54 protein-coding genes and 1 pseudogene (1 of these 55 only partly in view) are annotated in these 57,671 nt (G+C 43.6%); 40 read left to right on the plus strand and 15 right to left on the minus strand.

Annotated elements, in window-relative coordinates; genetic code table 11:
* Both G493_RS0102220 and G493_RS31690 read left to right on the plus strand, forming a co-directional pair.
* Positions 1 to 960, plus strand: partial view of a translocation/assembly module TamB domain-containing protein gene (locus G493_RS0102220; RefSeq protein WP_028579055.1) — the 3' end only. Its footprint begins 2,496 nt before the window's first position; the window shows 960 of its 3,456 coding nt (coding positions 2,497-3,456); its start codon lies off the left edge, out of view; its stop codon occupies positions 958 to 960.
* A 197-nt stretch (positions 961 to 1,157) separates the two neighbouring features.
* A complete protein-coding gene (locus G493_RS31690; protein WP_161629780.1) occupies positions 1,158 to 3,320 on the plus strand; it encodes a sensor domain-containing protein in 2,163 nt (720 codons plus the stop codon).
* A 67-nt stretch (positions 3,321 to 3,387) separates the two neighbouring features.
* Here the strand turns inward: G493_RS31690 and G493_RS0102230 are convergent, their stop codons facing one another.
* The gene (locus G493_RS0102230) at positions 3,388 to 3,840 is read right to left on the minus strand and encodes a C-GCAxxG-C-C family protein (RefSeq protein WP_035273254.1); all 453 of its coding nucleotides are present in this window, start codon (positions 3,838 to 3,840) and stop codon (positions 3,388 to 3,390) included.
* Between the two features lie 572 nt (positions 3,841 to 4,412).
* Here G493_RS0102230 and G493_RS0102240 point away from each other — a divergent pair.
* The 7 genes and pseudogenes from G493_RS0102240 (at position 4,413) to G493_RS27450 (ending at position 12,149) form a co-directional block, all read left to right on the plus strand.
* Positions 4,413 to 6,287 (plus strand): anthranilate synthase family protein, encoded by a 1,875-nt coding sequence (locus tag G493_RS0102240; RefSeq protein ID WP_035273255.1) that lies wholly within the window; start codon positions 4,413 to 4,415, stop codon positions 6,285 to 6,287.
* Between the two features lie 759 nt (positions 6,288 to 7,046).
* Positions 7,047 to 7,313: an RNA recognition motif domain-containing protein gene (locus tag G493_RS0102245; RefSeq protein ID WP_028579058.1), complete on the plus strand. Its 267-nt coding sequence runs from the start codon at positions 7,047 to 7,049 to the stop codon at positions 7,311 to 7,313.
* 250 nt (positions 7,314 to 7,563) lie between these two features.
* Entirely contained in the window at positions 7,564 to 7,764 is a 201-nt protein-coding gene (locus G493_RS0102250) for a cold-shock protein (RefSeq protein WP_028579059.1), read from the plus strand.
* Positions 7,765 to 8,124: 360 nt separating this feature from the next.
* Positions 8,125 to 8,406: pseudogene (locus tag G493_RS27440) on the plus strand (HAD family hydrolase); the annotation flags it as partial.
* Positions 8,407 to 8,986: 580 nt separating this feature from the next.
* Positions 8,987 to 9,403: a secondary thiamine-phosphate synthase enzyme YjbQ gene (locus tag G493_RS0102265; RefSeq protein ID WP_028579061.1), complete on the plus strand. Its 417-nt coding sequence runs from the start codon at positions 8,987 to 8,989 to the stop codon at positions 9,401 to 9,403.
* A gap of 2 nt (positions 9,404 to 9,405) precedes the next feature.
* A complete protein-coding gene (locus tag G493_RS27445) occupies positions 9,406 to 11,265 on the plus strand; it encodes a thioredoxin domain-containing protein (protein ID WP_161629781.1) in 1,860 nt (619 codons plus the stop codon).
* Between the two features lie 11 nt (positions 11,266 to 11,276).
* Entirely contained in the window at positions 11,277 to 12,149 is an 873-nt protein-coding gene (locus tag G493_RS27450) for an ion transporter (RefSeq protein ID WP_051308951.1), read from the plus strand.
* Here the strand turns inward: G493_RS27450 and tviB are convergent.
* Positions 12,141 to 13,430 carry a Vi polysaccharide biosynthesis UDP-N-acetylglucosamine C-6 dehydrogenase TviB gene (gene tviB / locus G493_RS0102280; RefSeq protein ID WP_028579062.1) on the minus strand — a complete coding sequence of 430 codons (1,290 nt, stop codon included), beginning with the start codon at positions 13,428 to 13,430 and terminating at the stop codon, positions 12,141 to 12,143. The genes G493_RS27450 and tviB overlap by 9 nt on opposite strands.
* Positions 13,431 to 13,482: 52 nt before the next feature.
* On the minus strand, positions 13,483 to 13,872 hold the full coding sequence (gene queD, locus G493_RS0102285) for a 6-carboxytetrahydropterin synthase QueD (RefSeq protein ID WP_028579063.1): 390 nt from the start codon (positions 13,870 to 13,872) through the stop codon (positions 13,483 to 13,485).
* 482 nt (positions 13,873 to 14,354) lie between these two features.
* Between queD and G493_RS27455 the strand changes: the two genes are divergently transcribed.
* The 27 genes from G493_RS27455 (at position 14,355) to ribD (ending at position 40,861) form a co-directional block, all read left to right on the plus strand.
* A complete protein-coding gene (locus tag G493_RS27455) occupies positions 14,355 to 15,101 on the plus strand; it encodes a tRNA1(Val) (adenine(37)-N6)-methyltransferase (RefSeq protein WP_051308952.1) in 747 nt (248 codons plus the stop codon).
* A 3-nt stretch (positions 15,102 to 15,104) separates the two neighbouring features.
* Positions 15,105 to 16,640 (plus strand): YifB family Mg chelatase-like AAA ATPase, encoded by a 1,536-nt coding sequence (locus tag G493_RS0102295; RefSeq protein WP_028579064.1) that lies wholly within the window; start codon positions 15,105 to 15,107, stop codon positions 16,638 to 16,640.
* A 131-nt stretch (positions 16,641 to 16,771) separates the two neighbouring features.
* Positions 16,772 to 19,396 (plus strand): response regulator, encoded by a 2,625-nt coding sequence (locus G493_RS0102300; RefSeq protein ID WP_153306412.1) that lies wholly within the window; start codon positions 16,772 to 16,774, stop codon positions 19,394 to 19,396.
* Between the two features lie 4 nt (positions 19,397 to 19,400).
* Positions 19,401 to 21,131 (plus strand): hypothetical protein, encoded by a 1,731-nt coding sequence (locus G493_RS0102305; RefSeq protein WP_028579066.1) that lies wholly within the window; start codon positions 19,401 to 19,403, stop codon positions 21,129 to 21,131.
* Between the two features lie 195 nt (positions 21,132 to 21,326).
* Positions 21,327 to 21,704, plus strand: coding sequence for a hypothetical protein (locus tag G493_RS27460; RefSeq protein WP_035273363.1), 378 nt, complete (start codon positions 21,327 to 21,329; stop codon positions 21,702 to 21,704).
* Positions 21,705 to 21,714: 10 nt separating this feature from the next.
* Positions 21,715 to 21,993, plus strand: coding sequence for an HPr family phosphocarrier protein (locus G493_RS0102315; protein ID WP_035273263.1), 279 nt, complete (start codon positions 21,715 to 21,717; stop codon positions 21,991 to 21,993).
* An 11-nt stretch (positions 21,994 to 22,004) separates the two neighbouring features.
* On the plus strand, positions 22,005 to 23,780 hold the full coding sequence (gene ptsP / locus G493_RS27465) for a phosphoenolpyruvate--protein phosphotransferase (protein WP_035273266.1): 1,776 nt from the start codon (positions 22,005 to 22,007) through the stop codon (positions 23,778 to 23,780).
* Positions 23,777 to 24,778, plus strand: a complete 1,002-nt coding sequence (thiL, locus tag G493_RS0102325; RefSeq protein ID WP_051308953.1) for a thiamine-phosphate kinase — start codon at positions 23,777 to 23,779, stop codon at positions 24,776 to 24,778. Before ptsP ends, thiL begins: the two co-directional genes overlap by 4 nt.
* Positions 24,779 to 25,580: 802 nt before the next feature.
* A complete protein-coding gene (locus G493_RS0102335; RefSeq protein WP_232363699.1) occupies positions 25,581 to 26,294 on the plus strand; it encodes a FadR/GntR family transcriptional regulator in 714 nt (237 codons plus the stop codon).
* Positions 26,295 to 26,436: 142 nt separating this feature from the next.
* Positions 26,437 to 26,880, plus strand: coding sequence for a PilZ domain-containing protein (locus G493_RS0102340; RefSeq protein WP_028579070.1), 444 nt, complete (start codon positions 26,437 to 26,439; stop codon positions 26,878 to 26,880).
* A gap of 142 nt (positions 26,881 to 27,022) precedes the next feature.
* Positions 27,023 to 27,811: an MlaE family ABC transporter permease gene (locus tag G493_RS0102345; protein ID WP_028579071.1), complete on the plus strand. Its 789-nt coding sequence runs from the start codon at positions 27,023 to 27,025 to the stop codon at positions 27,809 to 27,811.
* 18 nt (positions 27,812 to 27,829) lie between these two features.
* Complete coding sequence (locus tag G493_RS0102350; protein ID WP_028579072.1) at positions 27,830 to 28,594, plus strand: ABC transporter ATP-binding protein; 765 nt, start codon at positions 27,830 to 27,832, stop codon at positions 28,592 to 28,594.
* Between the two features lie 24 nt (positions 28,595 to 28,618).
* Positions 28,619 to 29,068 (plus strand): outer membrane lipid asymmetry maintenance protein MlaD, encoded by a 450-nt coding sequence (gene mlaD, locus G493_RS0102355; RefSeq protein ID WP_028579073.1) that lies wholly within the window; start codon positions 28,619 to 28,621, stop codon positions 29,066 to 29,068.
* A gap of 5 nt (positions 29,069 to 29,073) precedes the next feature.
* Entirely contained in the window at positions 29,074 to 29,838 is a 765-nt protein-coding gene (locus G493_RS27470; protein WP_051308954.1) for an MlaA family lipoprotein, read from the plus strand.
* A gap of 447 nt (positions 29,839 to 30,285) precedes the next feature.
* A complete protein-coding gene (locus G493_RS31695; protein ID WP_051308955.1) occupies positions 30,286 to 30,810 on the plus strand; it encodes a YceD family protein in 525 nt (174 codons plus the stop codon).
* Between the two features lie 60 nt (positions 30,811 to 30,870).
* Entirely contained in the window at positions 30,871 to 31,059 is a 189-nt protein-coding gene (gene rpmF / locus G493_RS0102375; RefSeq protein ID WP_028579074.1) for a 50S ribosomal protein L32, read from the plus strand.
* A 30-nt stretch (positions 31,060 to 31,089) separates the two neighbouring features.
* Complete coding sequence (gene plsX, locus G493_RS0102380) at positions 31,090 to 32,082, plus strand: phosphate acyltransferase PlsX (protein ID WP_051308973.1); 993 nt, start codon at positions 31,090 to 31,092, stop codon at positions 32,080 to 32,082.
* 13 nt (positions 32,083 to 32,095) lie between these two features.
* Positions 32,096 to 33,073, plus strand: coding sequence for a beta-ketoacyl-ACP synthase III (locus G493_RS0102385; protein ID WP_028579076.1), 978 nt, complete (start codon positions 32,096 to 32,098; stop codon positions 33,071 to 33,073).
* 18 nt (positions 33,074 to 33,091) lie between these two features.
* Positions 33,092 to 34,240 carry an acyl-CoA dehydrogenase family protein gene (locus tag G493_RS0102390; protein ID WP_028579077.1) on the plus strand — a complete coding sequence of 383 codons (1,149 nt, stop codon included), beginning with the start codon at positions 33,092 to 33,094 and terminating at the stop codon, positions 34,238 to 34,240.
* 3 nt (positions 34,241 to 34,243) lie between these two features.
* On the plus strand, positions 34,244 to 35,023 hold the full coding sequence (locus G493_RS0102395) for an electron transfer flavoprotein subunit beta/FixA family protein (RefSeq protein WP_028579078.1): 780 nt from the start codon (positions 34,244 to 34,246) through the stop codon (positions 35,021 to 35,023).
* A gap of 45 nt (positions 35,024 to 35,068) precedes the next feature.
* A complete protein-coding gene (locus tag G493_RS0102400; protein WP_028579079.1) occupies positions 35,069 to 36,265 on the plus strand; it encodes an electron transfer flavoprotein subunit alpha in 1,197 nt (398 codons plus the stop codon).
* Complete coding sequence (fabG, locus tag G493_RS0102405; RefSeq protein WP_028579080.1) at positions 36,255 to 37,004, plus strand: 3-oxoacyl-[acyl-carrier-protein] reductase; 750 nt, start codon at positions 36,255 to 36,257, stop codon at positions 37,002 to 37,004. The genes G493_RS0102400 and fabG overlap by 11 nt, the downstream gene beginning before the upstream one ends.
* A 72-nt stretch (positions 37,005 to 37,076) precedes the next feature.
* On the plus strand, positions 37,077 to 37,307 hold the full coding sequence (acpP, locus tag G493_RS0102410) for an acyl carrier protein (RefSeq protein WP_028579081.1): 231 nt from the start codon (positions 37,077 to 37,079) through the stop codon (positions 37,305 to 37,307).
* A gap of 18 nt (positions 37,308 to 37,325) precedes the next feature.
* Complete coding sequence (gene fabF, locus G493_RS0102415) at positions 37,326 to 38,567, plus strand: beta-ketoacyl-ACP synthase II (RefSeq protein WP_028579082.1); 1,242 nt, start codon at positions 37,326 to 37,328, stop codon at positions 38,565 to 38,567.
* Positions 38,568 to 38,587: 20 nt separating this feature from the next.
* The gene (gene rpiB / locus G493_RS0102420; protein ID WP_028579083.1) at positions 38,588 to 39,013 is read left to right on the plus strand and encodes a ribose 5-phosphate isomerase B; all 426 of its coding nucleotides are present in this window, start codon (positions 38,588 to 38,590) and stop codon (positions 39,011 to 39,013) included.
* A gap of 95 nt (positions 39,014 to 39,108) precedes the next feature.
* Positions 39,109 to 39,576, plus strand: a complete 468-nt coding sequence (gene nrdR, locus G493_RS0102425; RefSeq protein WP_028579084.1) for a transcriptional regulator NrdR — start codon at positions 39,109 to 39,111, stop codon at positions 39,574 to 39,576.
* 157 nt (positions 39,577 to 39,733) lie between these two features.
* A complete protein-coding gene (gene ribD / locus G493_RS0102430) occupies positions 39,734 to 40,861 on the plus strand; it encodes a bifunctional diaminohydroxyphosphoribosylaminopyrimidine deaminase/5-amino-6-(5-phosphoribosylamino)uracil reductase RibD (RefSeq protein ID WP_028579085.1) in 1,128 nt (375 codons plus the stop codon).
* Positions 40,862 to 40,951: 90 nt separating this feature from the next.
* Here ribD and G493_RS0102435 read toward each other — a convergent pair whose 3' ends face one another.
* The 10 genes from G493_RS0102435 to G493_RS0102480 all read right to left on the minus strand — a co-directional run bounded on the left by G493_RS0102435 (position 40,952) and on the right by G493_RS0102480 (position 52,351).
* On the minus strand, positions 40,952 to 42,082 hold the full coding sequence (locus G493_RS0102435; protein WP_028579086.1) for a sodium ion-translocating decarboxylase subunit beta: 1,131 nt from the start codon (positions 42,080 to 42,082) through the stop codon (positions 40,952 to 40,954).
* A 63-nt stretch (positions 42,083 to 42,145) separates the two neighbouring features.
* Positions 42,146 to 42,544, minus strand: coding sequence for a hypothetical protein (locus tag G493_RS0102440; protein ID WP_028579087.1), 399 nt, complete (start codon positions 42,542 to 42,544; stop codon positions 42,146 to 42,148).
* Positions 42,545 to 42,959: 415 nt separating this feature from the next.
* The gene (gene miaB / locus G493_RS0102445) at positions 42,960 to 44,315 is read right to left on the minus strand and encodes a tRNA (N6-isopentenyl adenosine(37)-C2)-methylthiotransferase MiaB (RefSeq protein ID WP_028579088.1); all 1,356 of its coding nucleotides are present in this window, start codon (positions 44,313 to 44,315) and stop codon (positions 42,960 to 42,962) included.
* A gap of 129 nt (positions 44,316 to 44,444) precedes the next feature.
* Positions 44,445 to 44,699, minus strand: a complete 255-nt coding sequence (locus G493_RS27480) for a DUF4911 domain-containing protein (RefSeq protein ID WP_153306413.1) — start codon at positions 44,697 to 44,699, stop codon at positions 44,445 to 44,447.
* Between the two features lie 17 nt (positions 44,700 to 44,716).
* Positions 44,717 to 46,159: an adenylosuccinate lyase gene (gene purB, locus G493_RS0102455; RefSeq protein ID WP_028579089.1), complete on the minus strand. Its 1,443-nt coding sequence runs from the start codon at positions 46,157 to 46,159 to the stop codon at positions 44,717 to 44,719.
* Positions 46,160 to 46,288: 129 nt separating this feature from the next.
* Positions 46,289 to 48,043, minus strand: a complete 1,755-nt coding sequence (recJ, locus tag G493_RS0102460; protein ID WP_028579090.1) for a single-stranded-DNA-specific exonuclease RecJ — start codon at positions 48,041 to 48,043, stop codon at positions 46,289 to 46,291.
* A gap of 18 nt (positions 48,044 to 48,061) precedes the next feature.
* On the minus strand, positions 48,062 to 49,018 hold the full coding sequence (gene miaA / locus G493_RS0102465; RefSeq protein ID WP_035273278.1) for a tRNA (adenosine(37)-N6)-dimethylallyltransferase MiaA: 957 nt from the start codon (positions 49,016 to 49,018) through the stop codon (positions 48,062 to 48,064).
* On the minus strand, positions 49,015 to 49,209 hold the full coding sequence (locus G493_RS33925; protein WP_205623623.1) for a ComEA family DNA-binding protein: 195 nt from the start codon (positions 49,207 to 49,209) through the stop codon (positions 49,015 to 49,017). The genes miaA and G493_RS33925 overlap by 4 nt, the downstream gene beginning before the upstream one ends.
* Positions 49,210 to 49,507: 298 nt before the next feature.
* Positions 49,508 to 51,106: a citramalate synthase gene (gene cimA / locus G493_RS0102475; RefSeq protein WP_028579092.1), complete on the minus strand. Its 1,599-nt coding sequence runs from the start codon at positions 51,104 to 51,106 to the stop codon at positions 49,508 to 49,510.
* Between the two features lie 3 nt (positions 51,107 to 51,109).
* Complete coding sequence (locus G493_RS0102480; RefSeq protein WP_028579093.1) at positions 51,110 to 52,351, minus strand: aspartate kinase; 1,242 nt, start codon at positions 52,349 to 52,351, stop codon at positions 51,110 to 51,112.
* A 192-nt stretch (positions 52,352 to 52,543) separates the two neighbouring features.
* Here G493_RS0102480 and G493_RS0102485 point away from each other — a divergent pair, with 192 nt between their 5' ends.
* From G493_RS0102485 to rlmN, 4 genes are read left to right on the plus strand one after another with little or no spacing between them, the layout of a single operon-like run.
* A complete protein-coding gene (locus G493_RS0102485; protein WP_028579094.1) occupies positions 52,544 to 53,011 on the plus strand; it encodes a tRNA (cytidine(34)-2'-O)-methyltransferase in 468 nt (155 codons plus the stop codon).
* A gap of 32 nt (positions 53,012 to 53,043) precedes the next feature.
* The gene (gene serC, locus G493_RS0102490) at positions 53,044 to 54,126 is read left to right on the plus strand and encodes a 3-phosphoserine/phosphohydroxythreonine transaminase (protein WP_028579095.1); all 1,083 of its coding nucleotides are present in this window, start codon (positions 53,044 to 53,046) and stop codon (positions 54,124 to 54,126) included.
* 44 nt (positions 54,127 to 54,170) lie between these two features.
* Positions 54,171 to 55,040 (plus strand): radical SAM protein, encoded by an 870-nt coding sequence (locus tag G493_RS0102495; protein WP_028579096.1) that lies wholly within the window; start codon positions 54,171 to 54,173, stop codon positions 55,038 to 55,040.
* The gene (gene rlmN, locus G493_RS0102500; RefSeq protein ID WP_028579097.1) at positions 55,037 to 56,098 is read left to right on the plus strand and encodes a 23S rRNA (adenine(2503)-C(2))-methyltransferase RlmN; all 1,062 of its coding nucleotides are present in this window, start codon (positions 55,037 to 55,039) and stop codon (positions 56,096 to 56,098) included. The genes G493_RS0102495 and rlmN overlap by 4 nt, the downstream gene beginning before the upstream one ends.
* A gap of 28 nt (positions 56,099 to 56,126) precedes the next feature.
* On the opposite strand, the gene G493_RS0102505 is transcribed toward rlmN, so the two are convergent.
* Complete coding sequence (locus G493_RS0102505; RefSeq protein ID WP_028579098.1) at positions 56,127 to 57,137, minus strand: hypothetical protein; 1,011 nt, start codon at positions 57,135 to 57,137, stop codon at positions 56,127 to 56,129.
* A gap of 321 nt (positions 57,138 to 57,458) precedes the next feature.
* A complete protein-coding gene (locus tag G493_RS0102510; RefSeq protein WP_028579099.1) occupies positions 57,459 to 57,638 on the minus strand; it encodes a zinc-ribbon domain-containing protein in 180 nt (59 codons plus the stop codon).
* Positions 57,639 to 57,671: the final 33 nt, after the last annotated feature.

A 57,671-nucleotide genomic window follows, 5' to 3' on the forward strand; every position in this document is an offset into this window, starting at 1 on the left:
GTAAATGGTTGGCAGCAACCCATTACAATTCGTGTACAGGGAAAAGATTTTGAAGCTGTTCGCCATTCCTATGTAAAAGCTGAAATTTCACCTACGCTCATATTTTTACTCTCTCCTGAAGAATTGCAGGTTCATGGAGATATACATATTCCTTTTGCTGAAATTTCACAAAATGAAGAGAATACTCCCATTCGGCCTTCCAAGGATGTTGTCATTGTCGATGAATCTGCACCAACCGCAAATGATAGCTGGCCATTGTATGCCAATATCAAGATAATAGCCGGTGATGATGTTTCCATTGATGCCTATGGGCTTCGGGGAAAAATACGGGGGCAGTTGGAAATTGCTGATCGGCCTAATTCGCTGCCCATTGGAAATGGCGTTGTGCGAGTAGAAAACGGTACATTTACCCTATACGGTAAACGACTGGATATCGACGTAGGCCGCCTTATTTTCACAGGAAATCCCCTTGATAATCCAGGCCTTGAGGTTCACTCGGAAAAACGTGACAACGGAACCACTGTGGGCGTAAATGTCGGTGGTTTTCTTCAGAGTCCTGAAATACGTCTGTATTCAACGCCATATATGGAACAATATGAAATCCTTGCCAAGTTGCTCACCGGTACCTCAGCAGGTGGTGAATCCAGAGAAGATACTGGAATAATAGGCGAGCTGGCCACCAAGGCCGGATTCGGAGAACTTGCTGACTTGATGCGTGATTCCAAAGAGTTATTGCATATAGACGACATCAAGGTCGATACAGGTGATTCATTTGATGAAGTATCCTTAATTATCGGGACATGGCTAACTCCACGATTTTATGTGAGCTATGGCAGAAATCTGCTTAAAGAATCAGGAAGTTTCAATACTCGATATACCCTTGGGAAAGGATTTTATATCAAAACAGAAACCGGAACCAGTCAGAGCGGCGGAGACATTAAATATGAATTTGTGCGCTGACATCCCGTAACAGTTTGCCTGGAGGAGGACAAAAACAGCCATCAGCTGATATCTCATGATCTGTACATTTGCCGCACATGTGATACCATGATTATAGCCTTATACCAATTTTCATCTCGTTCACCTTTTACCAGATTGTATATTGTTAATTCATCCGGAAAATATTTGAGATGTCACCAATAAGGACACTTTCAGAAATGGCTTTGCATGAAAATGTTATTAACCAGGTTATGGACAGTAGTCCTGTTGCACTTTTTGTTTTGAATATGCAACATGAAATTGTTTACTGGAATCATGCCTGTGAGGTGATTACCGGTCACTCTGCTACAGATATGACAGGTACCAACGAAGCGTGGAAAGCGTTCTATTCTCAGCCTAGACCGGTTATGGCAGATCTTATCGTTGATGGAAAAACGGAAGACATACCTACCTATTATTTGGGCAAGATAAAACGTTCTCCGATTCAGGAAGATACGTGGGAAGCAGAGAATTTCTTTGACCATTTTCCCGGAGGAGGGCGGTGGCTTGCCTTTTCAGCCAAACCTCTACGAGACAGCAATGGCCAACTCATAGGTGCCATTGAAACATTGCGGGATATCACTACCGAAAAACAGGCTTTTCTTGATATGGAAGCCAGCCAGCGAATGTTGCAGGAAGTGATAGATGGCTCGCCTGTTCCCATGTTTGTTCTTGACAGAAAGCACCGTATATCTCATTGGAACAGAGCCTGCGAAGCCATAACCGGGGTCATGTCTGAAAAGGTGGTAGGTACAGGTAAACAGTGGAAAGCATTTTATGAAGAAAAAAGGCCCGTTCTCGCTGACCTTGTCATGCAGGGGAATACCTATGAAATCCCGGAATATTATCAAGGCGGCTGTCAGCGCTCTGACGTAATCAAGGATGCATGGGAGTCTACAGCTTACTTCCCCCATTTTCCTTCAGGACCCAAGTGGCTCTATTTTACGGCCGCACCCTTGCGTGATAAAGATGAACAGTGTATCGGCGCTGTGGAAACGCTCCAGGATGTCACTGCACAGAAATTGTATGAACAGGAACTTGCTCATCAGGCCAATCATGACTCTCTGACCGGACTTGCTAATCGTAGTTTACTTGATACCCTGCTAAAAAAAGAAGTCGTCCAGGCACAGCGAAGTGAAACCATTCTTGCTGTACTTTTCATAGACCTGGATAATTTCAAACAGATCAACGATACCCTGGGGCATTCGATCGGAGATCGTGTTATCCGTCTCATAGGACAGCGTATAGCAGGGAGCGTTCGTGATGTGGATACTGTCGCCCGGATAGGCGGGGATGAGTATGTGGTACTCTTGCATGAGCCAGAATCACAGCTCTTTATTACCAGGGCCGTACACAGGATACTTGGAGCGGTGCAAGAAAAATTCAGCATAAATAATCAGCCGCTGCATATTGGTTGTTCTATAGGTGTGGCCGTCTATCCCAAAGATGGCGAAACTGCCTCTGCATTGATGATGTATGCTGATGTGGCCATGTACAAGGCCAAAGAAAAACACAAGGGCGGGTTTTGTTACTTTCAGTCTGAAATGACCGAACAGGCACGGTTGTGGCTTAATTTAAAACAAGATCTCCACCAGGCTGAGCTACGCAACGAATTTGAACTTTATTATCAACCTCAGTACTCATTACAGGATCAACGAATAATTGGTGCAGAGGCGCTGATTCGTTGGAATCACCCCACTCAGGGTATGCTTCATCCAGGTACGTTTGTTCCCATTGCAGAGGAAACAGGTTTAATCTTGCCCATAGGTGCCTGGGTGGTCGAAACTGCTGTTTCTGAGGCTTGTCGCTGGCGCAATGAAATAGGGACTGATATACGTTTGTCTGTAAATATTTCAGCCAGACAATTTCGTTACGATGAACTGGTAAAAATGTTGTTACAGATAGTGGAAAGAAGTCATTTCCACCCATTTTTTCTTGAGTTGGAACTTACCGAAAGCCTTGTCATGGAAAATCCGGCACGGGCAGTGAAAATTTTGGCTGTTTTAAAGGAAAAAGGATTTTCTCTCGCTATGGATGATTTTGGCACAGGTTATTCCAGTCTTGCGTATCTGCGACGCTTTCCCTTTGACATGATTAAAATTGACAAGTCATTTGTCGATGATGTCGGTAGAAATAGAGAGGCTGAAGCCATTATTACGGCTATGTTGAATCTGGGACAGGCACTGGGCCTTCGAATGGTTGCTGAAGGAGTTGAAACAGAGGAACAACTTGATTTTCTCCGTTCTCGAGGTTGTCATGAAATTCAAGGATTCTTCTACTCCAAGCCATTAAAGGCAGAAGATTTTTTTACGTTGCTCAAAGATGGAGGAACAAGAGTGTAAGGTTGCTTTGCTTCAGCGGAGTAATATTTTTAGTTGTGGCATGGCCCTTCATGATTGCTATTTCAGGTTATGATGGCTGTGTATGACCTGAAGTCAACTGTTCCAGCAGTTCTGCGGCTGTACGAATAAAATGGGGACAGACGGTCTGAAACAGCTTTTCTTCCTGTGCTTTTTTCATACCTTCTGACGTTCGTATATTACATCCAAGCAGTGCCCTGCAATATAACGAACCGCAGCGTGCAACGAAAGCCTGCTGAAATGTTTCTACTGCCTGATACACGTTCCTGCGCCCCTTACCTGTGGACGATTCAGGGGTTCCAAAATGAAGCCCCAATACCATGATTGAACCGGTAACGACACCGCATGTATCCGCTTTGCGCATACCTCCTGCAAAACCTGCAGCCAGACATAGAGCCAGGTTTTCATCAAGCCCGTATATGGGAGCATATTGCGTGAGAATGGCCTGTGAGCATGCATACTGCCTTTCAAATTTTGAGAGTGCGCCATCTATATTATCCAATTTTTTTCTCCTGTATGTTGTATAAAGGCCGCAAAAGGATGTAGGTAAAAACGATGCACAGATACCATGGAACAGACAAAAAAAGCAATGACAGGCTGTTGACTTTTACCAAGGATTCCACATTATACTTGACAGTTTTTTCATCACTCTTTATGCTCTTTTTCAATATATAATTATCTAGTGTCTGTCCAGAAATGAGGAGTTTTGCTCAAGTTTAGCTAAGCGTAGACTCCGAGGCATGCGATAAATTTTACCGCAGACATATACTTAATATTTCGAGGATAAAATTTTGAGCATAACACAAAAATTGGGTGAAAAGCCTATTTATGCACAGATACTAGCTAACCTCATCACCCTGAATTTTTATGATTATTGATTTATCCACTCGCATACTCTCTTCCTGGCGCATGTGGCGTAGCCGCTGGAACGGTGAATTGCGAGCTTGGCACTAAATCAGGAAAAATCTAAAAATACACTAATTTATCCTTACAGGCCACTCGGGCAGGTAAGGATTTTTTTTTCAGGCAACCTGTGCGAGCTCCTGTAGAAAGAAAAACAAAGGAGCCCCAGCCATGGACAACATCGACTTTCTACTTTCCTCTGCATCGCCTGCTTTTGCCCTGATTCAAAGGCAGGACAGCGACGAAATCTACATTTTTACAGGACGGACAGCTCAATTTAACAGTGTGCATGAGATCCCCAGAAATTCCCAACATGACAGCAACGGGCAACTTCAACACCATACGTTGAGTGTCGTACCCTTTCATCAGGTATCTGAGAAGGGTTACCAGACTCACCAAGGCGATGAACGGATACGGACACTGTTAATTGATACAGAATTACGGGTACGAACTGACACATTGTTAGCATTATTACCTGATAATGAGATTTCCCTTTCCACTCCTCTCCATTTTACCACTACTGAGAAGGAATATGCAGATATCATCCGGGCAATTATCGAAGATGAAATAGGGCAGGGAGAAGGAGCTAACTTCGTCATTCCTCGTGACGGAATGGGGTGTGTCAAAAATTTTGACAGAGCTACAGCACTTTCCATTTTCAGGAAATTGGTAGCTAATGATTACGGTACCTACTGGAAATTTCTGGTGTGGGATGAACAAGGCTGTTTTGTTGGGTCTACTCCTGAGCGTCACCTGGAGGTACGCAAAGGAAACGTAAAAATGAATCCGATAAGTGGCACATTCCGAAAAAATGTAGAGTACGAATGTCGGCAGCATTTTAAAGATGAGCTGATGCATTTCCTGCGGGATCAAAAGGAAATTAATGAATTGTTTATGGTTGTCGATGAAGAGTTGAAAATGATGGCACGTATGTGCGACAAAGGGGGTGCCATCATTGGTCCACTCATCAAAGAGATGTCACGGCTTATTCATACTGAATATTTACTCAGCGGACAAAGCGATAAAGATCTCATAGAACTGTTTATTGATTCCATGTACGCTGCAACAGTTGTAGGCAGTCCCGTGGAGAATGCCTGCCGTATTATTAAAAAATATTCTCAGCATTCCAGAAGATACTATGGCAGTGCTTTGCTCCTCATGGGAAGAGATGAGCAAGGGATGGATTTTTTGGATTCTCCAATCACCATACGCACCCTTGATTTTTCGCATAATGGGACTTTTCATATCAGTGTTGGTGCTACCCTTGTTCGAGATTCCAATCCTACTGACGAGGTTGATGAGACCCGTGCCAAAGGTGCAGCTGTGCTATCATGTCTGGAAAAAGGAAATGTCACGCCACAACCAAGATTAATGTCACGGCTTGCCAATGATGATTCCATAGCAGAAGAGTTGGTGCTACGTAATCAAAAACTTTCTAAATTCTGGTTCTACCAGCAGAGCGCTTTCTCCATCAATGCTTCTGCATCAAAATATACGATTAGCCTTATTCAGAATAATGATGACTTTATATATATGCTAAGCCATATTTTGCAGGCGCTTGGACATATAACCCGGGTAACTTCCTGGGAGGATTATGTTTTTTCTGAAGATACAGCAGACATAGTTTTGCTCGGTCCTGGCCCTGGCAACCCTACAGCCAGCGATGTAAAAAAGATGCATATAAATACAAGTATATGCTCACAAATTCTGAACACAGGCAAACCTGCTTTATTTGTTTGCCTCGGGCATCAAATTCTCTGCCAGAATCTGGGATATACTATTAAAAGAATGCCGTCACCCATGCAGGGGATACAGGTTGCTATAGATTTTTTTGGCCGTTCTGAACTTGTGGGTTTCTATAATACCTTTGTTGCAACACATTCCGGTGAAGCCACATCTGATGCAATCAGTTTTCTTGATGGCTCAAACCGTATTGCAGCACTTCGTGGTTCCCATTATGCAGGATTTCAATTCCATCCAGAATCTCTTCTCACGAGCAACGGTGCGCAAATTCTCGCTGAATCCATCGACTATATCATGCGGTAAAAATCAGCATATAAAGGAAAAAACGTGGGCATCCATCTACGACTATCAGGTGAGCAGGATAGTATTCACTTATGAACAGAAATTCGGATGCCCGCACACTTTTGCTCTGAACCGGAACAAGATATCACTTTCCACTTGATCATAAAGTGTAACAGGCTGTCATAGGTTCCAGCAAAACAGCATCTCCAGGCGTTCTGGTATTTATCAGTGTCTTTCTCGTATTTAGGAAAAGGGCTTGGGGTTGGAAGAGATGGTGGAAAATGTTTCCATATAGACTGTAAACACTATCAGGCGTAGCAGGTGAAGCTTAGTGTGTTAGTTTAGTGTCTTTCCATACATGGGGATGTATAACCGAAGAAGCCTTGGATTCATTACGTGTAGTGAGTATAAAGTTCGTTAACCTGGATGACGAAATCTTGGATACAGTTTAGATGAAGTTGTCCATGGAGAATAGTAAACAATAATTACAGATTTCATACCTGACAAAAGCTACGCTTTTTATGAGAAATGATTACGTATAGTTACATGGTTCTGTAATAAGGGCAATAAATGAGTATAGAAGAATGGGCATTATACAAAGCCATTTTTTTTTTATGGATTTAGGTTTAATTTCGTTGCGTGGCTAAAAAAAAAAGAGTATAAGGATCTATAGGTTTGGGTCAGTAATTTTCTTTTTCGCGCCGCTATCATTGGCAAATCCAGTCTCTTCTCGGTGCCTTTAAAGTTTCTGCTGATTATTTTTTATCCAGGAGAAACGGCATGAAACTTTTTATAGGCAAGCTTCCTTACGATATAACAGAAAGCGAATTGACAGAGTTGTTTGAGCAATATGGAAATGTTATCAATACAAATCTTGTCACAGACCATTTCACAGGTCGAAGCAAAGGGTTCGCTTTTGTGGAAATGTCAACAAGAGGAGAAGGGCATAAGGCTATGGAAAATCTCAATGGAATGAAATACAAGTATAAAAGCCTTATCTGTAATGAAGCGAAGCCTGTGAAAAAGAAAAAAACTCGCAGCTGGTAAAAATATACTTGAAACATATCAGTTTTAAGACGTAGAATAATGATATTATATTCCCTGTTATTTTTACGCTAGTTTTTAACTACAATACCTACATAGACGCTCAAATAAGAATACTAAATAATATTTCTATTTCAGCATTAGCGTCATACATAGATTAACCGTAGACCATATACAGGTCTACACCGTGGAAAAAAAATCCACATTTTATAACGGTTTCAGTAATGAAACCATGCACACAGGAGTATTGCAAATGGCCGAAGGAACAGTAAAATGGTTTAATGATTCCAAGGGATTCGGATTTATTGAACAAGACGCTGGAAAAGATGTTTTTGTACATCATTCAGCGATTCAAGCGCAAGGCTTTAAAAGCTTGCAGGAGGGACAACGTGTTACTTTTGATATTGTAGACGGTCCCAAAGGGCCTGCTGCAGCGAATGTTGTTGCTCAGTAAATAGAAGTACACCCATCACCTGTAACTTTTTTGTTACAGGTGATGTTTTTTCTGCTTTCCAAAATCGTCTCCCTCCTACACATCGACTAATATTTCTCCAAGCTTAGTCGTTATTCTTTTTTTTCTCACCTCACATAATTGTTCACAGGGCATGGATATTACCACGATATCCTGGGCTACGTATGTCCAATATGCTGCGCCAGCCTGTTGGTAAAAATCCCACTTCCAGAAAACTTGCAAAGTATGAACATTTGTAAGGGCAAAAGTAGTAGTAAAAACAACGTGATTGATATAGGGTTTTGACAAATACCGAAGAGTATTCGGTGGTGAGTGAGATGAAGAAGATACACTTCAAGCAATTATAAACGTGCAAAAGAAAATTTGCAGAATGCCGGTATATTACATTTTTTCAGCCATATAATTGGAGGAGATCAGCTTGTGCGAGGCAAGCCAGATCCAGAAATTTATTTAAAAGCGGCGTCATCGCTATCATCTGATCTTTCAAAGTGTCTTGCACTCGAAAATTCAGCAAATGGGGTTAAATCTGCAATTGCAACAGGCATGACAGTTGTTCAAATTCCTGACGTGGTCTTTCCTGATGAAAAACTACTTAAACTTGATCATATTGTTGACCAAGCTTGACAGATTTATTGGAATTCAAATTTTAACTATAACAGTGAGGTTTGATTCACCATGACTCGGATTCAAAATGATGATACTCGATATTTCATTGAAATAGATTTGAAATCACTAAAAATAATTACATGCGGCTTCGATCAAAAACAAAATTTAGACAGAGGTCACCAAAACAACCTTGAGACACACCGTTTGTTTCTTACCAAAGGTCAGTATAACAAATTTGTCAGCCGTTGCGCTACGGAGCTTCAGCCTGTCCTAGAAAAGTAATGAAGGTTTGATTCACGGACTGACTCCTAGGAGATATATAGATGAGCAAACATACTATCACTTTTCGTAAGTGTAACAGGTAGGTAACTGCTTACAGTACACTGTGTGCAGTTACGGTTATCCATGAAAGAGATAGGACGACAGTTAAGAGAGGGAAGTTGCCTCTATCTTAGGCTGCCTCACTCTTGTTGTTATTGTCGGCCGAATTTAGGCTATTTATTTTTTGCTGCCAAGTCTGACACCTTTTTATCTATACAATGACATCAGGCAGGTGAATAAATAACGTTTACTCGATAACTGATAAGGAAAATGAAAAATGAAAAGCTTTCGTAAAGAACTCTGGTTTGAAGTGCCTTCTCGGCGCGGGTTTATCAATATCACCCCAAAGGTGGAGGAATGTTTGCAGGAAAGCGGGATTCAAGAAGGATTAGTCCTTTGCAACGCAATGCATATAACGGCCTCTGTTTTTATCAATGACGATGAGTCAGGTCTGCATCATGACTACGAAGTATGGTTGGAAAAACTCGCTCCCCATGAACCGGTTAACCAATACCGTCACAATGGCTATGAAGATAACGCCGACGCTCATATGAAAAGGCAAATTATGGGGAGGGAAGTGATTGTTGCAGTTACAGAAGGTAGGTTGGACTTTGGGACCTGGGAACAGATTTTTTATGGAGAATTTGATGGTCGCAGGAAAAAAAGGGTACTGGTAAAAATCATTGGAGAATGAATGTGACCGAATTACAAAATCGTCTGCGTGATGAGTTAAGTCCATATTTACAGCAACATTCAGGTAATCCTGTGCATTGGTTTCCCTGGTGTGAGGAAGCTTTGGAAAAGGCCAGGGCGGAAGATAAACCAATATTTCTTTCCATTGGTTACTCTACATGTCATTGGTGCCATGTGATGGCTAGGGAAGTGTTCACCAATAAAGAAGCCGCAGACAAGCTTAACCAATGGTTTGTCAGCGTCAAGGTTGACCGTGAAGAACGACCTGATATTGATCAGTTATATATGTCAGCAACAATGGCCATGACTGGTTCTGGGGGCTGGCCACTGTCTCTCTTTCTCTTCCCTGACGGCCAGCCTTTTTTTTGTGCTACCTATATTCCCCTTAACTCAAATTTGCATAGTATTGGTTTTCTGGATGTTCTGGAAGCTATTCACGAGTCATGGCTTAAAAATAGAGACGAGTTAACTGACACTGCAAAAAAAACTGTGCGTATTATTCGACGGGTCAGGCAATTACCCTCTGCCTTGTCTCCTGAAGAACTCGCCGGTAAATGTTTTCATATTTTGCAGAAAGCGTATGACAGGAAGAGGGGAGGTTTTGGTCCTGCACCGAAATTTCCACGCCCCTCTGTTTTTGATTTCTTAATGAATTATGCTGCAGTTTCGGGTGATTCAACCGCACAATCCATGGTCACTAAAACGCTGACGGCAATGGCAGAAGGTGGCATTTACGATCAACTTGCAGGTGGTTTTCACAGGTATTCGGTGGATGCTGAATGGCGCACCCCGCACTTTGAAAAAATGCTCTATGATCAGGCACAACTTATTGAAACATATTCCATGGTTTACGAGAGAACCGGTGAACCTCTATACAGCAATGTAATTCGTGAGACCATTGGCTATCTCTTCACCACCCTGAAATCTTCATGTCCACTGTTCTATAGTGCAGAAGATGCAGATAGTCCTGACCCATACCAAGAAGATGGACATGGTGAAGGATTGTATTATCTCTGGACCGAGGAAGAGATTATACAGATCCTAGGTAGGGATGTCGCCACTCTTTTCACGTACCATTATGGTATAGAATTTGACGGCAACCTCACTGTTGATCCCAGGAAAGAATTTACTGGCCGTAACATTCTTTATTGCAAACATCCTCTTGCTGATACGGCCAGGCGTCATAATCTTTCGGAAACAGAAACCATACACATGTTGACCGAGGCAAAGCAACGTTTGCTGGCAACACGCAAGATGAGAATTAGACCCCACTGTGACACCAAGATTATAACGTCCTGGAATTGCATGCTTGTCAGGGCACTCGCCAAGGCCGGGAGAGCTCTTGACAATGAAGAATATGTTCTTCAGGCTGATGCAATGCTTACTTTTCTCTGGAATAATCTGAGGAATGATGGTGCATACCAACTCTTTCGACTCTATGATGTCAGAAAAGGAAAAAAACAGGGAAAGGGTCAACTTGATGATTATGTCCACATGACATCTGCAAGTATTGCACTGTATACTATAACAAAGAAAAAACAGTATCTTGAACAGGCGGTTAACCTTACGCAGGAACAACTTGCGGTATTTTGGGATGATGGGCAGCAATGCTTTTATGACAGTGCGCCAGATACCACCCTACTTATGCGTACCTATGCTGAACAGGATGGGGCTGAACCTGCAGCTAACAGTGTCGCGGCAGATAATCTTATGCAATTAACGACATTAACACAGGATGGCAGTTATGCTCGGGTTGCAAAGAAGGTGATTTCATCGTTTGCAGGTAAAATGGAATCCTACCCGGCAGCCATGCCTCTGTTGGTTCGAGTATTACATGGGGCATCTGATACACAACAGATATGACATGATTATTTATGAGCTCTGACTTGAAAGCGAATACACGAGATAGGTGGAGAGAGCAAGTCTTTGATATTATCTTTGGTTCTGAAAGCAGAATCGGCAAGCTTTTTGACGTCCTGCTTATTCTCGCAATTATACTCAGTGTGCTCGTGGTCATGTTGGACAGTATTCGTGTAGTCAGGGAGCAATGGTTGGTACAATTGAAAATACTGGAATGGTTTTTTACGCTGCTTTTCACCATGGAGTATTTTCTTCGCCTCGTTTGTGTTGATAAGCCAGGGAGATACGCCAGTTCCTTTTTTGGAATTGTTGACTTGTTGGCTATCTTACCAACCTATTTTGCCATTTTTTTGCCAGGCTCTGCCTATATGGTGGTTATTCGCCTTGTACGCATCTTACGAGTCTTCCGTATCCTGAAGCTTGGGGCTTACGTTGGAGAAGCTGAAATACTTGTGCAATCGTTGGTTGCCAGCAGAAAGAAAATTGAAGTTTTCCTGTATGCAATACTGACCCTGGTCATTATATTCGGGTCTCTTATGTACGTCATAGAAGGAGAGGAAAACGGTTTCACATCTATTCCCCGTTCTGTATATTGGGCAATAGTTACTCTAACAACCGTTGGCTATGGAGATATTTCCCCACAGACCAATATCGGGCAGATGCTTGCATCACTGATTATGATATGCGGTTATGCCATCATTGCCGTTCCTACAGGTATTGTTACTACGGAAATGGCCCGCACTAGCGAGAAAATGCGCAGCAAGGTGATATGTGCAGGTTGCGGGGATCGTTTTCACGATCCCCATGCCAATTTCTGCAAAAATTGTGGTAAGCAGTTACACTTGGACAATAATACTATAGTATCCGAGGAAGCAACATCACAGTGAACCATCCACACACTCTTTAGGAAATGCGTGTTTGACGTCGTAAATTATAGCCCGTTCTGCTGTCAGTTCCTTGATTTGCGACGGAGTCAAGCTGCAGAATTCATTATGAGCTACGGCCAGAACCACAGCATCATAGTGTTTTTCACCCAAATCTGAGACCATATTGGTTTGGTACAGACTTATTGCTTCAGTTTGGTCGCACCATGGATCATATACTTCAACATTTGCACCGTAACTGCCGAGTTCCTCTATGATATCAATCACCCGTGTATTTCGCAAATCAGGACAATTTTCTTTAAAGGTGAGTCCAAGCATCAAAATATGCGAATCAGCTACCTGAATTTTCTTTTTCAACATGAGCTTTATAATTTCAGATGCGATATACCGTCCCATATTATCGTTCAATCGACGTCCGGCAAGGATCATTTCCGGATGATAATTGACTTCCTGCGCCTTGTGCGTCAGGTAATATGGATCAACGCCTATACAGTGCCCTCCAACTAAACCGGGCCGAAATGGCAGAAAGTTCCATTTTGTTCCGGCTGCTTCCAGTACTTCGATGGTATCGATATCCAGGCGATTAAATATGAGTGCAAGTTCATTGATGAGTGCGATATTTACATCACGTTGAGTGTTTTCGATAACTTTGGCAGCTTCTGCAACACGTATGGTACTTGCTTTAAATGTTCCGGCAGTGATTATTGCACGGTAAAGCTGGTCTATGAACTCAGCCACCTCAGGAGTTGATCCTGAGGTAACTTTTTTAATTGTTGGAAGTCGATGCTCATGGTCACCGGGATTAATTCGTTCCGGGCTGTAGCCTGCATAAAAGTCTTGATTATATATCAGGCCGGTTATCTGTTCGATTATGGGAACACAAACTTCTTCCGTGGCACCTGGGTACACTGTGGATTCAAAGATAACAATATCTCCCTTACCAAGTACCTTTCCCACGGTTTGAGATGCTTTTTCCAACGGGGTTAGATCTGGCCGTTTGTTATTGTCAATGGGTGTCGGCACAGCCACAATATAGACATTGGCATCCTGAAGCTCCTCAATGGAACATGTAAAACGGAGGTCAGGGGCCTGTCGTAATTCTTCAGTAGTTACTTCTCTGGTTGAATCATGATGATTTTCCAGTTCCTGTATTCTTGATCGCTTGAGGTCAAACCCTATGGTGGGGAATTTTTTACTGAATTCCACAGCCAGGGGTAATCCGACATAGCCAAGACCAAGTATCGCTATTTTCACTGATTCCAGTGTTAACCGAGTAGTTGTCATGAAGTTATTGTGTTGTTTTGTATTAATAGTTGTGTAACGAGAATTGTACGAATTAACGCTCGTGATCGTTGCCATATCCATAAAAAATGACACCGCTGGTATCAGTTTCCCGTACTTCTACACTGCGGAGAATATATCTGTCGGTATCAAGCGCAGGACGAAGTTGGGTAAATATGTATTCGGCAATATGCTCAGAGGAGGGATTCTGTTCTGTAAAGGCTTGATGATTGTTAAGATCACAATGATCAAGCGCATCAACCACGGCGTTGACTTTTCTCTTCAGCACTTTAAAATCAATGCCCATACCAAGTTCATCAAGCTTGTATGCCCTGACTGTTACTTTGACTTTCCAATTATGGCCATGTGGCTTTTCACAATTACCGGGGTAGTCACGGAGATGGTGCCCACCCGAAAAATGGGTTCGAATGAATATATCAAACAACTGAATATACTCCTGAAATAATAATTTTTATAAAAAATCTGCTTCGTAGGTGCAATTAATCCTCGACCAAGAGTTGCGTTTGACAAAATTTATCCAAAATCGTATGTCGTGGTACAACGTGGAGGCACTCAGCCCCTTAAGCAGACATACTTTGCAGGGAAAATTCCCTGTAAGATATACCCTGAAGACTTGACAGCAGCCTTGAATAATAGTTCGCAATAATGGTACATTCTACCTGGAATATCTATCATCGTACATGTATTTTCACATTTAAAATGTACCACGATACGAATTGACATCCTTGCGGAACCAGGATGTCCAAGTTCCGGTGTTCGCGTGAACACGGCTTAAACTGGATGCGGGTTGGTGTAAACTTGCCAAGAGATACTGTATATCCGCTTTTTCTGTAAGCCATCAACGCCGGATGTCCATCATTTTACAGGAAATACATACAATATTAACCATCCTGCAACGAAAAGTCTGTGTCAAAAACCACCTGCGATAGCTTATTTAACGGCGACCTGCTGTGTCACCAACATACAGATGGATATCGATTTTCCATCGATGCCGTCCTTCTTGGACACTACGTCACTACGACATACTGCAAGGGGAGAATACTTGATCTCTGCTGTGGATGCGGCATTATAGGATTGATTCTTGCCTATCGATGTACAGATGTTTCCATAACAGGCATGGAACTTCAGGTGAAATTGGCAGGACTCGCGCTAAAAAACAGCGTAGATAATGGGCTGAATGACCGTGTTACAATTATTCAGGGAGATTTAAAGAATATCTCCGGTTACCTGGATCCGGAAAGCATACAGGCAGTGGTTTGCAATCCTCCTTATGGAAAACAGCAGGCTGGAAGAATCAATTATTCTTCGGAAGCCGCCATAGCACGCCATGAAATATCTGCCACATTGGAGGATTGCGTGCAGGCTGCATCATTTGCCGTTCAAAATCGTGGCAGAGTAATGTTTATATACCCATCGTCCCAATTACCCTTTCTGATTCAAGTTCTTTATTCAAAAAAATTAGTGCCTAAGCAAATTCAGCCGATATACAGCTATCCTGAAGCCTCTGAGGCTAAACTTGTTATTGTTGATTGTGTAAAAAATGGTGGTGAACAATGTGCACTTTTACCTCCTCTCTATATATATTGCTGTAAAAATGGGCCTTATTCCCCAGAGGTGGCGGCAATGTACATACAATCAGAGAAGAGGGGATAACCCATGTTGGCGAAGGTACTAAGTGGCGCCGTTATAGGAGTTGACGGCCTGATGGTCGAGGTAGAAGTTGATCTTGCAAAAGGATTACCTGCATTTTCCACTGTCGGTCTTGCAGAGGGAGCCGTACGTGAGGCAAAAGACCGGGTTAAGGCAGCAATTAAAAACGGTGGGTATGCCTTTCCTGTAGGAAAAATCACTGTAAACCTCGCACCTGCCTCTGTCCGTAAAGAGGGGGCGGGTTATGACCTCCCCATTGCACTTGGAATCCTTGCTGCTGCAGGTCTCGTTGATGGTGAGAAGCTTTCCTCCGGATCAATTTTGGTAATAGGAGAACTCTCTCTTGATGGTACGGTAAAGCCCGTCCGCGGAATCCTGTCCATGACAATGGCAGCGGCAAAAAAGGGTATTAGACGTGTACTTGTACCTCTTGAAAATGCCAGTGAAGCAGCAGTTATTCCGAACGTAAAAGTTATGGGAGTTGAACATCTGTCCCAGGCTGTGGAATACCTTTGCGGCCTGAACAACATACAGCCAACCGCGGTTGATGTGCACGAGCTTTTTCAATATCAGATTGTTCATGAAGCAGATTTCGAAGATGTAAAGGGACAGGAACATGTGAAACGAGCCCTGGAAATAGCTGCGAGCGGGGGGCACAATATTTTGATGAGTGGTCCTCCAGGCAGCGGAAAAACCATGATGGCAAGACGGTTACCGTCAATACTTCCAGATTTTACGCTGGATGAGGCTTTGGAAACATCCAAGGTGTTTTCCACTATAGGGAATTTACCTGCCGACTATCCTCTGGTTACTGAGCGCCCCTTTCGAGCTCCACACCATACCATTTCAGATGCAGGATTAATCGGAGGTGGCCAGGTTCCACGTCCCGGCGAAGTTTCTCTTGCGCACAACGGAGTATTATTTCTCGACGAACTCCTTGAATTCAAAAAACATGTACTGGAAGTATTGCGCCAGCCCCTGGAAGATGGCATCGTCTCTATTTCCAGGGCCTCCATGAGTCTCGTTTTTCCTGCCCGTTTTATGCTTGCAGCGGCCATGAATCCATGCCCCTGTGGATATATGGGCGATCCGTTTCATGAATGTAGTTGTTCCCCCGTGCAGATTCAACGATACAGAAGTCGACTTTCCGGTCCCCTCATGGACCGTATTGATATGCACATTGAAGTTCCAGCAGTGCAGGTGACCGAGTTGGCGGCATTACAACCAGGGGAGAATTCAGCTGCAATCCGTTCACGGGTTAATAGTGCAAGGTGTTTGCAAAAACAACGGTTTGCTGAAATTTCCGGTGTAAACTGCAATGCCCAGATGCGGCCCAGAGAAGTGACGAAATTCTGTAAACTCGACAGCGTTGGCACTCGTCTTCTTGAAGGGGCTGTAAAACAGCTTGGCCTTTCGGCACGGGCTCACAACAGAATCCTGAAAATTGCCAGAACCGTAGCTGATCTAGCAGGCAAAAAAAATATTGACTCCACTTCACTGGGAGAAGCTATACAATATAGAAGGATGCGATACGAAAAGTAGAAACCGGCAAAAGATGCTGCTTGAGCTACTGGCATTTTCTAAGAGCAATTTTTGCAGCATTTACTCATTAGCAGGCAAGTGCAGACTTCACTGGTTCACCGCAGCCAAATATTCGGTGGCTTGCATCTACTGTGAAATATACCCGCGAGAAATCCGGGATAGCTGAAGAGGTGGTTTTTATGGCTGGCTCAACGATGAACCGGCAAACGGCGATTTCTCCCTTTCCACTTTTTAAGCTGGTCACCATCATCGTTCTTTCCTTGATGTTGATCGCGCTGATTTTTTATACCTGTGATATTGCCGCAATTTCCATCGAGCAACGGCAGCTTAAACATCTTACCCATGACCTGGCCAATAAAATTGATACTTTTTTGTTGGACTATTTTACCGATTCGGCTACGGAACTTGCAAAATCCCAAGTGGTCATTGATGCATGTACCAATAGAACACTACCTGAAAATGAACAGTTGTTAAGCGTTTTGAATGCTTCCCGTACAGTACTTGGAGTGTCGTTTGTTTATGTCATGGATAGTAACGGCAACGTGATTGGAAGTTCAGTCGATGAAAAAGGTTTCAGTCTCGCAGGGCACAATTACGCTTTCAGACCATATTTTACCCGCTCTATGGCGGGCGCTGCGTCACAATTTCCTGCCATTGGTATCACAACAATGACTAAAGGGGTGTATTTCAGTGCACCGATATATGCTGATTCTTCAAAACTTCCTTGCGGTGCACTGGTAATAAAAACCAAACCACACAGCACAGATAATTTTTTCCATAAAATCCAAGGGACCATTGAAACTCTGCTTCTCTCTCCAGATGGTGTTGTCTTCAGTGCATCGCGACCTGACTGGATTTTTTCGCTCGCCACGCCCATAACCGATGAACAGGCCATCAGGCTGAAACAAAGCCGTCAGTTTATGGGACAGGAATTACCTGTGTTGCCATTCGACATCTCCAAGACAATTATCCATTATGATGATATCCGGGCAGTTACTGCCAGCGATAGTTTACAAATAACCGGGTGGAGGGTGGTTACCATTGGTCACACTTCTTTTCCTCTCGTTATTGCCCTGACGATCTCTTCCTTGATAGTTATTCTGCTGGGATTAGCAGTAAGCAATGTGGTGCATGCACACCGGGAGCAAACTTTACAAGAAAGAATACGCCTTGGAATGATTCACAATACAGAAGTTGAAGCAGAACGGCGAAAAACACAGCAGGAACTGGAAATTATCTTCAGTACCATTCTCGTTGGAATCGCCCTTGTCAGGGATAACCGTCTTGTTCAGGTCAACCAGAGGTTATGCGACATGCTTGGTTACAGCATGCATGAAATTGCAAAGAGCAATGTTCGTAATTTTTTTATCAGCAAGGAAGCATTCAGGCAATTTATCCGTAATCACTATCAAACATTGCCTCACTCCGTTGTAGAACAGGTAGAGTGTTATCTTCAAAAGAAAGATGGTACATTTATCCCCTGCATGATCAGTGGTAAAACACTACAGCCAACAGATCCATCCCGGGGGTCTGTCTGGGTGATTGAAGATCTGAGTAAACGTAAGGAAATAGAAAAAGCCCTTGATGCTGCCAGAGAACAGGCTGAAAGTGCTAATGTTGCTAAAAGTGCTTTTTTGGCTAACATGAGTCATGAGATCCGTACTCCCATGAATGGGATAATCGGGCTGACAAAACTGGTACGGCAAGGAGTGCAAAAAGAAGATCTTCAGAACCATTTGGATCTTATTCTTCGTGCCGCTCACCGCCTTCTTTCAATCATTAATGATATTCTTGACTTTTCCAAACTGGAAGCCGGACGCTATGAAGTGCAGTGTTCTTCATTCGATCCCAGGGAAACGATGACGGAAATACTGACTCCCTTTCAGGTACTTGCTGATGTGAAAAATATTGATCTTGTCTGGAGTGTGGACACTGCCGTGCCCGGCACCATATATACAGACCAAAACAAAATGATGCAAATCATTACCAATCTGGTGGATAATGCTATCAAATTCACCAATGAAGGAGAAGTTCGCATAGCGGTTAGCTTTCGGAAGCGTTACCCTCCATCCAGTAGGTACCTTTTTATTGAAGTAGGAGATACCGGCATTGGGATACCAAGAGAGCATTATGACTCTATTTTTCAAGCTTTTTCACAGGTAGATTCTTCATTTTCAAGGGGAACAGGGGGAAGCGGACTTGGACTTTCAATAACCAAAGGGCTGGTTCATATGCTCGGTGGGGATCTTTGGTTCGATAGTGAACAAGGACGAGGCTCACGTTTCTATTTCACATTACCCATTTCAGAACCTGACGAAAAAATAGAAGGGGAGTTTGTCACAAACAAAGAACGCGAACAGGATGACGTTCAGCAGGAAAAAGCAGGCAAGCAGATACTGGTATGTGAAGATGAATATATAAATACCGTCTTGATTTGCACATTACTTGAGGATGCAGGGTATCAGGTGTCTGTCGCCGCAAATGGGTTTGAAGCAGTGAGAAAATGGAAAAAAAAGAAATTCAACTGTATAATAATGGATATTCAGATGCCAGGAATGGACGGATTTGAGGCAGCAAGGCGCATTCGAAATATGGAGACGGACGGTGGACATACCCCCATCATCGCTATGACAGCTAACGCAACAGAGGCGGATCGTAAAGCGTGTCTGCAAGCTGGAATGGATTACTATCTGCCAAAACCAATAGATGGTCAGGAAGTTTTGGATCTCATTCAACAGTGTATAAAAAAACCTTAGTAATATGAAAACATTTAGGGATGCTCCGGATTTGAAGCGTGGGATAAGCGTTTGTGTTCTTTTTATTAGCATCGGTGCGATTTGCTACTTTTTAACTACTAATTTACGTCCGGTGCCTGATCCCGCAGAACTCCTTCCACCTTCAACGGTTGCTTTACTCAAGTGGAACAATTTTGCTAAATCTTTTGAACGGTTCAAAACATCTCCTGTCGGCAAAAAGCTACTTGACAGGGATCTTGCAGATGACCTTGAATTATGTGGAATATGTCTGACATCGCAGCTGCAAATACAGAGGCTTGCTGATACTATAGAAAAAATCAGCAATCATTCGCTCTTCCCCATGTTACTCGGAAAACGAGCCTCTGTGGCGCTCCTTCCTCCTGCACATGACAATTTGGATATTTCTGAGTTTCTAGAGCAGAACCTTGTCTTCATGGCAGAAGTGAAAGGACCTTTTGCTGAGTATGCCATAAGACAGCGCCTTACCAGTTATATCACTTCCAATCCAGAGTTATTTCAAGGTATTGAGGTGAATCAGATCACCATGCGAGATGGTCAGCATGCCTATTTTGCCCTGATTGACCGAATGCTGGTAGCTGCAGGCAGTAAAAAAGTGATACAACGCTGCCTGCAGGTCTATAAGGATCGATTGATAAGGCCAAGGGTAAGTCTTATCCAGGACCACACGTATACCCGGCTCAAACAATACACTCCAGAGCAGGAGGTGTGTTTCATGTATATCAATCCTGGATTTGAAAAAAATGGCTGGCAGTTGGCGCATTTTTTGCCTAGACAGGGGGCTGGCTTTTTAGGCCCAGATACAAGGTTTTTATTCTTGCACCAAAAAAATAAAGACCGGGACCATTTTTCGTTTGTTGCTGCAGGCATTCCTCAAGAAGCTGACACACTATTCAAGAAATATTTTGCGGCAACCCCGAAAGTTCATCAGCATCTTAGCATGATAGATGCAAATGCGTCTGCTTATTTATGGACAAACTGGTTTGATCTGCAAAGTCTCTGGCAAGGGTTGTCTGAGACATCTGAAATGCAGACGGCAGCCATCCTGTTTTATGTTAACAATATAGTCCAGGACCATACTGGTTTAGACATGGAAACGTTAACAGGAATGTTTGGTGATGAATTGGGATTGTTAATAACTGATTTTCCGTCAACTGACTTTGCAACCGTTCCCATGATTTGCCTGCAGATCAAAATAAAGGACTCTCATGCAGTTCGCCGACTTCTCAGAAAGATGCTTGTAAATGTCCCCTCGCGTTCTGTTGTCGTTGAAGGAGTCCCCGGTACGTCTCTTGTACTGGCTAATGGATTGATTGAACCGACGTATCTTTTCTACGAAGATTACCTGGTTATTGCCGATAGTGCTGAACTTATTCGGCATTGGGTAGGTACACAGAAGAAAAAGATGGTGGCGAGTACAGAGTTCAAGATGGTTGAAAACGGTCTTCTCTCTACTAACAATTTTCTTTCCTATGCACGAATTGACAAGGTAAACAATGGACTGGAAAAAATGTTGCAATGGACATTGTACAGCCTGAATCAGGCAGAATGGATTACCTTGCAACAAGCTGCTTTTATTCAGGATGAAGTTGTAAAAACACTCTTTGAAAGCCTGCAGGCCGTACGTAGCCAGGGTATTCGAGTGGTAATGAAAGATGATGTTTTACTTGGTGAACTCAATTTATACTCACCGCAGACCATACGAAATACAAAATAATAGAACTCTAGTCTGGTGCAAAATTTCTATTTGTGAAAAGGCACCTGCTGAGAAAAGAATGATAAAATAATGACATGCCAGTTACTGATACTGTTTGACCATATACAGACTTGCTTAAATTGTATTTGAATGGTAGGTGAACGGTTTTATTTTTTCTTTGCTGATTTTTACCTTTATGCATTACACGTAAAAAATATGGATAATATTGTTGAAGAGTTACAAAAAGTTCTGCCATTGAAACCTGTGACTACTGTAGGTGATGTAGTTGTTGTCGCTGGCAAAGATCCCGAATTTATCACCTATGCGATGATTTTGGCCATTGAGCGTGATACGACGCGTAAAAATGAATGGTGGCATGTTACAATGCAATTATTGGGTATTCCTTTGCAGAAAGTTACCTGGACATTACGAACGCCTCAATTCACAGGGGAGGAAACTTTCACCATGGGCGGTAAGGCACGCTTTATCCAGGCTTTGCAGTTTGATTTTGATATACCCCCTGAAGGTCCAAAGCCTGAAATTCCCCAGGGAGAAAGTAAAAAATCTCCCGTTGCACTTCGCATAGTTAAGTAACACTATAATAATGGAGACTCATAGAACGATTCTGGTAGCCAATCAGCAGGGTGTGCATGGTCGTGTTGCCACCATGCTTGCCAAAATTGCAGTAGCCTATGACGGCGAAGTTTTACTGCAATATAAAAATGAAATCGTTTCCTGCTGCTCTATTCTAGATGTCCTCAGTCTCGGACTTACACAGGGAAGTGAGATTAAGGTTACCGCCCACGGAGAAAAAGCCGAGGAAACACTGGACAAAATCAGTCAAATTCTGACCAGTGCAACTGACCCACAACCAGACAACTAATCTGTTTATTCGTGCATACTCAACCTTCAAAAATCATTCAAGGAATCGGGGTTTCTCCTGGGATCATCATCGGGAAAGTGGTGGTCATTAAACGTCAAACATGTCGTCCAGGGTGGTATCAATTACCGCCTGAACAAATTCAGCAGGAAGTACAACGCTTTAAAGATGCTGTTGGGGGCGCGGAGCAGGAACTCCTTTCACTGCGCAAATATTTTACCGACGATCTGGCTGATGCGTTATCGATTATTGATTCCCATGTGCTGATTTTAAAAGACAGGATGATTGTTGAACAGACCATTCAAATAATTGAACAAAATAATGTCAATGCCGAGTGGGCCCTGGCGCAGTCCCTGAGTCAAATCCAGGCAAAATTTGATAAAATACCAGATCCTTACATCAAAGATCGGTACTCTGATGTCAAACACGTAGCTGATCGTATATACGGATTGCTTTTTGGCCAGGATCCCTATCAGCTTATACAGGGAGATGAACCCGTCGTTGTTGTTGCCAATGATGTCTCTCCTGAAGACACTATTCGCCTGCATAAAGAAAATATTCTGGCATTCTTGGCGGAAAAAGGAGGACAAACTTCCCATACCGCTATTATTGCACGCTCCCTTAACCTCCCTGCTGTTGTTGGTCTGGAATACATAACCGGAGTACTTCAGACGGGTGACGAGGTCATTCTTAACGGAACTACCGGAGAAGTGGTTGTTCGGCCAACAGCTGAACAAAAAGAACAATATCAAGAATATAGTCTGCATAACCGGGTGCGGGATGAAGAACTGGCCTATTACACACACCTGAATTCAGAAACCATTGACGGGTATACCGTTCGACTTTCTGCCAATATAGAAGTTACCGAGGAATTACCGAATGTCCTCCAGAACGGAGCTGAAGGGATAGGTCTTTTTCGAAGTGAATTTGACTACTTCCATGGGGTGAGTCACCCTTGTGAAGAACAGTTATATGCAACCTACAAGGAGCTTCTGGCAACCATGGCTCCCCATCCAGTCACAGTCAGGACACTGGATGTCGGTGGCGATAAATTAATGCATTATCTATCCCAAAATTATTCACACATGGACGATGAACGTAATCCGGCGTTAGGGCTGCGATCAATCCGTTTCTCCCTCTATGAATCCCAGCTGTTTGCCACCCAATTACGATCATTGCTACGTGCCTCTGTCCATGGACGATTGCGAATATTGCTGCCACTTGTTTCTTCGTTGAATGAACTCTATCAGACAAAGGCTATTTTACGCAATATCATGAGCGATCTGGAGCAGGAAGGCGCGTCGTTTACCCCAAAGGTTGAGCTCGGAATCATGGTAGAAGTTCCCAGCGCAGTCATTCTGGCAGATGTATTTGCCAAGGAAGTTGATTTTTTTGGAATAGGTACAAACGACCTCATTCAATATTCTCTGGCTATTGACCGTAACAACCAATTTGTCGCCCACATGTACGACCCATTCCATCCAGCTGTCCTTCGCATGATTAAACATACAGTTGATGCCGGACATGCACAGGGAATCCCAGTCTCCGTTTGTGGTGAAATGGCAGGTGATCTTCTCTGCGCGCCGGTTCTTCTTGGATTAGGGGTTGATGAATTGTCTATGCGGCCTCCAGTTCTTCCCCATGTAAAACGTCTCCTACGACATTCCAGATACGACCAGCTCCATGAACTCGCTCAAGATGTACTGCTCTGCGTGGATGGACGACAAGCCCGTGAATTTCTAGCATCTTACTTTAGTCAATATTACCCTCGGGAGATTAGGTCATCTTGAACGAACGTGAAATTATTGAATGTATAACAAAGCATAGTTCCACCGAATGTTCCGATCTTATCCAGTCAATAGGTGATGACTGTGCAGTGGTAAAAAAGGACGAAGAAAATGTCTGGCTTTTAACCATGGATACCTTGGTTGAAAGCGTTCATTTTAATCTCGCATGGCATCCTCCCGAATTACTCGGCCGAAAAACTATTTCCGTAAATGCCAGTGATATTGCATCAATGGGTGGTACGCCACGGTTTGCGCTTTTGAGTTTGGGAGCACCTAAGCCCGTAGATGACGAATGGATACACGCCTTCAGTAGAGGTATTGAGACGGCCAGCAGAGACTATGGATGCTTTGTTATTGGGGGGGACACAGTATACAGTCCGTATGGATATTCAATTTCCCTCTCATTAATAGGGGAAGCCCCTGCAACAAAAGTACGTTATCGGCATGGTGCGAAGCCAGGCGACCAGATATGGGTGAGCGGATACCTTGGAGAGGCCGCCGCAGGCCTTGAGCTATATCAGCAAAACAGGGTATCTATGGAGCACTATTCAGAGCTGTATGCAGCCCACCTAGACCCTGTTGCCAGGGTGGAGTTAGGAAAAGCAATGGCCGGCCTGAAGCAGGTCCATAGTATGATGGACCTCTCCGACGGTATCGCAACAGACCTGGCTCATCTCTGCAAACGTTCGACAGTAGGGGCAAGGCTTGAACGACAACGTCTGCCTATTAGCACTGCGACTTTACTTGCTTGTGAAGAATTGAGCCTATCTCCGGTGTCTCTGGCTGTTAGAGGAGGTGAAGATTTTGAGCTATTATTTACAGCATCAACTGCAGCTGAACAAAATATACGAGATATTGGTCACAGGCTTAATATTCACCTGTCCGTGGTTGGTGAAATTATAGAAGGTGAAAACGTTGTATTACATGATCTGAATGTAGATGGATCACAACACTTCGAAATACTCAGTTATCAGGGATTTGATCACTTCAGAGATGAGTAAGGTATATGCTTCGTTGATTTTTTTCACATCCGGGTAACATTTGTTCATTTTTTTAAGGAATCGAACCAGGGAGAAAAGGCATCTTCCCGTCATCTTTTGAGCTGTAGTCTACCTTGTGCATTTTATACATAAAATTCCCGTTCGAAAGCAGGTCAACCAAGTCTCTTTTCAGCTGCATTTTTTTCATTCTCACACCATCATTACATAAATTTTTGAAAAATTAAGAATATCTCAGTTCATTGTTTTGCATCTGATCTGATAGTGCAGATGCTTCCAACGCCATGGGATACCATGGGGGCGTCTCCAAACCTCATCTTTTCTATATATTCGGTATCTTTAAATGATAAATACTCGCAATATTAGCCATATAACTGCGCTTGATTTCCTGAAAAAGCCTTATCTGAGAAAAAATTGCAATTCTCCGACAGACTCCTAGCCCCTGTTAATAAGTGACTATTGGTCTGTCCAATTATTCAACACACCTATTTTATGCGGATTAAAGGGTAACAAAGGAGGCGTCAGCCGACGTTATTCCAGCTCGCATTTTGATATCTATCTGAAAACGCGTGGAATAAAAAAAGTGGTATTACCAATACAAAATTGGTATAATGATTGACAAGCCAATTGTCCCAAAGGATGTTTATTCTGCAACGATGACTCGAAATATACTTTTTGCATGTTATGTTTTGTGTCGCTGACTGTTACTGCAGGGGACTTCCGGCGAGTGACATAAATACAGAATGGTGGCCAGCCATCATTTCTGATACAACGCCATACGCGTATTTGGAGCATAGGAAGTATCGTGATAGACAATTCTGTTAGTTTGAAACCAATAAAACCAAAGCGAATATCGGATCAGGTTTATGAGCAATTGCGCGAACTCATCTTTCGTGGTGAGATTCGTCCGGGACAACAGCTTCTGCCCGAACGTGACCTTGCTGAACATCTAGAAGTCAGCCGAACCACTGTCCGAAATGCGATTAACAAGCTTGTTATTCTGGGACTCCTTGAGCAAAAGCAAGGGCAGGGGACTTTTGTAACCACCCCTGATGCAGGTAAAAGTAATCCACTTGCCACAATGCTCGCTGTGGACGATATTACTTTCAGCGACCTCCTTGAAGTCAGGTTGGGGCTGGAATGTAATGCTGCCAGGATGGCTGCGCTCCGCGCTACTCCCCAGGATATCATCAGTATGGAAAAGAGCCTCCACGAGATGGATGAAGGTATAAGTACCGGAGATTTAGGTAATGCGGCTGACGCTGCTTTTCATATGTCTGTAGCTTTTGCCACTAAAAACCCAGTACAAATTCATCTTATGAGAAATTTTTATGATTTACTTTTTTTAGGAATCAAAAAAAATCTCAGTCATTTGTACGACCATCCTGAAACCATAAACACCGTACAGACAACACACATGGATATTTATCAGGCTATTGCGCAAAAGAAACCAGATGATGCAGAACGCGCAATGCGGCAACACATTGTTTTCGTACAGGAGTGGTTCCGCAACAGATAGTAATCTTTTGTAAAATACTATTTATACTACACAAAAGAGAGCTCCTCAAAAAAAAAATTGTTGTGCTCTCTTTTTTCATCTATTGCTGTTATGATATATTGTTATAAACGTATCGTCAGTTCCAACGCTTGGGCAATGTATTATGACATCATTTTTTCCACCCAGACTTCACCCTGAAAAGCGCCGCTATTCCAGAGTAGTATTTACCAGGACCGTCCGTCTTTTTGACGGAGACGTCAAACTTGGCGAGTATGCTGTCCGTAATCTCAGCATCGGCGGTCTCTATCTCGAAGGTGCCTCCACTGTACAACTGGGTCAGACTTTACGAATAGAACTCCACGAAACAGGTCACTCATCCAGTCTTATACTGAATTTTTATGGGCGTGCTACTCGGCGTGGTAAAACCGGTGTTGGCATGGAATTTGTAGAGATGGAAGACGATAGTTTCATGTTTCTCCAGACAATGGTCCTCTATGCTTCAGATGATCCCATAGGTGTTGCCGAGGACTTTCTTGAAGATTTTGCTCAGGTTACGCAAGAAAACTCGAAAGATCTCCCGCAAAACAATATTGGCAAATCCAAGTGAAGACTGTGAAAAACTTGATCGCCCGCTAATAAAAACAGGCTTGATTGAATTTTCGTCTATCCTTTGTCTGGAAATTTGTTGTATACTAATAAGTTATCTTTAGTATAACCTGACCAACATTCCTATTTAACTGCCTTCTATTATGTGTAATTTTTTTGGATCACTTGGCAACAGATGTATATACGTATTATGCGACCTGGGCCGGATGGGCATTTTTCTTTTTTACTCCCTTACCGGAATATTCAAACGACCCTTTCGTGGTCAGGAGTTGTTGAAACAGCTTCGATTTATCGGCGCAGGTTCGCTGACAGTAATCTTTTTTACTGCACTGTCTTCAGGTATGGTTTTAGGGCTCCAGGGTTACTATTCCCTGAGTAAATTTGGTGCAGAAGGTATGCTGGGTTCAGCAGTTTCCCTGACACTGATCATGGAACTTGGCCCTGTGCTTACTGCCCTTATGGTAACAGGAAGAGCGGGCTCGGCGATGTGTGCCGAACTTGGTATCATGCGCATTTCAGAACAAGTGGATGCGCTTGAATGTATGGCAATAGATCCCTTTCGCTTTCTTATTTCTCCTAAAGTTCTTGCAACTATCATTGCCCTTCCTCTGTTAACAGCTATATTCGATGTCGTTGGCATATGGGGTGGATATCTTGCAGGGGTAAAGCTCATGGGGGTAAACGGCGGCGCTTATTTTTCCGGAATGGTAAGAAGCGTAACTGACCATGATATTAATCTTGGAATGACGAAATCTTTTGTTTTCGCTTTACTGGTGGCCTGGGTTTGCTGTGGGAGAGGCTATTTCGTCCAACAGATTCGAGGAGCAGGCTTTGGTGCAGAAAGCGTCAGTAAGGTAACAACACAGGCTGTTGTTATCTCTTCTATTTCAGTCCTCATTTTTGACTATCTCCTAACGGCAGTCCTACTGTAAATCCAAAGAGCCAATACCATGGATACCCAATCTGAAACTGTTATAGAATTTTCCCAAGTGGTGAAAACGTTTGGCCAGTGGGAAAAACAACATACCGTACTCGATCACGCGACATTTGGCATTCCCACCGGCAAAACAACGGTAATAGCAGGTGGAAGCGGACAGGGAAAGAGTGTAATTCTCAAACTTATTCTGGGCTTGCTGCAACCGGACAGTGGCAGCATTCATGTCGGAAACAAAGACATCACACAACTCAGTTATCAGGAACTGCAACAAGTTCGCATGTCATTTGGGGTGCTGTTTCAGGGAGCTGCACTCTTTGACTCTCTAACTGTTTTTGAAAATATTGCCCTCCCATTGAAAGAACGAACGAAATTGTCAACAGTTCAAATAAAGGAAAAAGTCTTGGCAACCCTGGATCAACTTGAACTCAACGGACATGAAGACAAGTTTCCAGCGCAACTCAGTGGCGGGATGAAGAAAAGAGTCGGTTTGGCCAGAGCATTACAATTAGACCCTGATATAGTTTTATTTGACGAGCCAACCACAGGCCTTGACCCTGTCATGACGCAGGAGATCTATGAACTTTTCAGTTCTACACATAAGCGTCTCGGGTATACTGCCGTTATTGTCAGTCACGACATCCCAAAGGTGTTTGATCTAGCAGATCAAATAATTCTACTGAACAAGGGAGAAATAGATATATTTCAGGATCCTGGTGATATCGTGCACTCGCAAAAAAACGCAATTCGTGAATTTGCACAAAAAACACTGGGGCTGTAATTTTCAGATGAGGGATCGAAGCAAATGAGACATTCTCGATTAGATATTTTTGTAGGCCTTTTTTTGGTATGCGGTTTCATCGCTTTTGGCTGGCTGGCTTTTAGACTGGGAGAAGTTCCTTTTCTTACCGGCGTTAAAACATATGAAATCAGGGCTGAATTCAGCAATATATCAGGAGTGAAAGCTGGTGCGGAGGTGCAAATTTCAGGTGTGAATATCGGTTCGGTTAAAGAACTGACGCTGAATAAAGACGGTCTGGCTGTTGTGACTATGCAACTCGACAAGGATGTTAACGTACCAGTGGATTCCATTGCCTCGGTGAAATCCCAGGGAATTATCGGTGACAAATATATCCAGATAACACTTGGTGGTGATGAGGAAATGTATAAGCCCGGTGAAATTATCCTTGATACCGAATCGGCCATTGATATTGAATCCCTTATTTCCAAATTTGCATTTGGCCAGGTGAAATAAATCCTATGATACCTCGTGCAAGATATCGAAACATACTTTTAATTATCATCACGCTGATGACACCATTCTGCTGTTGTGCTGCCGAAAAGGTTGATTTTCTTGATGATGATTTCTACGCTGATGATATCCCCGGTGATACGGTTCCAGATCCTTTGGAACCTTTCAATCGAGCTATGTTTGAGTTCAATGATGTCACCTACACGTACGTGCTTGATCCTGTGGCGTCAGCTTACAGCGAAATCGTTGCACAGGATTTTCGCACTATCATCGGTAATTTTTTTAATAATCTTGAAGAGCCGGTTCGCTTTGTAAACTGCCTGCTCCAGGGAAGAGTAAGGGACTCAGGGACAGTCTTAGGCAGATTTGCCGTCAATACTGTTTTTGGGGTTTTCGGCCTCGGGGATCCTGCACGGACTGAATTCGACCTACAGCCGACCAATGCCTCTTTAGGAGAGACTTTGGCTGTCTGGGGGGTTCATGATGGTTTTTATTTGGTAATGCCGCTTTTTGGCTCAACAACTTTACGCGATTTCAGCGGAACAATGGTTGATGCCTTTTTCGCTACGCCTTACTATTCATGGACGGACGACTATAGTGTCATGGCAGGAATATATGTCGGCAAGGAGGTAAATAAACTTTCTTTTCATCTGAACGAGTATGATGAGCTGAAAAAGATGAGTTTTGATCCATACATAGCCTTGCGCAACGGGTATTTTCAGTATCGTGAACGCTTACGGGATCATTCTGGATATAGTCGAAAAATTGAATAATCCTATGTGAGTAGTGTATTGGACAGCGCCTCAAAGAGTAATTTTCTTGTAAAGTGACTTCTTGCAGAAGGCTGGTGTATCCATTTGTTTTTTTTCAAACGGTAAAAGGCAGGATATCTCATCGCTTATCCATAAATGAAAGACAGTTATACCGATCGGTTGCCTGATCAGCAGAAAGGAAAAGCAGGTGAGTGCTGGAGTGAAAATGTGAAAAGACAGCACTTTAATTTTTTTCCGTCCGTATTGGATCCAGGTGCACTTGAAAGCGTTTGTATCTTTATTTTTGCCCGATTGCTATCAGGGCAATGATATTCTCCGAACTATATATAAATGAATTGGCGATAGAATTCGAGTCAAAGTCTTTTTTAGATGGCACTCTTGAGTTTTTTTGTGTATTATCTCTGGCTTTGATGAAATTCCGCCGCCAATAGTACAGGGTAGGGACGTATGCGTATTCGTTTCAGCGAAATTTCTCCTAACGGAAATCGCTATGAATTCAACGAACTAGGCGGGATTAGGGATCAAGAGATTCTTTCCCTAGGACATAACTCCAAAGCTGAAGTTGTGCTTGTCAAAAAAAGTGATACGCAAGTTGAGCTGAGTGGAACCATCAAGGCTGTTCCGGAAATCATCTGTGATAGATGCTTGGAACCTTTTGGATATGTTCTCGAAACTTCATTTCACTTACTGTTTGAAGTGAGCGGAAAAAACAAGTGGAGAATGCGGGAAGTTGAATGCGCTTCCGAAGAGCTTGATACGATTGAGCTTGACGAGCCGAGCATAGATCTCATTGAAATTATAAGGCAGCAGATTCTTCTATCCTTGCCTGTAAAAAAAATCTGTTCTACAGAATGCAAAGGAATTTGCAGTTATTGTGGCGTAAATTTGAATACGGAATCCTGCAGATGTTCCCAGCAGGCTAACAACTCGCCGTTTGCTATCTTGGCAGAATATAAGAAAAAACAGAAGTAACTTGTTGCCGGGCAGCCCCAACTGGGCATCAGGATCGGCAATATTAGAGGAGATTGTATTATGGCTTTACCAAAACGCAGACACTCACGTTCCAGAACCAGACAGAGAAGAGCTCATGACTCATTAAACAAACCCAGTATTGGAGTGTGCCCGGAATGCGGTGAACCCAAACAACTGCACCAACTCTGCAGCGGGTGTGGCGTATATAAAGGGAAAAAAATCATCCAACTCGAGGATGAACTCAACTAGGAACGTACTGTGCGTATAGCCTTAGACGCCATGGGTGGCGATTCAGGCTCTGAAATTCTTATTCATGGAGCTCTTGCTTCTGTTGCTGAAAATCAGAGCCTTGAAGTGATTCTCGTTGGAGATGAGCAAATTCTTCAGGATACACTTCAAAAATGTGCAGATTCTTCAAGTAAAGTTACTGATCGATTGCGTATAGTTCACGCCCCAGAATGTATTGGCATGGACGAATCACCTGTTGATGGGGTTCGCAAGAAGAAAGATGCTTCGGTTATGGTCGCTTTTGACCTTGTTAAAAACGGAGGTGCGGATGCTGTTGTGTCCGCTGGCAACTCTGGTGCAACTCTAGCGGCCGGTATACGAAAACTAGGCCGTTTGCCCGGGGTATCCCGACCTGGCATTGCCAGTTTTTTCCCCACCCTTAAACGCCCCGTAATGTTGATGGACATAGGTGCAAACGTTGATTGCAGACCTAAACACCTTTGTCAGTTTGCCATCATGGCATCTTCATGTTCTCGTTTGCTTCTTGGTACTGACAATCCACGGGTAGGATTACTCAGTATTGGAGAAGAAACAGGCAAAGGAAATGCTCTGGTTAAAGGGACATATTCACTTCTTCAACGGAGTCCGGTAAACTTTATCGGTAACGTTGAAGGCCGAGATGTCTACAAAGGTGATGTCGACGTAATTGTCTGTGATGGTTTTGTCGGTAATATCTCGCTGAAAATCAGTGAGGGGCTAGCCGATGCAGCCATGCAGATGCTGAGAAAAGAAATTATGAAAACCTGGCGAGCTAAAATCGGCTATCTTCTGATACGCAAAGCTTTCGCAGGGTTTAAAAAACAGGTGGACTATGCCGAATATGGCGGTGCTCCTTTACTTGGTATAGCTGGTACAGGAATTATCTGTCATGGTAGTTCTGATGCCACAGCTATTCGTAATGCCATTGGAGTGGCCTCCGACATGGTCTCAAACAAGGTCAATGAGTCGATAGTCTCAGCCTTGGACAGTGCCGCCGACACCTGATACAGGAATACTCATGAGTAAAGCAGTAATTATTGGTACAGGATCATGTGTACCCTCCAGATCTCTCTCTAATGAAGATCTGGAAAAAATGGTCGAAACTTCCGATAAATGGATAACAACCAGGACCGGGATTAAAACACGACATATTTCCGGACCGGATGAACAGAATTATCAACTTGCCAGCAAGGCTGCCAAGCGTGCCCTTGAAATGGCCGAGGTTGATCCAGCAGATATTGGACTCATTGTCGTAGCCACATTGTCGCCACACATGATCATGCCCTCTACAGCCTGTTTTGTTCAGGCTGAGATAGGTGCTGACAACGCCTTTGCCTATGACCTGAATGCTGCCTGTGCTGGCTTTACCTATGCACTGGATTTAGCACGTCACTATGTACAGAGCCAACCTGGTATGAAGGTTTTGGTCATCGGCTCAGAAACGCTATCAACCCGTGTCGACTGGCAGGATCGAAATACTTGTGTTCTATTTGGCGACGGTGCAGGCGCCGCTGTTGTTACAGGCACAGAGGAAGATAGAGGCATAATAGGAAGTAAGCTGCATTCTGACGGGAACCATTGGGATTTACTGTATATGGACAGCCCCGAAAGTCAAAATGCAGATTTGGTGAAAGAAGACTGGCAGGGCTCTCTTATTCGCATGAATGGCGGAGATATTTTTAAGCATGCTGTCAGGAATATGGACGAAGCAGTGAAGGCGCTTTTGGATCGTCACAGATTTTCCATAGACGATCTTGATTTACTCATCCCTCATCAGGCGAATATCCGTATTCTTCGCAAACTTCAAGAGCGTCTCAAACTTCCGGACGAAAAAGTTTTTGTTAATCTGCATAAGTATGGCAACACCTCAGCAGCCAGTATTCCCATTGCATTGGATGAGGCTAACCGTCAGGGCATGTTGCACAAGGGTGATTTAGTTGCACTATGCACCTTTGGTGGCGGCCTTACTTGGGGATCATTATTGTTACGCTGGTAAGCATATAAGGAGAGACTCGTGGACTATTTTTTGACTGAAGAACAGCAAATGATCGTCGATACAGCCCGGGAAATTACCAATGAAAAAATTATACCTGTACGTGCTGAACTTGACGAAAAAAATCAATTTCCCACAGAGATTCTGAAGGATATCGCCAAGGCGGATCTTTTTGGCATTTTTATTCCGGAAGAGTACGGAGGTTTTGGTGGGGGATGTTTTGATATTGTTCTAGCCATGGAAGAGTTGGCACGAGGTTGTGTCGGTGTGGCGACCAGTTATGCGGCCAGTGCTTTGGGCATTTTCCCTGTACTCATTGCTGGTAGTGAAGAAATTAAACAAAAATATTGTACCCAGATTGCGGAAGGGAAAAAATATGCCGCATTTGGCTTGACAGAAGCCAATGCAGGAAGTGACGCTTCGGGAATTCAAACCACAGCCGTACTCGATGGCGATGAATGGGTTCTCAATGGCACCAAACAATGGATTACCAATGGTGGAGAAGCCCAAATTTACACTATTATTGCCATGACCGATCCTGAAAAAGGTGCTCGTGGCGCTTCTATTTTCGTAGTGGAAGACGGAGACCCCGGCTTTTCATACGGTAAAAAAGAAGACAAAATGGGTATCCGTTCAAGTGCCACAAGAGAACTTGTTCTCAATAATTGTAGAATACCGAAGGACAGGCTTGTGGGGCGAAGGGGAACCGGTTTTATCACAGTAATGAAAACCCTGGATATGTCCAGGCCCGGTATAGCCTCGTTAGGTGTAGGGCTTGCGCAGGCTGCCCTCGATGAAGCTGTAAGCTATGCGAAACAACGTAACCAGTTCAACAAGCCCATAATTTCTTTTCAGGCCGTTCAGCATATACTTGCTGACATGGCTATTCAACTGGAAGCTGCCAGAGCCTTGGTGTATGGTGCTGCGCGACATATCGATCAACATCCCAAAAATATGTCTAAAGTGTCCTCCATGTGTAAAGTTTTTGCGACAGATATGGCCATGAAGGTTACCACCGATGCTGTTCAAGTATTGGGCGGATATGGTTATATGAAAGAATACCCTGTTGAAAAAATGATGCGTGACGCAAAAATCCTTCAGATATATGAAGGAACCAATCAAATTCAGCGTAACGTTGTTGGTCAGGAACTTAACAAGGAATATGCTTAAACCATGAATATTGTAGTGTGCATTAAGCAGGTACCAGATGCCAAGGATGTCAGGCTTGATCCTGAAACCAATACGTTGGCTCGTGATGGTGTGGAATCGATAATGAATCCTTATGACCGTCATGCACTTGAAGAGGCCGTATGTCTTCGCGAACAGCATGGAGGGACTGTCACCGTGCTCAGTATGGGCCCCCCCCAAGCTGAAGCCATGCTTCGTGAGGCTATTGCCTGTGGTGCTGATGAGGCAATACTGGTTTCCGACAGAGCATTTGCCGGTGCAGATACATGGGCTACCAGTTATACTTTAACTAAGGCCATCGAAACCATAGGAGATGTAGATCTGACCCTTTGTGGAAAACAGGCTATTGATGGTGATACAGCTCAAGTCGGCCCAGGAATTGCTTGTCGTCTGAAAATTCCTTTTGTCACCTGTGTTCAGAAAACAAGAGAATCTTCCGATGAAGCAATCATTGTTGAACGTATGATGGATGATGGCTTCGATGTTATCAAAGTTCCCCTGCCCGCACTCCTGACAGTAGTCAAGGATATTAACGAGCCTCGGGTAGCATCTCTCAAGGGAAAGATGAAGGCAAAAAAGGCCACTGTCAAAGTTTTGTCAGCTGCAGATATAGGTGCAGAGGCAGATCAGATTGGGCTTGCCGGATCTCCAACTCAAGTGGTTAAGGTCTTCTCGCCGGAGCCGAGAGGCGATCGCCGAATTTTTACTGGAACTGTCGAGGAGCAGGTAACACAACTGGTAGAGAGTATCAAGGGATACCTTTAATCTGTTACTGCCGCTGATCAATCATCTCAATTTATACCATCTGCTATGCTGAAAATTGATTGTGACAAGTGCATCGTATGTGGGATCTGTGAATCCACCTGTCCGTTCGGTGCCATAACCATTCAAGATGACTGCCCTGTCGTTAATGATACCTGTACTTTATGCGGCGCATGCGTTGAAGCTTGCGATGTAGAAGCACTCTCCATCGAGGTAGCTGAAAAGAAAGTTCAAAAAGATATCGATGACTGGTCAGGCATCATGGTTTGTGGGGAATTTCGCCACGGTGTCATTGCCCCTGTTACGTACGAACTACTTGGCATCGGACGAAAGCTTGCTGATGCCAGAGAAGTTGAGTTGTCTGTTGTTTTGTTAGGTAACGATATCACAGAATATTCTGAGTCTCTCATCCATTCAGGGGCAGATAAAGTATATTTAGTCGAGCATCCTGACCTTGCTCAATTCAAAGAAGATACTTACGGGTATATCCTTGAAAAGGTTATCAGAGATACAAAACCGGAAATTGCGCTTGCTGGAGCAACTGCCATCGGTAGATCTGTGATACCTTTTGTTGCTACATTGGTCGGTGCAGGTCTTACTGCAGATTGTACCCAACTCGCCATTAGAGAGAGCGACGGCATGTTGTTGCAGACTCGTCCTGCTTTTGGCGGAAACATTATGGCTACAATTGAGTGCCCGCGCACCCGCCCCCAAATGGCGACCGTACGTCCAAACGTTATGGCTTGCCTGCCTCCAGACACTGCCAGAACAGGTGTTATAGAACGTATCGACATAGATTCAGCATTGCTTGAATCACGTGTAGAGGTTCTGGAAACGGTGCAGGGCGGAGAAGAAAGCGTGAATATTCAAGAAGTCGAAACCTTGGTCGCCGGTGGGAGAGGGCTTGAATCTGAAAAAGGATTTACTCTTATTAAAGAACTTGCCGGTGAACTGAACGGCGCCGTTGCCGCTAGCAGAGCTGCTGTAGATAGTGGTTGGATTCCTTATCCCCATCAAGTCGGGCAAACGGGGAAGACCGTATGCCCTAAACTTTATATTGCCTGCGGTATTTCCGGTGCGGTTCAACACGCCGCCGGCATGCAGTCCTCAGAAGTAATAGTGGCTATCAATCGGGACGGCAGTGCACCAATATTTGATCTTGCTACCTATGGCATTGTCGGTGATCTTTATGAGGTCATTCCTGCTCTCATTAATCGAATACGAGAGGTGAAAAGTGACTCTTGAAGGTAAAACCGCAGTTATAACAGGTGGAAGCCGTGGTATAGGAAGGGCCATCTGCAAAAAATTAGCTGGCTCTGGTTTCAATGTCGGCATTAACTACGTTTCAAATCCGACAGCGGCTGAAGAAACCCTTGCATTGGTAGAGCAGCAAGGAGGAAAAGGCTTTCTCTGTCCCTTTAATGTTGCTGATACTGATGCGGTAAACGAAGCTTTTAAAAAAATTACTCAAGATATCGCCCCAGTTGATATTCTTATCAACAATGCTGGTATCACACGCGATGGTCTAATGGCCAGGATGAAAGATTCTGACTGGCAGGCTGTCATGGATACCAACCTGAAAGGTGCATTCTCCTGCAGTAAAGCTGCAATGCGTGGAATGATGAAAAGTAAATGGGGGCGAATTGTTAATATCACATCGGTGATTGGTTTTCTTGGCAACGGTGGCCAGGTTAACTATGCTGCAGCAAAAGCTGGGCTGGTTGGCTTGACAAAATCTATGGCAAGGGAACTGGCAGGACGCAATATCACAGTAAATTGCGTCGCCCCAGGGTACATTGTTACTGATATGACGGATGGACTGGACTCTGATATTCAACAGGCTATATTGGCGCAGATTCCTCTTGGTTCTTTAGGCGAACCTGAGGATGTTGCTGCTTCCGTAGCTTTTTTGACTTCAGATGATGCAAAATATATCACTGGTCAGACCATTCATGTTAATGGTGGCATGTACATGGGCAACTGATAAAAATATATAATACCAATATATTTTTATCCATAAAAACAAAACAATAAACGAATACTTTAGGAGAATACAATGGCTGTTGAAGATAAAATGATTGATATCATTGTTGAGCAACTTAGTGTTGATAAAGATAAAGTAGTACCTGGTGCATCTTTTGTTGACGATTTAGGTGCAGACTCCCTTGACCTTGTTGAGCTTATCATGGCAATGGAAGAGGAATTCGATGTAGAAATTCCAGATGAAGAGGCAGAAAAAATTGCTACGGTACAGAATGCCATTGATTATGTAGCAAAACTTCAGTAATTCGAGGGTTGTAAGCAAGTGAAGAGACGGGTCGTTGTTACAGGTATAGGATTGGTTACCCCACTGGGAACTGGAACCGAAAAAACATGGGACAGCCTCATTCGAGGGCAGGGTGGCATTGGACCAATCACTCGATTTGATGCAAGCGAATTTGCATCACAAATAGCTGCTGAAGTTAAAGATTTCGAACCTGAAAAGTGGTTTGAAAAGAAACAGGCAAAAAATCTGGATCTGTTTGTACAGTATGCGATTGCTGCTGCTGATTTGGCTTTGGCGGACAGCGGCCTGTCTATCAATGAAAGTAATTGCGAGCGTGTTGGAGTAATAACCGGTTGTGGCATGGGTGGTCTTCCTACAATTGAGGAATATCATGAGGTTATGAGGAACAGGGGGCCGCGTAAAATTACCCCGTTTTTCATTCCACGAGTTATTCCCAATATGCCTTCAGGTCATATTTCCATGAGAATAGGAAGTAAAGGACCTAATTTAACACAAACTACTGCATGTGCTGCAGGTACCCATGCCGTTGGTGAAGCGTACAGACATATTGTTTACGGTGATTGTGATATTGCCTTCACGGGCGGAACCGAATCCGTCATTTGTCCGTTGGCTGTCGGTGGTTTTAGTGCAATGAAAGCACTTTCAACTCGTAATGATGATCCTGCTACGGCTTCGCGTCCTTTTGATCAAGGTCGTGATGGATTTATCATTGCTGAAGGTTCTGGAATTTTAATTCTTGAAGAACTGGAACACGCTCAACAGCGTGGTGCAAAAATTTATGCTGAGATTATTGGCTACGGGCAAAGTAGTGATGCGTATCATATTGCAGCCCCTCCTGAAAACGGAGAAGGTGCCGCACATTGCATGAAGATGGCACTTCGTGACGCTGGTATTCGCCCTGACCAGGTAGATTATATTAATGCCCACGGAACCTCAACACCGCTGAATGATAAGTGTGAAACTACTGCTATCAAAACTGTGTTTCAGGATCACGCGTACAAACTAGCCATCAGTTCAACCAAGTCCATGACAGGACATATGCTTGGAGCGGCAGGAGGAATTGAAGCTGCATTTACCGCTCTCACCATGCATACTGGAATTATTCCTCCCACTGCAAATTTGCATGAGCCATCAAAAGAATGTGATCTCGATTACGTCCCATTGACAGCTCGTGAAGCAAATCCCCAGATCGCTCTTTCCAACTCTTTTGGCTTTGGTGGAACGAATGGCGTTGTTGTTATGAAGCATTTTTCTGAGTAACTCTAATACATACTTATCCCATGCGTATATTCATAGGCAGTGATCACGGTGGTTTTGCTCTTAAAAAAGAGGTTATCATCTTTTTAAAAGAAAAAGAAATAGAGGTTGTTGATTGTGGATGCAACTCCTCTGATTCAGTTGATTATCCAGATTTTGCCCATAAAGTATGCCAGAGTGTGCTTGATCAAAAGGATGCTCTGGGAATTCTTATATGTGGGACAGGAATAGGTATGTCAATCGCTGCTAATCGTTTTAAAGGTATTCGTGCCGCTTTATGCCATGATGCCTTTACAGCGAAAATGAGTAGAGAGCACAATGATGCTAATATTCTTTGCCTTGGTGCCCGGGTGCTAGGTATATCTGTTGTTTTGGACATGATTGACACCTGGCTGAACACTGCATTTGCAGGAGGGCGACATATAAGCAGATTACAAAAAATGGATTGAATCATTTTTCTAACATGTTTACTGCTAGCCGGTGCCTTCGAAAAGGGTACCGGCTTTTTTTTTCAGCTCCAGTTAATCAGCGTTGAGGAATTATCATGAAGTGTCCATATTGCACACATCTTGAAAATCGCGTTATTGATTCTCGCATCAATAAGGATAAGACCATTATTCGTCGTAGGAGAGAGTGTAGTTCCTGTGAACAACGTTTTACGACATATGAACGAATTGAGTTAATGCTCCCCATGCTGATAAAAAAAGATGGGAGACGAGAAGCTTGGGATCGTGGAAAAATTATTGCTGGTCTTGAAAAAGCCTGTGAAAAATTGCCTGTAAGTATGACTGATATCGATGCATTTGTCGATCGCATTGAACTTCGTCTCCAGGATGTTGGTGGCAAAGAAGTGCCCACGAGCCAGATCGGGGAATGGATCATGGAAGATCTACCGTCTTTGGATGAGGTCGCTTATGTACGTTTTGCCTCGGTTTACAGGCAGTTTAAAGATGTTAACGAATTTATGGATGAACTCAAGAACTTCTTAGATAAACCTTCAGGGAAACTGTAATATCGATATTATTCTGCCCCTTTAAAGGAGCGCTCGCATATACTAGACACCTGATAACAGGCTCTCCGGTGTCTGCCTGTTTAAGAATGCGCCATATCTCAACTTTCCTAACCATCTATACCAATACAACTCTTAACTCAAACAACTGTAGATTTTTATGACAGCAGAGACAGATATTCATTATATGCAGTTGGCAATAATAGAAGCAAAAAAAGGGCTTGGACGTACTTCTCCAAATCCTCCTGTTGGAGCTATTATAGTCCGTGATAACATTATACTCGGCACAGGATACCACCGTAAAGCCGGTGAACCTCATGCAGAAGTCAACGCCATAGCAGACGCTAAGGGAGACACGGCTGGAGCTACAATTTATGTCACTTTGGAACCGTGTAACCATACTGGAAGAACACCGCCATGTACGCTGGCAATACTGAAGGCAGGCATTACCAGGGTAGTCATTGGATTGCCTGATCCCAACCCAGGTGTACAAGGAGGTGGAGAGCTTTTCTTAAAAGATCAGGGTATTGATGTCATAACCGGCATTCTTCAATATGAATGTCGAAAGCTCGTTTATCCATTTCTCAAGCATAGTACAACCAAAATACCATGGGTTATTCTCAAAGCTGGAATGAGTTTGGATAGTAGGATAACCTATACAAAAGGGAAGGGGGGGGGAATTACCGGCTCTGAATCTCACCATTTTGTTCATCAGTTGCGTGATCAGACAGATGCCATTCTTGTTGGCATTAACACGGCTCTTATAGATAATCCAAGCTTAACGACACGTTTACCTGATGCAAAGGGTAAAGACCCTCTACGTGTAATCCTTGATAGTCAATTACGTCTCCCACCACAAGCTAAAATGCTGCATCAGGGTTCTTCGGCTAAAACTATTATTTTTCACTCACACGACGCGCCACAAAAAAAAGCCGATCATCTGCTTGATGTAGGTTGTAAGCTCGTACCAATAGAGACAATACCATCATCGGGATGTCTCAACTTACACGATGTCCTTTCTTGGCTTGGTCAACATGATATTACCTCTGTTTTAGTTGAAGGCGGTTCTCATATCCATGGAAATTTTCTCAGCATGGGTATGGTTGATGAATTTTGTCTGTTATACGCTCCTTTTTTCATAGGAGATCAGGGCCAAAGTGTCATAACCGAATTTTCTTTGCCAATTACTGAGACAAAAGACCACTTTGTCACCACAGAAGTACGTCAATTAGGAAATGATGTGCTGATTCGGGGAATTCGAAAAGAATATTTGAATGAAACGAAATGATTGGAGTATGTCTTTTTGAAAGAAAAAGCGCTGTGTGATTTAAAAATTTCACACAGCGCCTTTTCATGACTTTAGCCCCTTTGCGTCGAATTATCCTCCAATATTAAAACTCCAGAGAATACCTGCACATATTGCAGATCCAATAACGCCGGAAGAGTTACAGGCCATTGCATGCATCAGGAGATAATTGGTCGGGTCTGTCTTTAAGCCCATCATATGTACTTCACGTGCCGAACCAGGAACGGCCGACACCCCTGCTGCACCCAATAGTGGGTTGATTTTAGATTTAAGAAACAGGTTCATGAATTTGGCAAAGAGCAGACCTGAAGCTGTTGCAATGCTGAAGGCGACTGCTCCTAAAAGAAAAATGCCGACAGAACGAGGGTTAAGGAAAACATCACCTTGTGTGGATGCGCCCACGGTAAGGCCAAGAAAAATGGTAGCTGTATCGATAATGGAAGTACGTGCAGTTTGAGCCAGTCTTTCTACCACACCGCTTTCTTTCATTATGTTGCCGAAAAAGAATGGTCCAAGAAGAGGAATGGAGGCAGGAGCAAGAAAACAACAAAGAAGCATGCCCACAATGGGGAATATCAATCGTTCTTTTTTTGACACCTCCCTCAAATCCGGCATCCTGATTTTGCGTTCATTCTCTGTAGTCAACAATTTCATTATAGGTGGCTGAATAATCGGGATCAGTGCCATGTACGAATACGCCGCAATTGCAATGGGGCCAATAAGCTCAGGAGCGAGTTTAGCTGTCAAGAAAATAGAAGTAGGGCCGTCAGCACCACCAATAATGGCAATGGAGGATGCTTCATTGGGCATAAAACCCAAGGCTAGGGCACTGAGCAGGGTAAAAAAGATACCCATTTGAGCAGCAGCACCAAGTAGCATCAATTTAGGATTACTCAAAAGAAAAGAAAAATCCGTCATAGCTCCAAGGCCAAGAAAGACTATTGACGGATAAATTCCAGTGGTTACACCAAAATAAAGGTAATGTAATACGCTGTTCGCCTCATAAATACCAATACCAAACCCTTTGAAGAAAGGGATGTTTCCCAGAATTACTCCAAAGCCGATGGGTAATAGCAGTAAGGGCTCGTATTCTTTGGCTATGGCTAAATAAACAAAAACAATCCCCACGCCAATCATAAGAATATTTCTATAGTCGGCAAGACAGTATCCGGTATTTGTTAAAAACTGTAAGAGTAAATCCATGTCACCTCCTCAAATATCAAAAAGTACTCCAGTGTAATAAGTACTCCGGTGTAATTATAACAACTACTGCATCAAGCAGAATTTTCCTTCATTTGCAGGTAGTAATTTACCTGCTTCACGCAGACGTTTGATGGATAGGTGAGGGTGGGGAAGGTGATATTTTTGAGCCAGGACATAGAGTTCGGCAAGTTCAAACTCCACTTCCAATTCAGCGACCAATGGTTGATACACTTCTACCAGTTTTTCAAGGTGAAGTGGATCAACAACCGTATCTGGGATAATGTTATGCTCAACCTGAGGAACATCAATCTCAGGGGAATCTTTTTTTTCCAATAAAGCAACGATTTTATGTAGTTGGGAAATAATTGTGGCAAGAATAGCCAAACCCGACAGGACTATGGATGCACCTACCGCAGCCATGGCCCATCCATTATGATGTGAAATTGCTTCTAACCCGGTCAAGTGGAACCTCCTTTTCAGACGTAAACAGGGAAGAAAAACCCTAAACTAGAACAGCCCCTTTTGATTTTGCAACGCTTTTTTTACCTGGAATTCACGATATTGTCAAACTATATGCGAGTAAGACACCCCGGTGATTTATTGGAATTATTACTTTTTTCACTCCCTCTGAAACAGATCACGCCCAATAGGTTGAGGTTGCACAATTTCGCCATAACGCTTGATGATCGCAGAAATTGCTTTGACAAATAAGGAGTGAGTTGGCAACGAAGTTAATCATAAAAAAAAGTCACCCCTGGTATTTTATCCAGAGGGTCTCGATAAACAAGCAACTCTAAATCGTGCTGGCATACTTGTGTGTTGTTTATTATGGACCATTTCATGATTATCATACCTTTGCCAACATACTGAAACCGTATCAGGAATTTATGACTGTTCCTTTAAGCGAGTGCTTGCCCGCCTGTTGAACAGAAACCAAAACGGTCTGTCCTGTTGTAAACGTGAAAAGGTTTTCAGGTCTGGAAAAATGAACGATATGGTTTGTTGGGGTTCGTCCTTTACAGGTGCTGCCGTCGATACTCTCGATCATTACATGCTGTGTTGTGCCAATGTATTCCCGGTTGCGTTCAAGGCTGATCTGGTCCTGACGCCTTTGAAATCGACTCAATCGCTCACTCTTCACATCTTCAGGTACCTTATCTGAAAAATCAGCGGACCTGGTGTTTGGACGATCTGAATATTTAAATGAAAATGATCCATGAAAACGAACCTGTTCAAGTAAATCCATAGTGCCCTGGAAATCTATTTCAGATTCGCCGGGAAAGCCTACAATAATATCTGTGGCTATGGCTATATCTGGTCGATATTCTCTCAAAGATTTTACTTTGTATAAGTATTCTTCAACGGTATATTTTCTGTTCATCGCAGCAAGAACTCTATTGGATCCAGCCTGAACAGGAAGGTGAAAATGAGGGCACAGGTTATCAAGCTCAGCAAAACAGCGCATGAGTTCTTTAGACAGGTCCTTGGGGTTGGATGTGGTGAAACGAAGACGTTCAACACCTTTTATTTCTGCAACCTGCCGAAGCAGTTGAGAAAAAGAAACCTTGCCGTCAGCAACCGGGTTGGTCATCCCATAGGAATTGACATTTTGCCCGAGAAGAGTAATTTCTTTTATTCCCTGACGTACGAGAATTCTTACTTCCTCGAGAATATCTTTCACAGGCCGACTGACTTCTCTACCTCGAGTATGGGGTACCACACAATAGCTGCAATAATTATTACAACCCTGCATTATCGTTACAAAGCGCCTGAAATCCCCGCTCCCAGCCTTTGGCACTGTTTCATGCAATTTTTGAAACGGCGGAATGGTAAATTGACTTTCCAAATCAGTGGAAATTTCCTTTTCAGTCTGTCTGGAGCGTAGTCGTTGTACAATGTCAGGCAATTGGTATATCTGCTGGGTTCCTATGACAAAGTCAACATGGGGCATACGTTCGAGAATCCGTCTGCTCTCTTGTTGAGCAACACATCCAGCAACACCAACAAGCATCTCCGGAGCTTTTTTGCGACTGTCGCGAAGCTGACCCAGCAGGCTATATACCTTCTGCTCAGCCTTGGCCCTGATACTACATGTATTTAATATTACGACACTTGCGGATTCAGGTGTGTCAACTGACCGAAAACCATCTTGAGCAAGCAGTTGTTCAATAATTTCTGAATCCCGCTCATTCATCTGACAGCCAAATGTTTTTATATAAAGTGTGTTTTCCATAACTTGGTTACGCAACAAAACTAACGAGTCAATGCCAAACGATACAAGCGTTCAGACTCTGCCAGTGAGACGTTAAAGGGTAGGGCAGAGTCTGAATTTTCCGGTTTCGCTGAGCACAAATGTGATGCTTTACTCCAGACATGATGTTTGAAGAGCACCGGTAGAGTAGGGGGTTAAATTGCCGGCAAGCTCGCCAAGAAGAGCAAACAATTCCCGGATACTATGCTCAAGAGTCCATAACGTGACAAGTCCTTCGGATACTGACACTGTGGAGAGGAGAGCAAGGCCATCATAGGCTTCTACAATAAATTTCAGCCAGCTGATTTGAGATGGCCGAATACGCAGATAAATCCTTACAGCTTTTGGAGGTGTTAAGGTTTCCATGTTTTCTTCAGCAAACACTATACAGAAAGGGTGGCGTCAATATCTTCAAGAATATTTTCGTTTTGTTGAATAAGCGGTAACACTATTTCCTGAAGATACTCTTCTGTCTGGCGTTCAGCTCTTCCTGTAAATTGTTGATAATTTCCGAGCAGTTGCGACAATTCGTTTTGATTAAAAGGAATACGCTCATCAGCAGCTAGACGGTCGATAAGATCATTGCTGAGTCCTTGGTTTTTGACAGCAGCTCCAGCAGCAACGGAGTGTTCTCGAATTACCTCATGCATTTCCTGTCTACTTTTACCACGCTCAACACAAGCCATGAGAATTTTTTCAGTGGCCATAAAAGGTAGTTCTTCAGACAAATGTTTTTCAATTTGTTTTGGATAAACAACCATATCACTCGTTATATTGATGTATAACTTTAAGATGGCATCGGTGAGCAGAAAAGCCTGGGCCATGTCCATGCGGCGGATAGCAGAGTCGTCTAAGGTACGTTCGAACCATTGGTTTCCGGCAGTGGCCGCAAAATTCGCTGGCAACCCCATGAGTTTTCTGGCCAGTCCTGTCATTCGCTCAGAGCGCATAGGATTTCGTTTGTAGGCCATTGCAGAACTGCCAACCTGTTTGGAAGCGAAAGGCTCTTCCTGTACTTTTAAGTTGGATAGCAGGCGGAGATCAACGGCAAATTTATGTGCAGAAGCGCCAATTCCGGCTAAAGTTTCACAGGTCTTCATGTCAAGTTTACGTGGATAGGTTTGGCCGGTTACTGCAAAGGCACTGTCAAAACCTAATTTTTCCGATACTCTGCGATCTAACTCACGGACCTTTTCATGGTTACCATCAAAGAGTTCCAAAAAGGTAGCCTGGGTTCCAACGGTACCTTTTGCACCACGTGCCTTAAGTTGTTGTTCAAGATGTTCAATATATTCAAAATCCATAATAAGATCTTGAATATACAATGTATTTCTCTTTCCAACAGTGGTTGGTTGAGCAGGTTGATAGTGCGTAAAGCCCAGAGTGGCAAGGCTCTTATGCTTATCGCAAAAATTAGCGAGGTTATGAATAACTTTGAGAAGAGATTTTTTTACCAGCGCAAGGGCCTGTTTCTGCACATGCAGATCTGTATTGCAGACAACAAATTGAGAAGTCGCGCCGAGATGTATGATAGGTTCTGCTGTAGGACATCGCAAACCGAATTCATAAACATGCGCCATGACGTCATGGCGGATTTCCTTTTCCTTTGCAGCAGCAATTTCAAAATCAATATTTGAAACATTGGCCTTCATTTCAGCAACCATTTCTGCAGTGACTGCCTCAAGACCCAGTTCGTGTTGAGACTCGGCAAGTGCAACCCAACATTCTCGCCAGCGGGTAAATTTGAATCGTTCACTGAACAACTCCTGCATGGCTTTACTTGTGTATCTGGATACCAAGGGTTCCTGGTAAATATCTCTGTTCATGAATGTGCCTCGCGATTATTTATGCGTTAAATGGTTATATGCTTAGATGGGGAAAATAGTAATGACTTCGGGGAGCTTTGTAAAAACTGCCTACACAATGTCGCATAATATATATTATGTTAAATTGCCTTATGCTCCAGTGTTGACTATATCAACAACCTGTATTTCGTTACGGCATATTCCCCTGAAAAAGGAACGTTTCAGTTTAAAAACGATGTCAACCGGATTGTCCTGTATTTCGTCCAACCGTTCAGCAAGAAAAAAACCAATGCCGGAAATGGGCTTTTGCGAATGAGAACGGAGTTGGAACTTGAGATGCCCTTTGCTATTTTTCATATTATGCAATTGCTGCTTATGCAACATGAAGAGCGGTTCTGGATTACCTTCGCCAAAAGGTTGCAGCAACTGAAGTTTATGCACAAACTCCTCAGAAAGCACCCTCTTTTGCTTTGAGCAGTAATCCACATGTAGCGAACGTGACGTAACCAGTTTTTCAGTTTCGCAGTTTTTATCAAGATCCTGCTGGAAGTCAGCGAGTTCATCTGCCCGCAATCTCAAACCTATTGCCATCGGATGCCCTCCAAACTGCTCGAGATGTTCTGAGCAATTCATTAATTTATCGTATAAATTAAGCCCTTCAATTGACCTTCCAGATCCTTTGAGAGATGGTATATCAGATCCATTATTAAGATCTTTGGTCACCACAATCGCCGGACGCTGAAAACGCTCTGCGATACGGGAAGCCACTATGCCGAGAATACCTGGGTGACAATCTTCGTGATAAATTGTCAATGCATGTGCACCCTGAGCAACACGTTTTTCGCATTCTTCCATGATTTCACCCAAAACATCATGCTCCAGATTTTTTCTGGTGATATTTAGCTCATCGAGTTGCATAGCGTATTCACGGGCCACGCTCAGAGAGTCGGTAAGAAGCAATTCCACTGCCAGGTCCGCTTCCCCCATCCTTCCTGCGGCATTGATCCGAGGAGCCAGCCGAAAGGAAATATCCTCTGAGGAGACAGCATCCCGTCTATGCAGGCCGCACTGTTCACACAGGGCAAGGATGCCTGTTCTGTCCTTATTACATAAAACTTCCAAACCGCCGCGCACAAGAATGCGATTTGCACCCAAAAGTGGCATTACATCGGCAACCGTACCAAGGGCAACCAAGTCCAGGTATTGCTTAAGGTTAGGGTAAGTACCATTGTTATCCCAATAGTTACGGTTAATTAATTCTCGACGAAGAGCAGCAACAAGAAAAAATGCGACTCCTACTCCGGAGAGTTCCTTAAAGGGAAAACTACAACCTGGCTGTTTAGGGTTTATAATGGCTTCAGCAACCGGCAACTCGCTTGGAGGTTCATGGTGATCTGTTATAACAACTTTAAATCCCTGCTTGTAAGCATAGGCAATGGCATCATTGGCCGAAATACCACAGTCAACGCTAATAATGAGCCCTCTTCTTCCATTAAGCTTTTGGATTATATGTTCAATGGATTCTATTGATAATCCGTACTTTTCCGTTAGTCGATTAGGGATGTGATACAACGGACGCACGCCAATGGATTTTAAAAACTGATAGAGGAGCACCGTTGCCGAAATACCATCGACATCGTAATCGCCGTGTATAACGATGGGCAGTTTTTGAAAACAACAGGTCAAAATCACGCGAACCGCGTCATTAATCCCCTTTAGCTGTGAAGGTTTTGGTAAACTGGTGAAACGTGGAAACAGAAATTCTTCTACGTGCTCAGCGGTTACGAATCCTCTTTGGGATAAAATGAGAGCAAGCTGGTACGGAATAGAAAATTCCTGGGCTAAAAATTGACTGATTTTAACAGCCTGAAGATCGTAAACCGGCTCAATGAGTGAAAAATTCATTACAGTGTATTTTGCGGGCTATTCTGATGGCGTGTCCAGAAATCGGTCTACAGCATCAGTCACCTCTTGGCGATTTTCTCGATCGAACCATTTCAATCCAGCGGTTTTTTTGAACCAGGTCATCTGTCGCTTTGCATAACGACGTGTATCTCGAATCAACTCTTCCTGTGTCTGTGACAAGGAGGTCTGTCCGTTTATATACCCTAAAATGTGACGATACCCAATAGCCTGCATGGATGGGAGTTGATCATCATACCCCATGGCTAACAATGTCTCAACTTCATCAATCATTCCCTGTTCAAGCATAATTGAGGAGCGGAGCGCAATACGCTCATACAGTACAGATCGTTCACAGGTTAAACCTATAATTTTAAGTTTGGCAAACGTTGTTGCCCTTCCCTGCTCTTTCTGCTGACGTTTTTTATGTTCACTCCATGGTATTCCGGTAGCCTCATAGATTTCCCATGCTCGCAATAATCTCTGGGTATCATTGATGTGAATTCGATTTGCTGTGTCCCTGTCGATAGTTTGTAGTTCTGTATACAATGCCTCCCTGCCCTGCTCTTGTAATTTTTGTTGAACAGCCTGGCGGACGGCCTCAGGCACGGCGACAGAAGAAAACAAACCTTGAGTGAGGGAAGCCAGGTACATTCCGGTCCCGCCGGTTATCAGGGGAATTTTTCCACCGGCCTCCAGCTTTTCAATGACCCTGATGCAGTCGTCAACAAATTGAGCTGCATCATATTGTTGATCCGGATTGCGTATATCGATGAGATGATGCGGCACACGTTCTTGCTCTCCTTTGGATACCTTAGCCGTTCCTATATCCATATAGCGATATACCTGCATGGAATCCATGGAAATAATTTCGCAGCCATAACGTTCAGCTATGTGCAAAGATAAATCGGTTTTCCCTATCGCTGTAGGTCCTACCAAGACCAAAACTGGAATGTTGATATGTTTCTTGATATTCATTGTACAGTTAGCGGGCAACTTGTTTTGATTTGTCTCAGTTTTTTAGGGCCAATTCCTGCTACGTGTATCAGATCATCGACTGAAGCAAAGTTACCATGATGTTCCCTGTAGGCCACTATGCGTTTAGCAAGAGCAGGGCCTATACCGGACAACAATGCGAATTCATCTGTATCCGCATTGTTTATATTCATTGGCTGCTGCAGTAAAAATTGTATTCTGGGCGAAGATACCTGTAGAGGTTCTCCACATGTGCCAGTTGAGGCGTGTGTTCCTCCGGTCTGAACCGTGCCTTTATCAGCGCATGAATTACGAGTAGCAGAAGCCTTGGGCCATGCGATGAGGTGGTTGTCTATAAATTGGAATACAAACAGGTTGTTGGCAGTATTTTCTGGTGTCCAAAATGCCCAGCAAAGGATCACTACTCCCAAAAGAAAAAGGACAAGCACACGCTTGTCCTTTTTTTGATTAGAGATACATTTCGTGTAGGTATCACCTATGCTTTGCTTTTTCATCCTTGAGCAATTTGAAGTTTATACTGTCAACAAGAGCCTGCCAACTCGCTTCAATGATATTTACGGAAACACCTACCGTTCCCCAGCTGCAGTGTTGGTCCCTGCTTTCTATCAGTACCCTGACTTTGGCTCCGGTTCCTGATTCTCCGGTGAGTACGCGAACTTTATAATCCACAAGTTCAACGTTTTCAAGACTAGGATAGAAACGTATAAGCGCTTTACGAAGAGCCTTGTCCAGTGCGTTGACAGGACCGTCTCCCATTGCAGCAGTATGCACCTCGTTACCGCCGACATACAAACGTAATGTTGCCTCAGTAAGCGGTCTCTCGGTCATACTGTATTTAAAATTCATGACCCTGAACGCTTCTAACTTGAAGAATTTTCGTTGTAAACCAAGAGTTCTTCGCATGAGCAACTCAAAACTGGCCTCAGCTGCCTCGTACTGATATCCCTGTTTTTCCAGTTCCTTCATTTCATTGATGATGGAGGACATGAGTGGATCGTCAGATTCAATGGGAATACCGTACTTTTGAGCCTTCATCATGACGTTAGCCCTACCCGCCTGATCCGAGATGAGAATTCTGCGATAATTTCCTACTTTTTCAGGTTCTATGTGCTCATATGTCAGCGGATTGCGTTTAACGGCACTAACATGAATGCCTCCTTTGTGAGCAAAGGCAGATTCCCCGACATAGGGTTGATATCTATCATGGGGTAAATTGGCGAGTTCGTCAACCAGTCTCGACGTGCAATAGAGTTGCTCAATGTTCGGTTTGACCTGACAGTCCATCTGCATTTTAAAAATCAAAGCCGGTATAATGGACGTCAGATTGCTATTGCCACACCGCTCGCCATATCCGTTGATGGTTCCCTGTACCTGGTCTACACCTAAATCAACGCTGATAAGTGCATTGGCAACAGCGGTTTCTGAATCATTATGGGCATGGATACCCAGCTTGACCTTGCGCTCCATTTGCTGCAGCTTTTTCTTGACCTCTGCTATAATGGCAGGAATTTCATGGGGCAAGGTGCCGCCATTGGTATCACAGAGGACTATGGTGTCAGCTCCTCCTGTTACTGCACGCTCAATGGTTGCAAGACAATAGTCCTTGTTATTCTTGAAGCCGTCAAAAAAATGTTCCGCATCATAAAGCAGATGTTTAACATGGGGACGGAGATATTGGAGAGACTCCTCAATAAGTATCAGGTTGTCTTCCAGGGCAATGCGCAAAGCATCTTGGACATGGATATCCCAGCTTTTCCCGAAAATAGTTATTGCTGGGGTTTTGGCCTCCAGCAATCCCTGGAGATTGGGATCTTTTTCAGGGCGGTTATTAAAATGTCTTGTTGAACCAAAAGCTGTAAGGTGTGCATTTTTCAACTCCACCTGCTGCATTTTTTTAAAAAATTCAACAGCATGCGGGTTGGCTCCAGGCCAACCACCTTCTATGAAATCCACACCCAACTTATCAAGTTGGCGGCAGATTTTTATTTTGTCTTTTACAGACAGATTAAAATTTTCAGCCTGTGTTCCATCCCGAAGGGTAGTGTCATATATTTCTATGCGTCTACTCATTGTTCAGTTATTTTCTTCGGAGGGCAGATTATCTCTATCCAGAGCAAAAGCATCATGAAGAGCCCGTACAGCAAGTTCTGTATACTTCTCGTCAATAATACAGGACACCTTAATTTCAGATGTAGAAACCATCTCAACATTAATGCCTTCTTTCGACAAGATATGAAACATTGTTGAAGCAATACCTGAATGATTTCTCATTCCAACTCCAACCACTGAAACTTTGGCGATGTGTTTATCTCCGGTTATACTGTCCGCACCAATCTCAGCGGCTAGTTTTTCTACAATTTCAAGGGTCCGGTCATAGTCACTACGCATAACGGTGAAGGTCATGTCAGTCATATGTCCATCCCTGGTATTCTGGATAATCATATCAACCAGGATATTTGCATCGGAAATAGGGAGGAAAATTTTGGCAGCTGTTCCGGGCTGGTCTGGAACCTTTTTAATGGTTATGCGTGCTTCGTTCTTGTTATAGGTAATGCCTGACACCAGAATGGATTCCATAATTTTATCCTCTTCAACAACCCATGTGCCTATGTTCTCTGTAAAAGTTGAGCGAACATGCACAGGAACATTATAACGTTTTGCCAGGCCTACCGAGCGAATGTCTAACACTTTGGCTCCAAGGCTGGCGAGTTCCAGCATCTCATCGTAACTGATACGATCAATTTTTCTTGCTTTGTCGCAGATGTTGGGATCAGTGGTATAAACGCCTTCAACATCGGTGAAAATTTCACACATGTCGGCCTGCAAGGCTGCAGCTAATGCCACAGCGGTGGTATCCGATCCACCACGTCCCAGTGTGGTGATATTACCGTCGTCGTCAACGCCCTGAAAGCCGGCAATGGTAACAATTTTGCCTTCATTCAGGTGATTATGAATGACATCGGAATCAATATTTTTAATTCGAGCTTTTGTGTGGACATTATCGGTGTGTATGGATACCTGATCTCCCAACAAGGAAACAGCTTTATATCCAGCCTCCATACAGGCCATTGCAAACAGAGCTACAGTAACCTGTTCTCCGGTTGAAAGCAAAGCATCCATTTCTCTGGTATCGGGTCTTTTCTGCATTGCATTGGCAAGGCCTGTCAAACGGTCTGTTTCTCCGGACATCGCAGACAAGACAATAACCATCTTATGCCCTTTCTGATATTGGGTTATTACCCTCTCAGCAACTGCTTTTATTTTCTCAACGGAGCCAACAGATGTGCCTCCAAATTTCTGCACGATGAGCGCCATAATATTCCTCTAGACTTTTTACTCCTCAGATATGCCTTAGATGATTGGTCTGTGGGAGGGAGAATTCCTTAAAAGTATACCAGCACAACCCAAAAAAGCGAACCCCTGAATGTAAGACGATTTTTTAAATTTGCAACATCAATCGATATCCGGTACATACGAAGGCCTATTTGTACTATAGGAGAGGACGTAATGACCCATAAACCATTGCATATTGTTCTGGTAGAACCTGAAATTCCGCCTAATACAGGCTCCATTGCCAGACTGTGCGGAGCAACGGACACTGTACTTGATCTGGTGCATCCCCTTGGTTTCAGTGTTGACGACAAGCATCTTAAACGGGCAGGATTGGATTACTGGCCCCATGTTGCTATCAATCACTGGCCAGACCTGGAAACATTTCTTCAGGCTCAGGACGAGGCAAACCTATATTTTTTTACCACCAAAACGAGTACTGCGTATACCCAGGCCCAATACCCCCCAGGTGCCAGGCTGATTTTTGGAAAAGAGACTAAAGGTCTGCCTGAGGAAATTCTTGCACTGTACAAGGACCGTTGCTATACAGTGCCCATGAGTAATACGTCCATCAGGAGTCTTAACCTGGCCATGACCTCAGGAATAGTTTTATATGAGGCGCTACGCCAGATTCGTCATTTCTAAATACGCTATCTATCACAAAAGAGGAAACCGTCATGCCAGAGAGGATCTACAATTTCAGTCCTGGTCCGGCTACCCTTCCCTATGAAGTTCTACAGGAAGCAGCCAAAGATATAGTGAACTTTCAAAACAAAGGTATTGGTTTGATAGAGCTCAGCCACCGCTCCAAAGAGTTCATGGCTGTTACAGATGAAGCTGAAAACTTGATACGGGAAATTTTCAGTGTTCCTGACAATTACAAGGTATTGTTTCTGCAGGGAGGTGCCTCTTCTCAATTTTTCATGGTCCCCATGAACCTGCTCGGCAACGGTAAAAAAGCTACGTATCTTAATACCGGAACCTGGTCCAAAAAGGCTATCAAGGAAGCAAAACTGTTCGGGAATATTGATGTTGCCTATTCCAGTGAAGAACAATCCTTCAACAGGGTGCCTGGAGATGATGAATACACCGTTGCACCAGATTCCGAGTACCTGTATTTTGTCAGCAACAATACTATTTATGGTACCCAGTTCCAAAGCATGCCTAACAAAGATAGCATGCTGATTGCTGATATGTCTTCGGATATATTCTCCAGGCCTGTAGACGTCAGTAAATTCGGTCTTATTTTTGCCGGTGCTCAGAAAAATATCGGACCAGCTGGCGTGACCCTGGTAATCATAAGGGAAGATTTGCTTGATCGTGCTGGAGAGTCTGTTCCCACCATGCTGAAGTATAAGACACATGCTGACAAGGGCTCTATGTTCAACACTCCACCATGCTTTGCGATTTACTGTGTGGGGCAGGTGATGAAATGGCTGAAAAACCTTGGTGGCATTCCTGCCATTGAAAAACTTAATCAGGAAAAAGCGGCTCTGCTCTATGAAGCCATAGACAGTAATGACTTTTACCGAGGACATGCGGAAAAGACCTCTCGCTCATTGATGAACGTCTCTTTCAACCTCCCTACCCCTGAACTTGAGGCACAGTTTATCGCTGAAGCTGCAACTATGGGGCTGGACGGGTTAAAAGGCCATCGCTCAATAGGTGGTTGCCGTGCGTCCATATACAATGCTTTCCCTATAGAAGGTGTTGCAAAACTTGTTGAATTCATGACTGAATTCGCCAAGAAAAACAGCTGATAGACAGAGGGGAATACCTGGCCACAGCTATTCCCCTATTTGCCATGGACTATCAGGGAGAAATTATTAGACCGCCCAGCGAGGCCAATTCCATTATTCTGCAGGTAACAACCGGCTGTTCCCACAACAGATGCACCTTTTGCGGAGCCTACACTGATAAACAGTTTAAACGAAAAAAATGGGAAACAATAGAGCAGGATCTGATTTTTGCGTCAACAAGGTGTAAACGGCAAAAAACACTTTTTTTAGCAGACGGAGATGCTCTCGCCCTTCCCCATGAAGACTTGCTCGTTCTATTGGAGCGTATTCAGTATTATCTCCCTTGGATCAGAAGAATATCCAGCTATGCTTCTGTTCAAAACATTGCCCGTAAAACTCCTGGCGAACTCTCAGAGTATCGAAATCACAAATTGCAACGCATCTATCTCGGGCTCGAAAGCGGACTTGACGAGGTGTTGAAAAGAGTACGCAAAGACGTTACGAGTCTGGACTGTATTGAGATGGCACAAAAGATTCGCTGTGCAGGTTTTTTCCTTTCTGTGACCTGCCTGCTTGGGTTGGGTGGTACAGAATTATCCACAGAACATGCTGACGCTACGGCAAAAGTTCTCACACAGATGCAGCCAAACCAGATTGCCATGCTTACCTTAATGTTGCTACCAGGGACATCATTGCATAATGACTGGCGCGCAGGTCGTTTTCAGTTACCGGATCAATATGGGCTGCTCAGGGAACTCCGAATGATTCTGGTTGGCATGCCAGCTGTGCGCAGCCAGTTTTTTGCCAATCACGCATCCAATTATCTGAATATCCAAGGACGATTACCCCGCGACCGAGAAACCATGATTGCACAGCTGGACAACGCTCTAGCAGGCAAGATACACCTTAAACCAGAACACTTCAGACGGTTATAACAGTGCTGCAGGATATAAAAGATCTCACCCAATCAGAATTAATCACCTTTGTTGAACAACTGGGACAACCGGCTTTCAGAGGCAGGCAGCTTCTTGCCTGGATATACAAACCGGGTATCAGAGATTTCGACCAGATGACTGATCTGGCAAAAGCTTTTCGAGCAATTCTCTCAAAGAAGGCCATAATTAGTCGGTTTGAAAAGGCAATTATTGAAGAATCTGTCGACGGTGCTGTTAAATTTGCTTTTCAGCTGCATGATGGTGCAGTTATTGAATCGGTGCTTATTCCAGAAGAAGACAGAAACACCCTGTGTGTGTCTTCACAGGTTGGCTGCGCCATGGGGTGTCATTTTTGCCTGACCGGGGAAATGGGTTTTACCCGGAATCTCACAACGGCAGAAATTATCAATCAGGTTTGTGCCGTCAGAGAATGGGCTCTCTCCAGGGAAAAAGGAAACTTATCTAATCTGGTTTTTATGGGAATGGGAGAGCCACTGGCGAACATGGATAATCTCTTGAAATCCATCGAGTTACTCACCGAGCAAAGGGGACTCGATTTTTCTGCAAGGCGCATAACCGTATCTACCTGCGGCCTAGTTCCACAGATGATCCAGCTTGGAGCACAGACATCGGTAAATTTAGCTGTCAGCCTGCATGCTGTTGACAACTCAAGACGCTCTGCGATCATGCCGATCAATAAGCGGTACCCCATTGAGGAGGTCATCAATGCCTGTAAGAATTATCAACATAAGAAGCGTCAACGCATCATGATAGAATATACGTTGCAAAAAGGTGTTAATGACAGTGACAAGGATGCTCGTATGCTAGCTTCGTTACTCAGGGGCGTTCCCTGTAAAATCAACCTGTTAGCAATGAACAGTGGAAGTACGGTTAGCGCTGTTTCCTCTGCCAGGGACAGGATATTGCGCTTTCAGCAGCTTCTCCGGGAAAACGGTTATACGGTTTTTATTCGTCAGAGCCGAGGTAGTGATATATCAGCAGCCTGCGGCCAGTTGGCAGGTAGAGAGTGGCAGGAAGAGCTGGCCCAAACTCTCTAAGGGACCTAAAGGACGCGGAGAACGGTTTTTATATTCTCTCCAATGAAACGTTACGCTGTGTCAGCGCCGTTTTGGCTCGCATCGAGCTGAGTTTTTTCCTGAAGGTCTCATCAGCTTTGCTGGAATGAATGACTTCCCAAGCGCAAGCTATAAAATCTTTGGCGATTTTTTCAGCTGGGGCATCTTCTGAAAATCTAATGATGCCTTTCATATATTCAAAATGTCCCAAACCTGGATTCAATGAAGAATATTTCTCAAGGTTTTCGGCGATATATTGCTGAAGATCCAAAATCGGATTTTCTTTACCCTTCTCCTGCATGGCTTGCACAAAATAAAAGAGAAATTCTTCAAGTGCAGGGCGAAGTTCATTATACACCGGGTTTTTTACTTTCACCGTTTGCTGAGGTGCAGAGTTTTTTTCCAGGGCTTCCTGAGCCGCATTTTCAGAGATTTCTTTCACATACGAACCAAACCTAAAGATCCCTTCCCCAGCCTGTACCTTGCTCAGGAGCAGATTATAATCCTCGTCCGATTTGGACATCCCGCCCCGGCCCCAGGAATATGAACCTCCGATGCGGTTTCCTTCGTGAAAAAAGAGAAGACCGCCTTCCTGTTTATTGGCAATATCGACATCAATAAAACCAGAAAACTGTTTTTGTCTAAGTCTGAAAATCAGGTCTGGCAATGGAATCTCTGCAGATTTCAGTGAAGATTTAGCACGCTGATAGGCAGGCATATGCCCCCAAAAAAATATGGCATAAGGGTCAAGGGAAAAAATTTTCAGAACAAAACTGTATTGTTTAAAAGGTTGCTCAACAACAGAAAGATCTTCCGAATGAGCAGCTCCCTGTCCTTTCTCCTGAATAAAGCTTCGTATTACATCACTTTCATCAAAATAGATGAGTATTTCACGGGAGACAGCTTTTCCGTATATGCAGCCCGCACCTATTTCTCCCTGTAAATGTTCTGTCAGCCTTTCCAGGTTGAGATAGTAGCTATTGAGCCCTTCAAGAAAAGGTTTTTCCTTGGGAGTTAGCATGCTGTGTACAAAATATTTGTATTTTCAGTGTTTAATAGAGGGCAGTCAAACCTGGAGTAAATGACAAGCTCATGCCCTGCTTTTTTCGAATGGTTTCAGACTGCCTGTTTTAGCAGGTTGGAAACTTTTTTCCAACAAATCTCTACACAAATCGAAGCCTCAAACTGCCGGCCTTGTTTTTCATAATGCATTGGTGATGAAAAAATTACGGCAATCTGTGCATATCAGGGAGCATCGCCTCCGTAAGGGCTGGTTTGTAAATACAGGTAGAGAGTGATACGTAGTCACCCTGGGCCCAATAAAGTAACTACGTATTGTGTACTATTCGTTATCAAAATCATCCAGGGAAGGAAAACTATCTGTTTCCTTGGCCAATTTTTTCTTCTTTTCTACAATAATGATATGACCACACTCCTGACAGGAAAAACGAGCGCGGTCACTTTTCATTTTAGATTCGTCAATATTGTATTTTTTTGCGCATTCTTCACAGATTGCAAGCATATGTTCACACTCCACGTTTAAAATCACTGCTTT

It is taken from the genome of Desulfogranum japonicum DSM 18378, assembly GCF_000429945.1.
Classification (GTDB): domain Bacteria; phylum Desulfobacterota; class Desulfobulbia; order Desulfobulbales; family Desulfobulbaceae; genus Desulfogranum; species Desulfogranum japonicum.

Bases quoted from the DNA above. Each gene is read 5' to 3' on its own strand.
- rpmF (WP_028579074.1), top strand. From the start codon at position 30,871: ATGGCTTTACCAAAACGCAGACACTCACGTTCCAGAACCAGACAGAGA.
- purB (WP_028579089.1), bottom strand. From the start codon at position 46,159: ATGAACAGAGATATTTACCAGGAACCCTTGGTATCCAGATACACAAGT.
- G493_RS0102265 (WP_028579061.1), top strand. From the start codon at position 8,987: ATGAAAAGCTTTCGTAAAGAACTCTGGTTTGAAGTGCCTTCTCGGCGC.
- G493_RS0102505 (WP_028579098.1), bottom strand. From the start codon at position 57,137: ATGCTAACTCCCAAGGAAAAACCTTTTCTTGAAGGGCTCAATAGCTAC.
- cimA (WP_028579092.1), bottom strand. From the start codon at position 51,106: ATGAGTAGACGCATAGAAATATATGACACTACCCTTCGGGATGGAACA.
- G493_RS0102400 (WP_028579079.1), top strand. From the start codon at position 35,069: ATGCTGAAAATTGATTGTGACAAGTGCATCGTATGTGGGATCTGTGAA.
- G493_RS0102350 (WP_028579072.1), top strand. From the start codon at position 27,830: ATGGATACCCAATCTGAAACTGTTATAGAATTTTCCCAAGTGGTGAAA.
- G493_RS0102315 (WP_035273263.1), top strand. From the start codon at position 21,715: ATGGAGACTCATAGAACGATTCTGGTAGCCAATCAGCAGGGTGTGCAT.
- G493_RS0102340 (WP_028579070.1), top strand. From the start codon at position 26,437: ATGACATCATTTTTTCCACCCAGACTTCACCCTGAAAAGCGCCGCTAT.
- G493_RS0102485 (WP_028579094.1), top strand. From the start codon at position 52,544: ATGACCCATAAACCATTGCATATTGTTCTGGTAGAACCTGAAATTCCG.
- G493_RS0102385 (WP_028579076.1), top strand. From the start codon at position 32,096: ATGAGTAAAGCAGTAATTATTGGTACAGGATCATGTGTACCCTCCAGA.
- G493_RS0102345 (WP_028579071.1), top strand. From the start codon at position 27,023: ATGTGTAATTTTTTTGGATCACTTGGCAACAGATGTATATACGTATTA.
- miaB (WP_028579088.1), bottom strand. From the start codon at position 44,315: ATGGAAAACACACTTTATATAAAAACATTTGGCTGTCAGATGAATGAG.
- G493_RS0102240 (WP_035273255.1), top strand. From the start codon at position 4,413: ATGGACAACATCGACTTTCTACTTTCCTCTGCATCGCCTGCTTTTGCC.
- G493_RS0102495 (WP_028579096.1), top strand. From the start codon at position 54,171: ATGGACTATCAGGGAGAAATTATTAGACCGCCCAGCGAGGCCAATTCC.
- rpiB (WP_028579083.1), top strand. From the start codon at position 38,588: ATGCGTATATTCATAGGCAGTGATCACGGTGGTTTTGCTCTTAAAAAA.
- G493_RS27480 (WP_153306413.1), bottom strand. From the start codon at position 44,699: ATGGAAACCTTAACACCTCCAAAAGCTGTAAGGATTTATCTGCGTATT.
- G493_RS31695 (WP_051308955.1), top strand. From the start codon at position 30,286: ATGCGTATTCGTTTCAGCGAAATTTCTCCTAACGGAAATCGCTATGAA.
- G493_RS0102510 (WP_028579099.1), bottom strand. From the start codon at position 57,638: ATGCTTGCAATCTGTGAAGAATGCGCAAAAAAATACAATATTGACGAA.
- G493_RS33925 (WP_205623623.1), bottom strand. From the start codon at position 49,209: ATGAATATAAACAATGCGGATACAGATGAATTCGCATTGTTGTCCGGT.
- mlaD (WP_028579073.1), top strand. From the start codon at position 28,619: ATGAGACATTCTCGATTAGATATTTTTGTAGGCCTTTTTTTGGTATGC.
- plsX (WP_051308973.1), top strand. From the start codon at position 31,090: ATGGGTGGCGATTCAGGCTCTGAAATTCTTATTCATGGAGCTCTTGCT.
- miaA (WP_035273278.1), bottom strand. From the start codon at position 49,018: ATGAATATCAAGAAACATATCAACATTCCAGTTTTGGTCTTGGTAGGA.
- G493_RS0102395 (WP_028579078.1), top strand. From the start codon at position 34,244: ATGAATATTGTAGTGTGCATTAAGCAGGTACCAGATGCCAAGGATGTC.
- G493_RS27470 (WP_051308954.1), top strand. From the start codon at position 29,074: ATGATACCTCGTGCAAGATATCGAAACATACTTTTAATTATCATCACG.
- G493_RS0102250 (WP_028579059.1), top strand. From the start codon at position 7,564: ATGGCCGAAGGAACAGTAAAATGGTTTAATGATTCCAAGGGATTCGGA.
- G493_RS27460 (WP_035273363.1), top strand. From the start codon at position 21,327: ATGGATAATATTGTTGAAGAGTTACAAAAAGTTCTGCCATTGAAACCT.
- nrdR (WP_028579084.1), top strand. From the start codon at position 39,109: ATGAAGTGTCCATATTGCACACATCTTGAAAATCGCGTTATTGATTCT.
- G493_RS0102435 (WP_028579086.1), bottom strand. From the start codon at position 42,082: ATGGATTTACTCTTACAGTTTTTAACAAATACCGGATACTGTCTTGCC.
- G493_RS0102305 (WP_028579066.1), top strand. From the start codon at position 19,401: ATGAAAACATTTAGGGATGCTCCGGATTTGAAGCGTGGGATAAGCGTT.
- serC (WP_028579095.1), top strand. From the start codon at position 53,044: ATGCCAGAGAGGATCTACAATTTCAGTCCTGGTCCGGCTACCCTTCCC.
- acpP (WP_028579081.1), top strand. From the start codon at position 37,077: ATGGCTGTTGAAGATAAAATGATTGATATCATTGTTGAGCAACTTAGT.
- G493_RS31690 (WP_161629780.1), top strand. From the start codon at position 1,158: ATGGCTTTGCATGAAAATGTTATTAACCAGGTTATGGACAGTAGTCCT.
- recJ (WP_028579090.1), bottom strand. From the start codon at position 48,043: ATGAATTTTTCACTCATTGAGCCGGTTTACGATCTTCAGGCTGTTAAA.
- G493_RS0102480 (WP_028579093.1), bottom strand. From the start codon at position 52,351: ATGGCGCTCATCGTGCAGAAATTTGGAGGCACATCTGTTGGCTCCGTT.
- G493_RS0102295 (WP_028579064.1), top strand. From the start codon at position 15,105: ATGTTGGCGAAGGTACTAAGTGGCGCCGTTATAGGAGTTGACGGCCTG.
- G493_RS0102245 (WP_028579058.1), top strand. From the start codon at position 7,047: ATGAAACTTTTTATAGGCAAGCTTCCTTACGATATAACAGAAAGCGAA.
- ribD (WP_028579085.1), top strand. From the start codon at position 39,734: ATGACAGCAGAGACAGATATTCATTATATGCAGTTGGCAATAATAGAA.
- tviB (WP_028579062.1), bottom strand. From the start codon at position 13,430: ATGACAACTACTCGGTTAACACTGGAATCAGTGAAAATAGCGATACTT.
- G493_RS27450 (WP_051308951.1), top strand. From the start codon at position 11,277: ATGAGCTCTGACTTGAAAGCGAATACACGAGATAGGTGGAGAGAGCAA.